Annotated in this window: 40 protein-coding genes, 1 tRNA gene, 2 pseudogenes and 1 riboswitch; of the genes and pseudogenes, 17 read left to right on the top strand and 26 right to left on the bottom strand. The window is 44.0% G+C overall.

Features of this window, described 5'->3' with window-relative positions; all coding sequences use genetic code 11:
* A pseudogene (locus F6J99_RS07950) lies at positions 1-320 on the top strand (photosystem II q(b) protein); the annotation flags it as partial.
* 633 nt (positions 321-953) lie between these two features.
* Here F6J99_RS07950 and F6J99_RS07945 read toward each other — a convergent pair.
* The 4 genes from F6J99_RS07945 to F6J99_RS07930 all read right to left on the bottom strand — a co-directional run bounded on the left by F6J99_RS07945 (position 954) and on the right by F6J99_RS07930 (position 8,072).
* Positions 954-2,060, bottom strand: a complete 1,107-nt coding sequence (locus F6J99_RS07945) for a TRAP transporter substrate-binding protein (RefSeq protein ID WP_293112464.1) — start codon at positions 2,058-2,060, stop codon at positions 954-956.
* A gap of 777 nt (positions 2,061-2,837) precedes the next feature.
* Positions 2,838-4,868: a magnesium chelatase ATPase subunit D gene (gene bchD / locus F6J99_RS07940; protein ID WP_293112463.1), complete on the bottom strand. Its 2,031-nt coding sequence runs from the start codon at positions 4,866-4,868 to the stop codon at positions 2,838-2,840.
* 219 nt (positions 4,869-5,087) lie between these two features.
* Positions 5,088-5,897, bottom strand: a complete 810-nt coding sequence (locus F6J99_RS07935; RefSeq protein WP_070394569.1) for a class I SAM-dependent methyltransferase — start codon at positions 5,895-5,897, stop codon at positions 5,088-5,090.
* A 1,014-nt stretch (positions 5,898-6,911) separates the two neighbouring features.
* On the bottom strand, positions 6,912-8,072 hold the full coding sequence (locus tag F6J99_RS07930) for a class I SAM-dependent methyltransferase (protein WP_293112462.1): 1,161 nt from the start codon (positions 8,070-8,072) through the stop codon (positions 6,912-6,914).
* 131 nt (positions 8,073-8,203) lie between these two features.
* Here F6J99_RS07930 and F6J99_RS07925 point away from each other — a divergent pair, with 131 nt between their 5' ends.
* A complete protein-coding gene (locus F6J99_RS07925; protein WP_293112461.1) occupies positions 8,204-9,217 on the top strand; it encodes a YihY/virulence factor BrkB family protein in 1,014 nt (337 codons plus the stop codon).
* Positions 9,218-9,312: 95 nt separating this feature from the next.
* A riboswitch (cobalamin riboswitch) is annotated at positions 9,313-9,457 on the top strand.
* A gap of 401 nt (positions 9,458-9,858) precedes the next feature.
* Positions 9,859-10,335, top strand: coding sequence for an MFS transporter (locus F6J99_RS07920; protein WP_293112465.1), 477 nt, complete (start codon positions 9,859-9,861; stop codon positions 10,333-10,335).
* 570 nt (positions 10,336-10,905) lie between these two features.
* Here F6J99_RS07920 and F6J99_RS07915 read toward each other — a convergent pair.
* Together F6J99_RS07915 and ruvB are read right to left on the bottom strand one after the other, a co-directional pair.
* A complete protein-coding gene (locus tag F6J99_RS07915; RefSeq protein ID WP_293112460.1) occupies positions 10,906-11,727 on the bottom strand; it encodes a tetratricopeptide repeat protein in 822 nt (273 codons plus the stop codon).
* A gap of 77 nt (positions 11,728-11,804) precedes the next feature.
* The gene (gene ruvB, locus F6J99_RS07910) at positions 11,805-12,896 is read right to left on the bottom strand and encodes a Holliday junction branch migration DNA helicase RuvB (RefSeq protein WP_293112459.1); all 1,092 of its coding nucleotides are present in this window, start codon (positions 12,894-12,896) and stop codon (positions 11,805-11,807) included.
* A gap of 41 nt (positions 12,897-12,937) precedes the next feature.
* Here ruvB and hisF point away from each other — a divergent pair, with 41 nt between their 5' ends.
* From hisF to F6J99_RS07895, 3 genes are all read left to right on the top strand, one after another.
* Positions 12,938-13,708 (top strand): imidazole glycerol phosphate synthase subunit HisF, encoded by a 771-nt coding sequence (hisF, locus tag F6J99_RS07905; protein WP_293112458.1) that lies wholly within the window; start codon positions 12,938-12,940, stop codon positions 13,706-13,708.
* Positions 13,709-13,834: 126 nt separating this feature from the next.
* Positions 13,835-14,047 (top strand): hypothetical protein, encoded by a 213-nt coding sequence (locus F6J99_RS07900; RefSeq protein ID WP_008183028.1) that lies wholly within the window; start codon positions 13,835-13,837, stop codon positions 14,045-14,047.
* A 77-nt stretch (positions 14,048-14,124) separates the two neighbouring features.
* Positions 14,125-14,197, top strand: a tRNA-Ala gene (locus F6J99_RS07895).
* Positions 14,198-14,428: 231 nt separating this feature from the next.
* Here F6J99_RS07895 and F6J99_RS07890 read toward each other — a convergent pair.
* The 4 genes from F6J99_RS07890 to F6J99_RS07875 form a co-directional block, all read right to left on the bottom strand.
* Positions 14,429-14,596 (bottom strand): hypothetical protein, encoded by a 168-nt coding sequence (locus tag F6J99_RS07890; protein WP_293112457.1) that lies wholly within the window; start codon positions 14,594-14,596, stop codon positions 14,429-14,431.
* 221 nt (positions 14,597-14,817) lie between these two features.
* Positions 14,818-14,982 carry a hypothetical protein gene (locus F6J99_RS07885; RefSeq protein ID WP_293112456.1) on the bottom strand — a complete coding sequence of 55 codons (165 nt, stop codon included), beginning with the start codon at positions 14,980-14,982 and terminating at the stop codon, positions 14,818-14,820.
* A gap of 2 nt (positions 14,983-14,984) precedes the next feature.
* Positions 14,985-15,785, bottom strand: coding sequence for an MOSC N-terminal beta barrel domain-containing protein (locus tag F6J99_RS07880; protein ID WP_293112455.1), 801 nt, complete (start codon positions 15,783-15,785; stop codon positions 14,985-14,987).
* Between the two features lie 19 nt (positions 15,786-15,804).
* Entirely contained in the window at positions 15,805-16,002 is a 198-nt protein-coding gene (locus tag F6J99_RS07875; protein WP_293112454.1) for a hypothetical protein, read from the bottom strand.
* A gap of 1,100 nt (positions 16,003-17,102) precedes the next feature.
* Between F6J99_RS07875 and F6J99_RS07870 the strand changes: the two genes are divergently transcribed.
* The 3 genes and pseudogenes from F6J99_RS07870 to F6J99_RS45475 form a co-directional block, all read left to right on the top strand.
* A complete protein-coding gene (locus F6J99_RS07870) occupies positions 17,103-17,726 on the top strand; it encodes a hypothetical protein (protein WP_293112453.1) in 624 nt (207 codons plus the stop codon).
* A 40-nt stretch (positions 17,727-17,766) separates the two neighbouring features.
* Positions 17,767-18,150 (top strand): pentapeptide repeat-containing protein, encoded by a 384-nt coding sequence (locus F6J99_RS07865; RefSeq protein ID WP_293112452.1) that lies wholly within the window; start codon positions 17,767-17,769, stop codon positions 18,148-18,150.
* Between the two features lie 3 nt (positions 18,151-18,153).
* A pseudogene (locus tag F6J99_RS45475) lies at positions 18,154-18,252 on the top strand (pentapeptide repeat-containing protein); the annotation flags it as partial.
* A gap of 127 nt (positions 18,253-18,379) precedes the next feature.
* Here F6J99_RS45475 and F6J99_RS07860 read toward each other — a convergent pair.
* The gene (locus tag F6J99_RS07860; protein ID WP_293112451.1) at positions 18,380-19,210 is read right to left on the bottom strand and encodes a DUF4058 family protein; all 831 of its coding nucleotides are present in this window, start codon (positions 19,208-19,210) and stop codon (positions 18,380-18,382) included.
* A 399-nt stretch (positions 19,211-19,609) separates the two neighbouring features.
* Between F6J99_RS07860 and F6J99_RS07855 the strand changes: the two genes are divergently transcribed.
* On the top strand, positions 19,610-21,022 hold the full coding sequence (locus tag F6J99_RS07855; protein WP_293112450.1) for an amidase family protein: 1,413 nt from the start codon (positions 19,610-19,612) through the stop codon (positions 21,020-21,022).
* 218 nt (positions 21,023-21,240) lie between these two features.
* Here F6J99_RS07855 and ilvC read toward each other — a convergent pair whose 3' ends face one another.
* Entirely contained in the window at positions 21,241-22,236 is a 996-nt protein-coding gene (gene ilvC, locus F6J99_RS07850; RefSeq protein ID WP_293097348.1) for a ketol-acid reductoisomerase, read from the bottom strand.
* A 76-nt stretch (positions 22,237-22,312) separates the two neighbouring features.
* On the opposite strand from ilvC, the gene F6J99_RS07845 reads away from it, so the two are divergent.
* From F6J99_RS07845 to F6J99_RS07835, 3 genes are all read left to right on the top strand, one after another.
* Positions 22,313-22,585, top strand: coding sequence for a hypothetical protein (locus F6J99_RS07845; protein WP_293112449.1), 273 nt, complete (start codon positions 22,313-22,315; stop codon positions 22,583-22,585).
* A 369-nt stretch (positions 22,586-22,954) separates the two neighbouring features.
* Positions 22,955-23,248: a ferredoxin gene (locus tag F6J99_RS07840; protein ID WP_293112448.1), complete on the top strand. Its 294-nt coding sequence runs from the start codon at positions 22,955-22,957 to the stop codon at positions 23,246-23,248.
* Between the two features lie 206 nt (positions 23,249-23,454).
* A complete protein-coding gene (locus F6J99_RS07835; RefSeq protein WP_293112447.1) occupies positions 23,455-23,754 on the top strand; it encodes a ferredoxin in 300 nt (99 codons plus the stop codon).
* A 232-nt stretch (positions 23,755-23,986) separates the two neighbouring features.
* Here F6J99_RS07835 and F6J99_RS07830 read toward each other — a convergent pair whose 3' ends face one another.
* The 6 genes from F6J99_RS07830 to F6J99_RS07805 all read right to left on the bottom strand — a co-directional run bounded on the left by F6J99_RS07830 (position 23,987) and on the right by F6J99_RS07805 (position 33,399).
* Positions 23,987-25,720 carry a SpoIID/LytB domain-containing protein gene (locus tag F6J99_RS07830; RefSeq protein WP_293112446.1) on the bottom strand — a complete coding sequence of 578 codons (1,734 nt, stop codon included), beginning with the start codon at positions 25,718-25,720 and terminating at the stop codon, positions 23,987-23,989.
* 177 nt (positions 25,721-25,897) lie between these two features.
* Complete coding sequence (locus F6J99_RS07825; protein ID WP_293112445.1) at positions 25,898-29,197, bottom strand: hybrid sensor histidine kinase/response regulator; 3,300 nt, start codon at positions 29,195-29,197, stop codon at positions 25,898-25,900.
* A gap of 21 nt (positions 29,198-29,218) precedes the next feature.
* A complete protein-coding gene (locus F6J99_RS07820) occupies positions 29,219-30,472 on the bottom strand; it encodes an RNA-guided endonuclease TnpB family protein (RefSeq protein WP_293112444.1) in 1,254 nt (417 codons plus the stop codon).
* A 375-nt stretch (positions 30,473-30,847) separates the two neighbouring features.
* Positions 30,848-31,603, bottom strand: coding sequence for a DUF1995 family protein (locus F6J99_RS07815; RefSeq protein WP_293112443.1), 756 nt, complete (start codon positions 31,601-31,603; stop codon positions 30,848-30,850).
* A gap of 133 nt (positions 31,604-31,736) precedes the next feature.
* Positions 31,737-32,900: a cysteine desulfurase family protein gene (locus F6J99_RS07810; protein ID WP_293112442.1), complete on the bottom strand. Its 1,164-nt coding sequence runs from the start codon at positions 32,898-32,900 to the stop codon at positions 31,737-31,739.
* A 118-nt stretch (positions 32,901-33,018) separates the two neighbouring features.
* Positions 33,019-33,399, bottom strand: coding sequence for a hypothetical protein (locus F6J99_RS07805; protein WP_293112441.1), 381 nt, complete (start codon positions 33,397-33,399; stop codon positions 33,019-33,021).
* Between the two features lie 208 nt (positions 33,400-33,607).
* Between F6J99_RS07805 and F6J99_RS07800 the strand changes: the two genes are divergently transcribed.
* Positions 33,608-35,083, top strand: coding sequence for a phospholipase D-like domain-containing protein (locus F6J99_RS07800; RefSeq protein WP_293112440.1), 1,476 nt, complete (start codon positions 33,608-33,610; stop codon positions 35,081-35,083).
* A 141-nt stretch (positions 35,084-35,224) separates the two neighbouring features.
* Positions 35,225-35,500: a hypothetical protein gene (locus F6J99_RS07795; protein WP_293112439.1), complete on the top strand. Its 276-nt coding sequence runs from the start codon at positions 35,225-35,227 to the stop codon at positions 35,498-35,500.
* Positions 35,501-35,580: 80 nt separating this feature from the next.
* Here F6J99_RS07795 and F6J99_RS07790 read toward each other — a convergent pair whose 3' ends face one another.
* The 5 genes from F6J99_RS07790 to F6J99_RS07770 all read right to left on the bottom strand — a co-directional run bounded on the left by F6J99_RS07790 (position 35,581) and on the right by F6J99_RS07770 (position 37,218).
* Entirely contained in the window at positions 35,581-35,928 is a 348-nt protein-coding gene (locus F6J99_RS07790) for a XisI protein (protein ID WP_293112438.1), read from the bottom strand.
* Positions 35,904-36,332: an element excision factor XisH family protein gene (locus F6J99_RS07785; protein ID WP_293112437.1), complete on the bottom strand. Its 429-nt coding sequence runs from the start codon at positions 36,330-36,332 to the stop codon at positions 35,904-35,906. Before F6J99_RS07785 ends, F6J99_RS07790 begins: the two co-directional genes overlap by 25 nt.
* A gap of 46 nt (positions 36,333-36,378) precedes the next feature.
* The gene (locus F6J99_RS07780; RefSeq protein ID WP_293112436.1) at positions 36,379-36,720 is read right to left on the bottom strand and encodes a XisI protein; all 342 of its coding nucleotides are present in this window, start codon (positions 36,718-36,720) and stop codon (positions 36,379-36,381) included.
* Positions 36,721-36,811: 91 nt separating this feature from the next.
* Complete coding sequence (locus tag F6J99_RS07775; protein ID WP_293112435.1) at positions 36,812-37,021, bottom strand: type II toxin-antitoxin system HicB family antitoxin; 210 nt, start codon at positions 37,019-37,021, stop codon at positions 36,812-36,814.
* Positions 37,021-37,218 carry a type II toxin-antitoxin system HicA family toxin gene (locus tag F6J99_RS07770; RefSeq protein ID WP_293112434.1) on the bottom strand — a complete coding sequence of 66 codons (198 nt, stop codon included), beginning with the start codon at positions 37,216-37,218 and terminating at the stop codon, positions 37,021-37,023. Before F6J99_RS07770 ends, F6J99_RS07775 begins: the two co-directional genes overlap by 1 nt.
* Positions 37,219-37,920: 702 nt before the next feature.
* On the opposite strand from F6J99_RS07770, the gene F6J99_RS07765 reads away from it, so the two are divergent.
* Together F6J99_RS07765 and F6J99_RS07760 are read left to right on the top strand one after the other, a co-directional pair.
* Positions 37,921-38,127, top strand: coding sequence for a hypothetical protein (locus F6J99_RS07765; RefSeq protein ID WP_293112433.1), 207 nt, complete (start codon positions 37,921-37,923; stop codon positions 38,125-38,127).
* Between the two features lie 87 nt (positions 38,128-38,214).
* Positions 38,215-38,391 (top strand): hypothetical protein, encoded by a 177-nt coding sequence (locus F6J99_RS07760; RefSeq protein WP_293112432.1) that lies wholly within the window; start codon positions 38,215-38,217, stop codon positions 38,389-38,391.
* 91 nt (positions 38,392-38,482) lie between these two features.
* Here F6J99_RS07760 and F6J99_RS07755 read toward each other — a convergent pair whose 3' ends face one another.
* The 3 genes from F6J99_RS07755 to F6J99_RS07745 form a co-directional block, all read right to left on the bottom strand.
* Complete coding sequence (locus F6J99_RS07755) at positions 38,483-38,971, bottom strand: LuxR C-terminal-related transcriptional regulator (RefSeq protein ID WP_293112431.1); 489 nt, start codon at positions 38,969-38,971, stop codon at positions 38,483-38,485.
* 140 nt (positions 38,972-39,111) lie between these two features.
* On the bottom strand, positions 39,112-39,246 hold the full coding sequence (locus F6J99_RS07750; RefSeq protein ID WP_293109808.1) for a hypothetical protein: 135 nt from the start codon (positions 39,244-39,246) through the stop codon (positions 39,112-39,114).
* A gap of 233 nt (positions 39,247-39,479) precedes the next feature.
* Positions 39,480-40,475, bottom strand: coding sequence for a hypothetical protein (locus F6J99_RS07745; RefSeq protein ID WP_202972078.1), 996 nt, complete (start codon positions 40,473-40,475; stop codon positions 39,480-39,482).
* Positions 40,476-40,613: the final 138 nt, after the last annotated feature.

The raw sequence follows: 40,613 nt of genomic DNA, 5'->3' as shown, positions 1-40,613 counted from the left end.
TCGGTCGTTTAATCTTCCAATACGCTTCCTTCAACAACAGCCGTTCCTTGCACTTCTTCTTAGGTGCATGGCCTGTAATCGGCATCTGGTTTACTGCACTGGGCATCAGCACCATGGCATTTAACCTCAACGGTTTCAACTTCAACCAGAGCATCATCGACTCACAAGGTCACGTGATCAACACCTGGGCTGACGTACTCAACCGTGCCAACCTAGGTTTCGAAGTAATGCACGAGCGTAACGCTCACAACTTCCCTCTAGACCTAGCTGCGGCTGAAGCTACTCCTGTAGCTTTGACTGCTCCAGTTATCAACGGCTAATAAGAGTTTAATCTCATCACCCCTAGGGGAGTACAAAGGTACCCCCTAACAGCGCTCTCCAAAAAGGGAGCGCTTTTTTATTTGGTGGGAAAGCACCAATCGCTTTTCCAAAAAAAAATAAGAGAGCCGTCTTCAAGACTCTCTAGGTCATCAGGGTGCATCTATCTACTGATCTCAATATAACAGATTTATTGAGGGGTGTCACCCCTCATGGTAAAAATAACCATGGAGCTGACCCTAGGTATGTTCAGGTTTGAATTTTTCCCAAAAAAATAAGAGAGCCGTCTTCAAGACTCTCTAGGTCATCAGGGTGCATCTATCTACTGATCTCAATATAACAAATTTAGCGATGGGTGTCACCCCTCATAGAGAAAAATACTAACCAGCTGACCCTAGGTATGTTCAGGTTTGAATTTTTCCCAAAAAAATAAGAGAGCCGTCTTCAAGACTCTCTAGGTCATCAGGGTGCATCTATCTACTGATCTCAATATAACAAACGTAGCGAGGGGTGTCACCCCTCATAGATAAAATTTGGTAAAAATTCCCTAATCGACATTGTTTAGGTTAACTGGCTGGTTCCCAATCAAAGGCAAAATTAGCAGTTAAAAGATAATTTAAGATGGCGATAGCACTCTAGCTCCTAGAAAAAGCAAAATTAGCAAAACTCAATTCATTTGTGCCATTCCACTTGTAAACTTGGTTGCGAAACCCTTTCCACTGTTCATAAACTTTCTTAAACTTGGGATCTTTGCTAGCATCTTCCTCAAATAAATCGAATGATGCTTTCTCAGCCGCCTGCAAAATGTCTTGAGAGTAAGGAGTCAGCTTAGTACCCGCTTTAATCAAGCGTTCCAATGCCACTCCATTCAAAGCATCATACTTAGCCCCCATGTTGATATTGGCGTACCTGGCGGCATCTTTAAAGATTTCCTGATAGTCCTTGGGCAACTTATCCCAAGCTTTTTTATTAACCTGTACCTCTAGGGTTGGTCCGGGTTCCCACCAACCTGGATAATAATAGAACTTAGCTGCTTTGTACAAGCCCAGCTTCTCATCATCATAGGGACCAACCCATTCAGCAGCATCAATAGCTCCCCGGTCTAGGGCAAGGAAAATTTCACCCCCAGGTAATACTTGGACATTCACCCCCAAGCGCTCCATCACTTTACCTCCCAATCCAGGGATACGCATTTTTAATCCCTTCAGGTCAGCTACAGAATTAATTTGTTTCTTGAACCAACCTCCCATCTGAGCACTGGTGTTACCCGCTGGAAAATTAATCACGCCAAAGTCAGCATAGAGTTCCTGGAGCAATTCCAAGCCACCACCGTGGTACAACCAGGCATTTTGTTGTGGAGCGGTTAGACCAAAGGGTACACTAGTGCCGAATGCTAGGGCAGGATTTTTGCCAACGTAGTAGTAACTAGCGGTATGACCACACTCAACGGTTCCCTGTTGGACGGCATCGAGAACCTCTAATCCTGGTACAATTTCACCAGCAGCAAAAGGTGTAATCTGGAAACGCCCATTGGTCATGGCACTGACCCGCTTACAGACAGTATCAGCTCCTCCGTAGATAGTATCCAGGGATTTTGGCCAGCTGGTCACCATTTTCCATCGAACCATAGGCTGACTGCCGGATTGAGCAACTGGTCCTGTACTAGCTTGATTACAGGCTGCTAAGGCAGCTGTACTGGCTGCACCAATCGCAGCGTTACTAAAAAATTTTCGGCGTTTCATGGTTCTTGATTCAAGAATTGGTCATCTTTTGGGCAAATTTTATCAAGTTTATTAGGAATCTTAACACTGAAAACTCCGCCTCTTTAGAGCCCAGATGAAAGTGACTAGCGCGCTTTTAGCCTAGAAAAAAAACTTGTGATGAGAGGTTGACCATTTTATAGCGCTAGACTATACTAAAAGTATAGGGTACAGGTTGAAAAACCGAGGCGCAACCGGGTCAGAAGCCCGCCACTGCTTGACCTTAAAACAGTAATGCCCAGAGGGCAGGGAAAATCCTCTTTAAAAACCCAATCATCAACCAGAAATTGGTGTGTGAACCCAGAAAAACACGCTTTAAGATAAAACGGTACGGTGGGGCACACCGGAACCAGGCGAAATGGAAGAGAAACGGACTATGCACATGCACTTCCGCTCCAAGTAGTCAAACGCCTAAGAAGAATCGCCCTCTGGGTCTACTATGAACTGAACTAGATTCTTGGTCTTGACGGGTTTTTGGTTTAGATATTGCCTATTTTTTTTGGCGGCGTCAAAGATTAGGACATAGTGGTTTAAGGCGGCTCGTTGATCTAGGAATCCCCGCGCCTTACTGGCAGTGCCAGAGGCTACGCGAACAGGCCGGGGAGTGTCAATAACTAGACACCCTTTCGCCAAAGGAATATCCCAGGTAAGCCGTCAGCTATCAGCCGTTGGCCTTGGCCAAAAGGCCACGCGGGGCGCGTTTGGCCACGCGTGCGCGTTCAGCCGTGAGCACTCCCTATTCCCTTTTCCCTTTGCTATTTACCTAGATGTGATATCTGCGATCGCATTCTTAGTCATAGCTGCGATCGCTTTATCAGTAGCTTTCGGTAAATGATAATACTTACCACCTGCTTGTTTGGCCAATTCCTTGGCAAAACCAGTAGAAACAAACTTACTCTCGGTATCAATTACTAATAATTGAACCCCATTAGCTCGAATCCGAGCAGCAATTTCCAACAATTCCCCTTTAATATCTGGCTTTTCGCCTTCTGGTAGAGTTTCTCCCAAGGAACGAGCTAAGGGAATATTGCCCCGACCATCAGTAATTGCCACAATTACCACTTGACCAATATCCCCAGACAATTGAGCATTCATGCCCACATGCACCGCCTGAGTTAATCCATGAGCTAAAGGGGAACCGCCACCACAAGGTAATCGCTCCAAACGCCGCTTTGCTAAAGCAATGGAACGGGTAGGGGGTAACAGCACATCGGCTTGTTCTCCCCGGAAGGGAATCAGGGAGACTTGGTCACGGTTTTCATAAGCTTCCGTCAGAAGCTGCATTACTGCTCCTTTAGCAGATTGCATCCGGTTTAGAGCCATAGACCCTGACGCATCTACTACAAAAACGACCAAGGAGCCAGCTCTTCGGGCTAACCGCTTGGATCGTAAATCCCCTTGTTCGATAATCACCCGACGGTTAGGATGACGTTGCCTACGAGCTTTTTGATAGGGTGCAGCAGCTCTGAGGGTGGCATCTACAGCAATCCGCCTTACTTTCCCTTTCGGTAGTATCGGTTTCACATACCGACCCCGGTCTTCTGAAAAGATAATGCTACGGTTTCCGGACTTACCTTGCCGTTGTGCCATCTGAGCAAAGTAGAGCACACTAGGGTCAAGGATCACCCCTTCTGGGTCAAACAGAAACTCTTCCGGGATATTCGGAGCTTCCTGTTCTTGCTCCTCTGAGTCATTGTCGTCCTCCTTGTCTTCCTCTTGGTCTTGCTCTTCTTGAGATTGATCTTGTGGGGGTGGGGGAGGAGGAGGTGGTGGTGCTTCTTCTGGTGGTGTTTCTACCATAGTCGCACGGGGGACAATTACCAATTCCACCGCCCGACGCAAATCCTCGGAATTAACTGTCTGACGACCATCTAAGGCTGCTGCAGCTTTTGCCACTCGAACGGCAAACAGTTCTGCCCGATGACCTTGGACACCACCTCGGATAGCTTCATTGACGAGATAGGTAATTTGGTCATGGGTAATCTCAACATCCTTGAGCCACTCTCGCGCTAGAATAATATCTGTCTTGAGGGTATCGAGATCCTCCTGGTATTCCTCCAGAAACTGCTGGGGAGAGTTAGCGTATGCGATCGCTTGTTCTACTGCCTCCACCCGTTGCTCTAATGCCAACACACCGTCAGCAGAGAGGGTTATGGCAATTCTGTCCAATAAATGTTCCCGCAATGGTCCCTCGTCGGGATTGTAGGTGGCAATTAAAATTGGTTTGCAGGGATGTTGGAAACTAATCCCCTCTCGCTCAATTAGGTTCCGCCCTTCCGTTAAAACACTCAGTAGCTGGTTAGCAATTTGGTCATCAAGGAGGTTAATGTCATCCACATACAACACACCCCGATGAGCTTGGGCAAGTAATCCCGGTTGAAAGACCGGTTCCCCTTGTTTGACAGATTGTTCCACATCCACTGAACCCAGGAGCCGGTCTTCGGTAACTCCTAGAGGAATTTGGATGAAGGGAGCTGGAATGATTTCGGTATCTGGAGAGCCGTCAACCTTCAACTGGTCAACCTGTAACTGTTCCTGTAACTGTTCCTGTAACGCTTCCTCTGGAGTACAGTTACTCAAGGAACCCTTAACCACTTCAATTGGGGGGAGCAGGGTGTGTATTGCCCGTGCCATCACTGATTTAGCTGTGCCACGGCGTCCTGCGATCGCAACCCCTCCTAATCCAGGGTCAATAGCAGCGAGGAGGAGGGCGAGTTTAATGGCTTCTTGACCCACCACGGCGGTGAGGGGAAAGCTAGGGTTGGCAGGTTTTGTGGTCAGTGCGGGCATAGAGCAACTATAGTCAAACTTCCCTGAATAAAATCATAGTAGTCTAATAGTAGTCTTTAACGACTCCCTATGGTTGATCTAGCCCGATCGGAAATTATTCAGGGCGACTTTTTCAAAACACTATCCGCGCTATCTAGGGATCCGTATAGGAATTGTGATAATTTTTGTTTCCTACTCCCTACTCCCTTTCCTATAGCTGATAGCTTACTTGAGCTAAAGCTAAGTAGCTGCATTTTTTTGCAACATTGCACTGATATATACTACTCGTCCATCAACGAATCGGTTGTATAATTCTGTGCCTTTTACACTCGCAAAGGTTTTTACCATATCAAGTAGAAACCAAGGCACATAGCGTTGCATAATACTAAGCTTCAGGTGGTCAGTTAAATTAAGAGCATTGACGACGTTACCTGTAATATTAGTCGAACGTATTAACTCTAAATCACACTCTGAAAGCTGTTGCTTGAATTCGTCAAGCTCCGCTTGCTCTCGATAGTCTGCTAAACAGAGATACCCACCAGGTCTGAGCACCCTTTTAACTTCCTGTAGAAATGTCGAAAGGTTAGGATAGTGATGGCAAGACTCAACATTTAATACGATATCAAAGGATTTGTCGGGGAAAGGCAATTGTTCAGCATCTCCCTGTTTAAAGGCTAAATTGGGAACTTTATGATTTTTGTTACAGAGATTGACTGCACTATCGGATAAATCAAGACCAGTCATTGAGCTGACATTCTGAGTGCGTGCGATCCACTCGCTACCTCCTCCTCTGCCAGATCCAATTTCTAGGATATCCCTACCGGTAAGTTCTACCGAACCTAATGTGTGGGCATAAAGATGAATAAAGTAACGGTTTTTTTCATCTTCTGGTAAAAGCTTCAGCTCGTCTTTAGGATTATCATAGCCATAGTTCATAAAGAACCATTCACTAGTGGGGAATCGCCAAGCCAAGAAATTATATATAGCTTTCCAGATTATTTTCTTTATGGCCGGAAATAGGCTTTCAAAGAAATTAAATAAATTGAGCATGGTTATTTTACATCCTGTTCATGAGCCACTAATCCTTATTGGATTCATTTTAGACTATTTTTTTGAAGTTCTTTATGGGTTGATAAGTTCCAAATAACCGATCCATAAGATGACCTGAAATTAGCCCAACGAAAGCATAATTCTTGCTGTGCATGAATTTATCATTGTAATAACTATGATGAATTTTATGTAGTAGTCTATCTTTCTTAAACCAAGCATATCGATTTAACCAAGAATCTTTATTTCCATACTGATTATGAATATAATATATGATGGCTATGTCAACTAGGGCATCAATACAAAAAGTCCATGCTATCCAACTACTGAATAGTAGATGATATCCGACCAAGAAGCTTAGGTAACAAAAGGCCGCTATAATATGTTCACTAACCGCCCAATAGTAATCTGATTTGGAACTAGACATATATTCTATCCGATGATGAGAATTGAGATGAATTTTATAGAAAGGGATGCCTAAAAATTTTTGATGGAAAAAAAAGTGAATAAACCACAATACAAATACGTTGCATAGATGAGCAACAACAAGCACCCCTAAACAATTAATAGGATTAAAGTTAATAGACAGCACGCTAGCTTTCTCTCTTTACAAAGTTGGACGCCATCTCAGATTATAGATTATCGGTTGGCAGAATAACAGAATTTTTAACAAATAAATTATTATCAATTTATCAGTGCCAATCACCGTTTCGCAACCTAGATCTAAACTCTGCTCTGAACAAGACTAACATATCTCAAACAAAGTCTACTAGATCCTCTCGTCATCCTCAGGTAAAAAAGCCTTTTCGTAAGCATATGCGCTAGGCGCAGGCTACGCCAACAGCTATCAGGGGTCAAGCAGTCAGCAGTCAGTGGTCAGCTATCATGCAGACGTAACTCAGCATTATTCAAATGGTTACCTGCCTGTTGTAAGCATATGCCCTTAGCCCATTAGCTGACGGCTGAATGCTGACCCATCAATTCAAAATTAAGCTAGGAATCTAGGTCTGACCACAGTTATTGTAAAGACTTGTGATCCTCGGGTAATTCTAAAACCACCCGATAGGCCGTCGAATCGTATGATGATTTGTTCATGGTACCCGCTGTTGCCGCAAAAAGTATCCGGAATGTGCGCCAGATTTGTTCATTTGACTTGTCGATAATATCTGCTTTTTTTTCCATCCAACGCTCATACATCCCCTTAGCCCAAAGATAATAGTTGCGACGGTCGTTATAGATGGCTTGGATCTCAAATGGTGATTCTTTAACAGCATCGATAAATTCCGGCATATACACCATCCGAAAGGTTCCCGGCCAGATATACTTGGTAATAAAACTGTGCGTGCCAAATGACTCTTTGTGTGAGGCAAAGTCGAGATATACTCGTCCGCCAGGTTTAAGGTAGTTCAAGAGACGCCCCATTACTCGAGGATAATCTGACAAATCTTCGATTACCCCCATCATGACTATACCATCATATTTATGGCTGGGTTGGAAAGAGAAAAAGTCTTGATACTTGACCTGTGCATCAAAGTTGTTTTTTTCAATTAAATCTTCTACATACTGTTTTTGGTGCTTGGATAAGGTAATTCCAGTCACAGGGATATTTCTGCGTGCGGCAAAACGCAGGAAACCGCCCCAGCCAGAGCCAATATCCAGTACCGAATCATTCGGTTTGAGATTAAGAGATTGAAAGGCAAAGTCTAACTTGCGTTCAGCTCCAACCTCTAGGCTATCCTCATCTTTATCATATATCCCAGGAGTATAAGTATTGTAATCGGTATCCATAGCGAACAATTGGATATTATGGGAGTCATAATGCTTTGAGATCCAATCTGGATTGCATTTTTCCCGCCCAAGTAAGATGGGCTTGAGTCGCCGACCTATCTTTAGCAAAATATGCTGATCGGATAACAGCTCCTGGAACGACATGGCCTTGATTAAGTCCCCTTCGAAATCAATATCACCCTTGATGTAAGCTTCCACTATCAGTAATTGGTCTAAAGACATGAAAGCTTTTCGACCAGCTGGATTTTTGATGTATATATCCAAGATCGGTTTCTCTTCTCCAATAGTGGTGAGTGACCCATCTTCCAAATGAATTACAAAGCTAATTGGTAGTTTCCCACGTTTGGATAAGGAAGAGACGAAGTTGCTTACAAATTGATTTCCAATCATGGGTAACTTAAGATTTTATTGGTTTTTATCCAATTACCTTACCCCACTACGTGTCAGCTATCATGCTTAACTACGATCAATTGTCAATTTAGAATATTCTCAGGCATTGTCCGGCATTTCCAACTGGAAGGATGCCGATTAACCCGCGTCCAGGAGTGATGGTGATGAATCCCAAGGCTATTTTAGGACTGCTTAAGGAAACATTTAAAGAATGGAAGGAGGATAACGCATCTCGACTAGCAGCAGCATTATCCTATTACATGATTTTTTCCCTAGCGCCAGTGTTAATAATTGCGATCGCAATTGTGGGGTCTATTTTTGGGGAAGAGGCGGCTAAAGGCGAGATTGTAGGGCAAATCCAAGGATTGGTTGGCGAACAGGGGGCACAGTTTATTCAGACAGCGATTACTAATGCCAATCGGCCTGATGCTAGTGGGGGGTTGGCTTCCTTGATTAGTATTGTGGTGCTGTTGTTCGGTGCATCTGGGGTATTTGGCGAACTCCAAGATGCCTTGAATACGATTTGGGATGTGAAGCTCAAACCCGGACGGGGCATATGGGGGATTTTGAAAAAACGGATTCTTTCGTTTCTGACCGTGCTGGGTGTAGGACTTTTTCTGCTATTGTCTGCTGTGCTCAGTACTGTCTTATCAGCTTTGAGGTCTTATGAGAGCGAATTTCTCAAGGAACTGGGTTTACTCTGGCTCTACCAACTTGACTTTGTCTGGACAATTCTGGACTTGCTGGTGTCCTTTGGTATCCTTAGCCTGATGTTTGCTCTGGTTTACAAGTACTTGCCAGATGTGAAAATTGCCTGGAAGGATGTCTGGGTGGGAGCAATTATCACTACCTTACTGTTTAACTTGGGTAAATGGCTATTGTCATGGTATCTCGGCAGAAGCAGTTTTTCCTCAAGTTACGGTGCTGCTGGCTCACTGGTAGTTTTATTGGCTTGGGTATACTATTCCTGTCAAATTATCTTTTTGGGAGCTGAATTTACCCAAGTTTACGCTAAAAGATTTGGTTCAAAAATCGTTCCCGATGACCATGCTACCCCTCTCCCGGCAATAGGCCAGTTGCCTAATGTTGAGAAAAGGGATAACCCAAAATCACAGGATCAGTCTCCCCCTAGACGCAATCAATAAACGTTAATTGTGTGCAACTACTTAATTAAACTTAATTAATCGTAATTAAGATCTTAATTAATATTTAACGAATAATTTAGGTCAAATTGTGCTAAAGTACCTGAAGTTCCATCGGTTCTGGTGAAGAACACTCACCAGAGGTAACGGGGAAAGTCCGGTGCAAGTCCGGCGCTGTCCCGCAGCTGTGATGAGGTCTGTGACCTCTAAGTCAGAATGCCCGCCAATGGTGTCAGTTGTTGTTAAATCTATCTGCGAGGTACAGATGATGTCTGATGTAGCATTTCCAAAATTAGTTAGTAGCCAACCACTACCAGTAACGTTTGTGATGCCCGTTTTGAAAACTAGTGGTTGACTAGAAAGTATTTAATAGGTTTGATCTGTAAGTTTTGTCGTAAGCGATCAGCTTATGGGCTAGGGCGTGTTTTCAAAGTTTTCTGCAAGATTATGATCCCCCCCAGCCCCCCTTTTTTAAGGGGGGAGCAATACTCAAAGTCCCCCTTTTTTAAGGGGGGAGCAATACTCAAAGTCCCCCTTTTTTAAGGGGGGAGCAATACTCAAAGTCCCCCTTTTTTAAGGGGGGAGCAATACTCAAAGTCCCCCTTTTTTAAGGGGGGAGCAATTGGGTAACTCTCTATACCAGTCTGACGGCTGGCGCAAGTTTATTGACGCTGATCTACTGGGGTAAGTTGTCTGACCTGATCGGAAATCGTCCAGTACTAGTGATGGTTGGGATTCTCCTATCCGTGATGCCCTTACTTTGGCTTGGGATCAGCACCCCAACAACTCTCGCTCTTTGGGTTTGGCTACCCCTTTTATTCTTAGGAACAGGTTCAGCTGCGGCAGCCATTGACCTGTGTGCCAATAACATCCAAATCGAGATATCACCAGCCCACAAACCCTCCACGTATTTTGCAGCAGCTGCATCATCAGCAGGATTAGGGGGTGCTATAGGTAGTATGTTTGGTGGCTTTTTAGCGGAGTTGCCTCACTTCGGTGGTTTGCCAACATTATTTGCCCTATCAGCAGTGGTGCGATTGGCTACCCTTTTACCTTTGGCATTTGTCCGGGAGCCACGGGGTCGGAACCTCAAACAACTGCTGCTTCGTAACCGTGCTTGAACAGCAATAGTTTAGTCAAGTGTTATGAGTGTAGGGTGCGTTATTAACGCACCCTACACTTATGCTTAAGACCTAAAATTATTGCGTAAGTCCTGAAGTCATGACTCTTTAGCTTCTAGCAAAAGAAGCCCCACAACGAACATGCGCAGCATGAGTGTGGGATGAATTTTCCACAACATATGCATGGAATAACGAAACAATTAAAATTGAAGATAGTCTATACTAGATGTAGTAGGGAAAATAAATTAAGAGCTAACCGCCACCTACTAATTAAAAATAGAACTTATTGTATTGTTCAGGCGCGGAGGGGCATCCCGGAGAGGAAACCTTAGAAGAGTGGAGCCTTAATCATAAAGTTTTAACCCTGTTATGCATAGCCTGCTAACCATAAAGGCTCCACTCTTCTTGCGGTAACTTCTGACCGTGTCGTTAATAAAGCTTGCCGAGTATCCGTTCGCGCAGCGTCGGCGAAAGCCGATACCGATAGGTGGAGTTGGCAAGAAGCCCACACTAAACTCAACGAGTCAGTGTGGGAGTATGTCACAAAATCTAAGGTTGATCAGGTTAATTTCACTTAAGGTTGAAGAAATTTGCTAACGCCTCAACCATCATTGGTGGCCAACGGCGGACATGCTCTACCCAGTCCAACTCCTGGTATCGCTTATCGAGACCAACGGCTGCCACCCAATTACTCTCAGCTTCCCCCCGTTTTCCGTCAGCCCACAACACAGCTGTTAAAGCAGCTCGAAGATCGGCAAATTGGGGGTATTTTCGTATAGTATTGCGCATGATGCCCATGGCTTGTTTGGTTTCACCAATTTGATAGAGGGCGAGAGCATAGTTAGCATAGGCAAAGGCAAACTTGGGCGCTAACTCGATGGATTTTTGGTAATTTGCGATCGCTTCTGTCCATTGGCCTAGTCCTGCCTTAGCATTCCCCAAGTTGTTGTAAGCCATGGCATCATTGGGATCAAGTTTTAGCAATCGCTCATAGTCAGCAATGGCATCTTGCCATCGCCCTTGTCCTTCATAGGCAGCACCGCGATTTAGATAAGGGTCAGTGGCTTCTGGTGCTAACTCAATGGCATGAGTAAAGTCTGCGATCGCATCCTCTAATTTATTCTGGCTGACTCTAAGGTTACCCCGATTACTCCAACCTACGGGATTATCTGGCAACAGCTCAATTAGCTGAGTCCAGTAATTTTCAGCAGTTGGGAATTTCCCCTGATTCGTAGCAGCAAATGCCTTTTTCCTTAATTGGTTAATTTGTTTGATCTGAGCCTTAGTCAATTCTGGGAATTGGGTTTGCGCCATTGCTGGGGGTGTGATTATCGTAGCAGCCGATACAACGACAAGCAGTAAAATCAGTAAAATTCGAATCAAGCGTTTCATATATTATTTCAAGTGAGACCGCAATCTTGATATTCCTTGCTACTGACTATTAACTACTAATTACTAACTACTAACAACTACTCATAGCCCAAATGTTTCCGAGCCGCTGAGGTGGCGACGCGACCCCGAGGCGTGCGGTGCAGGAAACCAATTTGTAACAAATAGGGTTCATAAACCTCTTCAATGGTTTGAGCATCTTCTCCAGTAGAGGCTGCCACTGCTTCTAAACCAACTGGTCCGCCATTGAACTGTTCAATCATTACCTTTAGCACCAGTCGGTCTGTCCAATCTAACCCCATCGGGTCTACATTAAAGATTTCCATGGCTTGAGCTGCTACATCCTGGTTAATTTGCTCAATGCCTTTGACTTGAGCATAGTCTCGCACTCGTCTCAGGAGTCGGTTAGCAATTCTAGGTGTGCCACGAGAGCGACGGGCAATTTCTTCAGCGCCATCTTCCGTTACTATGGCCTTGAGCAATTGAGCTGTCCTCGTTACAATTAAACTCAATTCATCGATCTCATAGAAGTGTAAGCGTTGGATCATACCAAAGCGATCGCGTAGGGGTGAGGTTAAAGAACCTACTCGTGTGGTTGCCCCCACTAAGGTAAACTGTGGCAGAGGAATACTGCGGGTTTTGGCACTCTGACCCTTACCAATAGTGATATCCAATCGATAGTCTTCCATGGCTGGATATAGCAATTCCTCAGTCATGCGCGATAAACGATGGATTTCGTCTATAAATAAAATATCCCCAGGTTTGAGATTAACCAGAAGCCCCACAATATCTCGTGGACGCTCTAAGGCAGGTGCAGCAGTAATTTTACAATTCACCTCCATCTCAGTTGCCAAAATTAGGGACATGGTTGTTTTCCCTAATCCTGGTGGTCCGTACAACAGCAGGTGATCCATGGCCTCATTTCTGGCTTTGGCAGCTTGAATGCCAATTTCCAAAACTCCTTTGAGTTCTTTTTGTCCGATGTAGTCGGCTAAGCGCTGTGGTCTAATACTCTCTTCTTGATGACCAACTTCCTCAGCGGTCGCCGTTGCTAGTAGTAGCTCCCCATCGCTTTGCCTCTGACGAGGATTACCCCGACCCTTTCGTTTCTTATTGGATTTGGGTTCTCTATCTGGGTTTTGGTACTGTTGTCTAAAAGACGTTATGGCCATGGGTCATACTTTATCCTTCATACTTCATACTTAGTTTACTTATGCTGGCTAAGAGAATCTTACCGTGTCTGGATGTAAAAGCTGGGCGAGTTGTTAAAGGGGTCAACTTTGTTAATCTTAAGGACGCTGGTGATCCAGTGGAATTAGCACAAGTTTACAATGATGCTGGTGCAGATGAGCTGGTGTTTTTGGATATAACTGCTACCCATGAAGACCGAGACATTATTATTGATGTAGTCTACCGTACAGCCGAACAAGTGTTTATTCCCTTGACCGTGGGGGGTGGCATCCAGTCTTTGGAAAATATTAAATTATTATTAAGAGCAGGAGCCGATAAAGTTAGTATAAATTCGGCTGCTGTACGCAATCCCGACTTTATTAATCAAGCGAGCGACCGCTTTGGTAATCAGTGCATTGTAGTTGCTATTGATGCTCGTCGTCGGGAAGATCCCGATAACCCCGGTTGGAATGTTTACGTGCGAGGAGGACGTGAGAACACTGGTATTGATGCGATCGCATGGGCAAAAGAGGTAGCACAACGGGGAGCTGGGGAACTTCTGGTTACTAGTATGGATGCGGATGGAACCCAGGCTGGGTATGACTTAGAGCTAACTCGCACTATGGCTGAACAGGTCGAAATTCCAGTGATTGCCTCGGGTGGTGCTGGCAACTGCGATCATATTTATCAGGCTCTGACTGAGGGCAAAGCCGAAGCAGCGTTGCTAGCTTCCCTGTTGCATTACGGGCAACTGAGTGTATCTCAAATTAAAACTTATTTGAACCAGCACCAAATTCCGGTGCGATTGCCATAGTAGACTAATGGATTATTTTTCCGAAAGATTTAAGTTTTGTTGTGTAGTATTAAGTAGTTTAATGGTTTGCAGCGATTTTTATAGCTGCTAAACTAAATATGGATCCAATATTAATTTTTGTAAAAAATGCTGGTGATAATTCTAATATTTGATGTGGCCTTGGTGGCTTGGTCACTGCACCTGATGCAGGAAGCCTTTGATACCCAAGAGTTCTCTCTGATGCTGGCTGGTACCTTAGTAGCTATGTCAGCAGCAGCTATGTTAGTGGTTTATTTTCTGATGAACAGCTGCATGGGGTATATTACCCAAATGGCTCAGTCTCCCAGCGTATTCTACTGATCGAGATAATTTCATTCTCAAAACACTTGACTTAGCTGAGCTATCAAGGTAGACTAGATAATGGACTACAGAATTACGGGGTTATAGCTCAGTTGGTAGAGCACCTCAATGGCATTGAGGGGGTCAGCGGTTCGAATCCGCTTAGCTCCATATTGATTAAATATTGATTAAAGGCTGAAGTCTTTTAGCCTGAGGGGTTGCCGTAGGGTTGCTTGGCTATCAGTCTTCAGTAATATAGCGCTACGCGCAAGGGCAAGAGGCAAGAGGCAAGAGGCAAAAGTTTACGTGCATTAGCGTTTCAGCTTGTATCAATGTCCTAACTTTAATGGGTAGTGCTATAAGGTTAGAATTTGTTGACGGTTGACGGTTGAGGGGAAACTGTTAAAACAAGCCTTCGGAGTGGCGAGGGGGGAAAACCCGTGAGACTTGATGGTGAGATGTTGAGATGAAAACCTCTTTATCGAAGACGAATTCACCATAATCGGCGAGGTTATCTAGACCAATCAAATTTAGGATGATCTCAGCCACTAGCCAGGTGGTGACTTTCATAAATACATTGTTCCACTGATGATTCATTGCTCTGAGGTTTAAACATTTGGTAGGTAGAGGTTTTGTCTGGCTTCTGTTTGTTCAGATGTACCTAAATCTCTACTTCAATTCCAGAGCGACGAATCCGCAAAAAAGTCAAAAAGTTTTATTTAATAAAATTTCCCATATTGATTGGTGTTGAAAGTTCACGGTTTAGGGTTGACAATTGATATCACGTTCGGTTAATAACTTTGTTGATTAGCGATCGCTGTCTTGATGCAAAGCGCGAGTGGGGGAAACGCCCAAGACCGTAATGGTGCGTTTGACCCGTAATTAAATTCGCCACGGGTCGCACCTCTGCATCGCTTTTTGGGATTTGAACCCGATTTGGGATTATAGCGCTGCATCCTTAACTAACCTTCAGGATTTGGATGGGATCCCCTTGCTGTAACACTTTACCGGCTTCTGAAACAGGCACATTTGTATTCACGCTTAATTTGTAGAAATGATTGAAACGAGCGCTGGTTGTCCAGGATGGTAGGGTTTCCTTGCGTCTCGCCATAAAAGTCTTTTGAAAATTACCAGTAGCCTCTCCTGTCTGAGGATCTCGTGCTAAAACAATACAACGTTGACAGGGATTAATTCCTTCTATCAAAGCCTCCCCTACTTTAAACTGAATAGATTGCCCTGATTCGGAAAACAATTGGTCTTCCCAGAAAGCTGGAACGCCTCCAATTTCTAGATTGGCTCGAACACGACGTCGTATGTCTTCAGCACTTATTTCAGGGAACCAAGAAGCAACGGTTTCAATGGTAGCGCTACTAATAATAGTAGGACCAAGAGCATTGGTATCGTCTGGAAAACCAGTGCTGGTGTTCTGCACTACTTTAACTGGAAAATCGAAGTAATCCTTTAACCAAGCTTCCAGAGCAGTTCGCCCGTGATCAATATGAAAGGTAATGTTTTGGTTTGTGCCCTGAATCTGTAGCGATAGCAATTGGGATTGGATATCGAAGACCGACCGCAGCAAGTGGACTTTGGCATGGCGCTTACCATTGACAAATTTACCTTGCTGATCGAATAGGGCAAATTCCCGGTCATGGTTTAGGGCACCACTTTTGAGGAGAGTGGCGGTTTGGAGTTCAATCCGATCAAGGGATTTAATCGGGTAGATATAGATAGCTTTAAGGTAAGGTATGGCAATTTTCATAACGAGTGAGGGACATTGCTTATCCTTTTAAGGCAAAAGGCAAAAGGCAAAAGGCAAAAGGCAAAAGGCAAAAGGCAAAAGGCAAAAGGCAAAAGGCAAAAGGCAAAAGGCAAAAGGCAAAAGGCAAAAGGCAAAAGGCAAAAGGCAAAAGGCAAAAGGCAATATTCAAGATTGTTTTAAGCGATGCAGTGCGGTCTTGGGGAGGCAGCGCCGCCAAAGGGGGTCCCCACGGGGCTTACAAGGTGCGGACGCAGGTTCCGCACACAGAACCCAAACCATGAGCGACTGCCGTGGTTTCCCCCATGAGCGACTGCATCAAGACAGGGAATCTGCCTCAAAGAAGACTTTAGGAATTGCGCAGTAATAATTCTCCAATTTCTGCATACTAATTGAGAGGTGTAACTCTTGCTTATCAAGGAATTACGTTCCTCAATCCTTGTCAAAATTAGCCTGTAATAGGTAAGTTATTTTTGCGCAACTCCTTACCTCATCAGTGCACTAAACGCTATATAATCGATCAGAAATGACAGATAAAGAATGATATAGCAACAACAATAATAATAAAGACTCCATCAGCTTTATCCTAGTTGTCACTATTTCTATCAATTGACACTCCCCGCCCTGGAAGGACGGGGATTCTTGCTTCCACGGGGTGACTTGTTTAACCAGGCCGGAGCCAGGAAAAATAGAGGTCTCCTCTCCACAAGCGTATTTGGTCTATGACCTAGGTTTCGGTGTGCCCCACCGTACCTAAAATAGATAACAAATTTAGATAAACATTTTTTTGATCTTAGACTTTCATAGACGTCCAAATCGTTAGACTTGCACAGTGCAACATGATTATCTCAAAAAATGTTTTTTACACTGTCTACTTATTCAAGATCATGTTTATCTAGAAAATTAATTATTTTTTTGTTATTATTTAATAATAACACGGTGCGATAAAACTGTCAATACATAGATGCTCCTTTGGAGCCTTCAGTTGCGAACAAAAAAAAGCCGTCCTTCTAGGACGGGGCTTTAAACCCAAAATTTTTGGTAAAGTATTTTTTGATAAACTTAGTAGGGAGCACAGGGCAAATTAATCTAAAGTTAGTTAATAAATAAATTAATGCTTGATAGTATCAGGGATATCAAGGTAAGCGATCGCTTGCTGGGATTAGCAATCGCTAATGTTAGTTTTGTTACTTAGCTTAAACAAACGTAATAAACTTTAAGTTTTACCAGAAGAAATTAGTTAAGCGATCGCTAAGTTATAATAGCAGCTAATTTATGCTAGTAAGCCAAATATATAGGGTTTGCCCCTAGTTGGCAATCATGAAGCTGAATCAAATTCTTAATCAAATTAAAGTCTCTCTAACCCCTTCGTCAAATAAAACTCATTACCAAAAGGTTGAAAAAATAGCTTATAAGCTTTACCAAAATCGCCTATTAGTAAAAGGTGAAGGAGATGCTGAGCAAGACTGGCATAAAGCTGAGCAAATTGTTAAAAATCCTTTGAAGTTAGCCTTGTTCAAGTGCCATCAACCTTTCATCAGCATAGAAAAAAAGTTTTTAGAGCCTGTTTTGGATTATCTGAATAGATTAGCATTGCTAGAAATTTTAGGACTAGTGGGTAATCTATCTCTACTTATTGGTGTGATTGTCTTTATTGGTGGTGAGCAGGATAGACGAAATGCTGAAGTTTATCAGGCATGGCAAGTAGTTACAGCAGCCTACGCTCAACGAGGAAGTGGCGGTAGAATAGAAGCTCTGGAATTCCTAAACTCAAAACCAAGGCGTATTCCCTGGTTTTGGTTGACCTGGCGGAGGCAGAGCTTAGAAGGTTTAGAGGCTCCAAAGGCTTATTTGAGAGGAGTTCAGCTCTCTGGTGCGGAACTAGTTAAGCAGGTACACAAAATTAATTACACATTTTCCAAAACTCAAAGCCTTGCAGGGTAAGGGTTACAGAGATTGGCAATAGGTAATTAATTCTGTGTAGGTGCTTAACGCTAATTTACAAGAAGCTAATTTATATGCAGCTAAATTACAGAAAGCTAATTTATATGCAGCTAAATTACAGAAAGCTGATTTATCTAAAGCTAAATTACAAGACGCTCGTCTATATAGAGCTAATTTACATGGAGCTAGTTTATGTGAAACTCAGTTACAGAAAGCTCGTTTATATAGAGCTAATTTCCAACAAGCTATTTTAGATGCAGCTAATTTACATAACGCTAGTTTATTAGTAACTAATTTACAGCAATCTTATTTAGAGGAAGCTAACTTAAAGAAAGCTATTTTATTTAAAGCTGATTTATCAGAAGCTGATTTATCAGAAGCTGATTTACAGCAAGCTCGTTTATCTAGAACTAATTTACAGTAAGCTGATTTATCGGGAGCTAATTTAAAGGAAACTGATTTATCTAGAGCTAATTTACAATACGCACTTTATTCAGATGAAACAACATCGGAAGCTGCGTGTTAAATCCTGTATATTAACTATCCTTGTACAACCATATTTCCTGAAGGCTTTGACCCTAAAGCTGCTGGGATGAAATTAATCAAGGAAGAGGAAGATATACCTAAACGATATTAAAATTAAACACTACATGCTACTGCTGAATCAATACTTGCTTTACCCAAGCTGCATCTTCTGGAGATAAAGGTGGTGGTAGTTCTTGACTATAATCAATCGCTAAATCATAACTCCCTTGGTCGTAAAGCTGATGTAATAATTGTTGTAAATTAACCGTAGGTTCTCGATCGTCTGGTTGTAGAGGTAAAGGAAAAGAAGGTATTGCTTGGGGGAGATTAAAGGCATATAAATCCGCTTGGGGACGTTCTTGAGAACGGCTGACCACGATGCGATAGTGGCTCTGGAAGGCTTGAGTATTCATAGCCATCGGTTTTCCTTGACGCAGTAAATCAATTTCCACTAAATGGGTTAAGCTATCTAATATTTTTTGCCGTTTGGTTTCATAAGTGCTGCGCCCTTCTGCAGACCATTTGTTTTTGGGAGAAAGAATTTCGATAACAGTAATTACTTTGCCAGTTTCCACCTTTCGCACTTCTAAATACCACTTCTTGATGCAGTCGCTCATGGGGGGAACCCCCAAGACCGCGCTGCATCGCTCCCTAACCGTTTCAGTCATCGGTAGAGCAATCTTCATTGGTTTAACGCTAGGAGCAGCAACGGTAACCAGAGGTGACGGATCTTGGTGGTTGCTTTGAGAACTTTGAACAACTACATCATCAGGAATTCCTACTAGCATCGAATCATCACCAGTAGCGTTGTAGACTCTTTCCTCAATTGCTACCCGATACTTCGGACGTAGCTGGGGGTTAAGGCTTTGGGCAATCAGGACAATTAGCCACTTGTGAACTTGTGACCAATATTCTGGTTTCTCCAGGTAGGGATTCATCCCAGGAAAAGGTGAAGGCATATTGTGTGTTGAGGCGCTGAAGTGCTATATTACCTAAGTTACTGAAAAATTTTGGCTCTTCGGTACCTGCAACCTAGCTAGTAATTTTGGGAAACTTCTGGAAAATCACCAGGATTTGACGATGTGTTATACCAATTTATAAAATTAAGTGGTATAATTGCTACTAAAATAAAATCATTATCAAGACACCTATGGTATGGGCTCACCGCCTAACCTGCTATAGTCTTGGATTTAAGCAACATTTAACAAAAAGTCTCTCAAACTCTTACTCTGTATAGCTTTGAGATTTTAAGAATATAGTTTTTTCTAACTAGCATCTGAATGCCTAAAAGTTTTGCCTAGCAATACTCTTAGGCATTTTTTTTATAAAAAAGCATCCCTTGATGGCAAAGAACCATTATGAATCAAGTTGACCTAGCGTTTACTCCAGCTCTAGACCAAGCCCAACTGATCCGCAAGGGTGAGATATCACCCCTAGATTTAGTCCAACTCTACCTTGAACGCATCGAAGCATTAAATCCCCAACTAGGCAGTTACTTCACTGTGGCGTCTGAGATGGCACTTGCGGATGCTAAAACCAAAACCGAACAACTTGCCGAAACTACTGATACCTCTAAACTTCCTCCATTTTTCGGTGTTCCAATTGCGATTAAAGACCTCAGGGCTGTAGAAGGACTCCCTTGTAGCTTTGGTGTGGCTGCCCTCAAAGACAATATTGCTGAGTATGATGATGGGGTAATCACCCGCATCAAGCAAGCTGGATTCATTATTTTAGGTAAAAGCGCTACTTCTGAACTGGGTTCGTTACCCTATACCGAACCCCCAGGATTTCCACCAGCTCGCAATCCCTGGAATCTGGACTACACACCAGGGGGGTCTAGTGGGGGTTCAGCGGCAGCAGTAGCAGCTGGCTTATCTCCCATTGCCCAAGGTTCCGATGGTGGCGGTTCCCTGCGCGGTCCAGCCTTTTGCTGTGGTTTGGTGGCGATTAAACCGACACGAGGTCGTATTTCTTACGCTCCAGTAGGAGACTTTCAAAGTGGTATTGCTAGTATTGGTCCGATGGCACGGACGGTAGCTGATGCAGCTGCTTTACTGGATGTGATGTCTGGCTATATTACTGGAGACCCTTACTGGTTACCTGACCCAGAGATATCATTTCTAGAGGCTACCGATCAAGAACTGGATAATTTACGGATTAGTTTTGCCACATCGATTAAACCGATGGGAGAAGCGTCAGCTGTATGTGAAAAGATTGTGGTGGAAACGGTGCAGCGACTGGAAGGGATGGGACATCTGGTTGAACCGGGTTGTCCAGATTTCAGTGACATAGTAGAACCGTTTAAGACAGTATGGCAAGCTGGGGTAACGTCAGCAGGAATTCCCTTAGAAGCCTTAAGTCCGATGAATCGCTGGATTGCTGAACAATCCGGTTCTGCTGGGGAATACTTACAAGCGGTGACTAAGCTACAAATTATAGCGCGTCAAATTGTGGGATTCTTTAACAACTATGATGTGCTAGTGTTACCGACTTATTTACATCCACCGATTCGGGTAGGAGAGTGGGACGATTTGAGTTATGAAGAAACCTTGGAGAATATTATTAATTGGATTGGACCGTGTCCACCATTTAATGCTACTGGACTTCCTGCGATCGCAATTCCTGCTGGTTTTGATGACAAGGGTTTACCTGTCGGAATTCAGTTAGTGGGACCTCCAGCATCAGAAGCAAGACTATTAGCATTAGCGGCTCAGTTGGAAGCAGCAAACCCTTGGATTAATAATCGTCCCACTATAGCAACGGAAGTATAGTTTAGGACATAATATTTGGCTTTAAAGGGAACAGAAATATGTCTTAACCTTGACTTCGACTGCTATAAAATCTCAAATTTACAGGACTTACGCCAAATATGAGTTATTTACCCATCCGACAAGTATAGTCATAGCGTAAGTCCTGATTATAAATAAGTCCTGAGTTAAAAGGTCCTGATTTAAGATATTAATCGTAAACCGTCAACGGTCAACAATGCTTAGACTTTTTTCAACCAGCTAAACATAGCGCGTAAGTCTTTACCAACTTCCTCGACGGGATGTTCTTTATTCTGACGGCGCATAGCAGTGAAAACGGGTTTACCTCCCTGATTTTCCAAGACAAATTCACGGGCGAATTGACCTGATTGAATTTCTTTGAGGATTTTACGCATCTCGGCGCGAGTTTCATCAGTAACAATCCTTGGCCCACGGGTATAGTCACCATATTCAGCAGTGTTGGAGATGCTATCCCGCATGTTAGCTAAACCACCTTCGACGACTAGGTCAACAATCAGTTTGACTTCATGAAGGCATTCAAAATAGGCCAATTCTGGTTGATAACCAGCAGCGACTAGGGTCTCAAATCCAGATTTAATCAATTCACTCAAGCCGCCACACAATACAACTTGCTCACCAAATAGGTCAGTTTCTGTTTCTTCCCGGAAGGTAGTTTCAAGAATCCCGGCACGGGTACCACCAATTCCTTTGGCGTAAGCCATGGCGCGATCGCGTGCTTGGCCTGTGGCATCCTGGTAAACAGCAAATAGACAAGGTACCCCTTCTCCCTGTTCATAGGTGCGCCGCACCAAATGTCCTGGACCTTTGGGAGCAACCATGATCACATCTACGAACTCTGGGGGAACAATTTGACCAAAATGAATATTGAAGCCGTGGGCAAAGGCAATAACATTACCCTCGGTCAGATTTGGCTCAATTTCTGCCTGATAAATGGTTTTTTGCACTTCATCCGGCAGCAGGATCATCACCAAGTCAGCTGCTTTAGCAGCATCAGCCACTGTGTGGACGGTTAAGCCTGCTTCTTCAGCTTTGGCCTTAGACTTACTACCTGGATAAAGTCCCACGATCACATTCATGCCACTTTCTTTAAGATTAAGGGCGTGAGCGTGACCTTGAGAACCATAGCCGATGATAGCAATAGTTTTATCCGCCAGTAGGTCTAGGTTAGCGTCGGTATCGTAATACATCTGAGCCATTGTAATTTCTGTTCCTTTTTTGCTGGTCACTGTCAGCCATGCAAAGCGCGAGTGGGGGAAACCACGGCAGTCGCTCATGGGGGAGACCACGGCAGTCGCTCATGGGGGAGACCACGGCAGTCGCTCATGGGGGAGACCACGGCAGTCGCTCATGGGGGGAACCCCCAAGACCGCGCTGCCTCCCCAAGACCGCGCTGCCTCCCCAAGACCGCGCTGCCTCCCCAAGACCGCGCTGCCTCCCCAAGACCGCGCTGCATCGCTGCAAACTTACCATGATACCGCAAAACTGATCTCAAGCCTGGCAAGTGATATACCTTTTTATCCATCAGCCCATCACCGGATCAACTGATGTTTGGATACAGGTCTTGGATGGTAATGATAAGTATTCCTAATTATAAATTCCTAAGGATTTTGCTGAAGTTATCTGAGGGAGATAGGATCTTTAAAAAACCTGTTAAACCTAGACCTTAGAGCATTTTCATGGAGTGGTTTTACAGCTAACTCTGTGGTGTAGATACTTGCGGGAAAATATAAGTAAAACTTATCAAATTGGCGATTCAGCCTTTCATTCTTAATCGGTCTTAATCTGCTGAGTGTTTTCCCGTAGTATCAGAGATGGAGTAAAAATAAGCATGCCAAGCTCCTTAAACCAAAGGATAGGCTTTTGCCGTATACTCACAAGGTCTCTACTATTGTTTTACGAGAGGATTACTAAAACATGGCAACTTACAAAGTCACCTTAAAAATGCCAGAAGAGGAGAAAGTCATTGATGTTCCCGAGGACGAATACATTCTCGACGTTGCCGAGGAGCAAGGTCTAGATCTGCCTTATTCCTGCCGTGCGGGTGCCTGCTCTACCTGTGCTGGCAAACTAGAGAGTGGTACTATTGATCAGTCAGACCAATCTTTCCTGGATGATGAGCAAATAGCGAATGGCTTCGTTCTAACCTGTGTCGCCTACCCCACCTCTGATTGCACGATCACTACTAATCAAGAGGAAGCTCTGTACTAAGTACTAATATATGTACTAATAACAGAGGGGAAGTAGGAGAGTTTAGAAATTGGGTGTTTTACTCTTCAAGCTCTTTACTTCCCCTTAGCCGAAAATCGGGTGATGAGATGATTAGGTAATAGGGTGATGGAGAAATCACGCTAAATCGAGGAAGCTCTTTACTAAGTAATAATCTAAGTAATAATAACAAAGGGGATTAGTAAAACATGGCTACTTTCAAAGTCACCTTGAAAAATGACGCCGAAGGTATAAATACAACCATTGACGTTCCTGAAGACGAATACATTCTCGACGCTGCTGAAGAGCAAGGTTTAGATCTGCCTTATTCCTGCCGTGCGGGTGCCTGCTCTACCTGTGCTGGCAAAGTAACCAGTGGTACTGTTGACCAGTCAGACCAATCCTTCCTGGATGATGACCAAATGGAGGCTGGCTACGTTCTGACCTGTGTGGCCTACCCCACCTCTGATTGCACGATCGAAACTCATCAAGAAGAAGCACTGTACTAATTACTAATATAAGTACTAATAACAGAGGGGAAGTAACAGAGCTTACAAGTTGGGTGTTTTACTCTTTGAGCTCTTTACTTCCCCATCGCCGAAAATGGGGTGATGAGATGATTAGGTAATGGGATGATGGCGAAATCACGCTAAATCCAAGCTACATCGAGGAAGATATGGAATAACTTTCCTGAAATTATTCCATATCTTCACTTTCTCCCCTCTTTGACCCTTGATTAGACTAGGGCGTGACTAGTGCGCTGGCATTTTGCCAGAAGATAATAGAATTGTTCAAAGGCTGAATTTGAGTACCAGGATAATAGAAGCTGAGAATTTTTTCTGCGGACCAACCGAGTTTAGCTAAATTTTGGGAACCGTGTTGGCTAAAGCCAACCCCATGTCCAAAGCCACCACCCACAAACACGAAGCCTTTGAGGGTTTGGTTGGCTTGGTCATAAATCGGGTCTACGTAGAAGAGGGTGCTGCGGGGAGGACCAAAGGCGCTGCGGGCTTCATTTTTACTCAGCTCCAGCATACCCCGATCCGTTGTTACCGCCATTTTCAGCACTCGTCCTGCTGGTGAACGCTCTACCACTTCCATATGCTCAATGGTAGTGAAGTTGGCAAGGGGGTGTTTGGTTTTTTTGAGATAGCGTTGTAAATGGCTGGTGACTTGTTTTAAGCTATTGTTGTACTTCCAGCGGAATAAGTAACTATTGTCAGTCTCATTAAATCCTTGCTTCAAGTTCATGAACTCACGGAAATTTTGTTCGTCTGCTAAGGATTTTTGTGACAAATTCCAGAGGGAGTATGGGGAGTCTACCACTGCTCTTAAGTAAGGACGTTCTGACCCATTCCAAACATCACTGAAAGGCGCACTGACTCCACCAGTTGCCGCTGAATACAGGGCATCTACTAACTCATTATTGTAGGTCAGCACTAAACCTTTAGTAGCTGCGATCGCACGGTCAGCGACCGGATTGGTTTGATTTATTCCGAAATAAACCTGGCAGTGAGTATCCGCACAGAGTTCGTAACCGTCAACATTAAATCGGCGTCGGTTCCGCAAGGCGTAGGTGCGAGCAATAATGCTCTGGGCAGCTACGGTTGAATAGCGTGCTCCAGGTCCAATTTCATGAGGTACTACACCGCGCAAATAGCTTTCTAGAGGTACCTGATTTACTAAGGTATAGTCACCATAGGCATTGGGCTGGATCCGTAGACTACCAGGATAAAGTCTTGTCCTACGGTTATTGTCTCCTTTGCTTACCCAGATCCGATTTTTGCCAGCAGTAATATCGATTTCCCGTCGATGGTAGCGATAGTCACCAATTACAAAGGAAGCATGGGGCACCTCGGTGACAACGTTAGTATCAATATAAGCAATAGTATCACCTTTGGCTTTGATACTTGCTAGCAGTAGACGTCGCAATAAAGGGGTTTGATAAACACTCCGTTTTGCCCACACCTGCCAGCGGTCAGGCTTGGCAATTTCCACCTCAATCCCCTTTTCCCGCCATTTATTGGCACTATCTTCTGCAGTTTCAAAGGTCCCATGGTTACTCAAGACCACGTACTCTTCGATCTGCGGCTGCTGTAACGGTTTATTGACTATTTCCAGCTTGAGGCTGCTAAGCTGCTTGGTTTTCGGTTGCATATCACCGCCTAAAAATTTGACGGTTAGCTGATCGTCCGGGGCAGCTTTCAGGGTGAGCTTGTCAGTTGGTTCATCTCCAAAGCGCTGCACGACTCCTACTTTTAGTGGGATATCTGAGGCTTTGGCGGCTAACCCTGATAGGATTGGTAGTCCCCACAACGATAGTGTCATCAACGGTATTAGGAAATGGGGATTGGAAGTTGGGGAATTGAGAGAGATCGGTTTTTTCGTGAACCCCACTATCCAATTGCGAAACCGACCTGTCTTACCCGATGCCGTATTTTGATGCGAATTCAAGTCAAACGCTTTTATTGTCATTAGCTTAGTTTTTAAAGTACCCAATCCATAATTCCCATTCCCCGATTCTAGATCCCGAAAAGTACGATCCTCCAGAGGTATTGTTACCCTAACCAGGTCTGGTCATGGTCTTTGGTTTGGGATTGGGATGATTTGGTTGAGGATGCTGCCCGCAGCTACCCATTGGGATTACCTGTGTTAATTACTTCGAGCTAACAACACTTCCCCTTGCCTGATTCGTTGGGCAGCATCTAGTAGCACGTCTTCTAGATAGGGTTTGGTAAAATAGCCTCTAGCACCGAGATCAGCAGCTACTTTCCGGTGTCGATCAGCACCACGAGAGGTGAGCATGGCCAGGGGGATTTCGCACAAATCTGGGTCTTTTTGAAGGCGAGATAGCAGTTCTAGACCATCCATTCTGGGCATTTCAATGTCACAGAATACGATCTCGCAAGGCAAACCAGACCGAAGTTTATCCCAGGCTTCTTGACCATCACGGGCTTGTTCTACCCGATAACCAGCTTTACTGAAGGTCATAGAAAGAAGTTCTCGGACTGTGATTGAATCATCCACAATCAACACCATGGGATCAGATTTGATTAGATTGGCCTCCGCTCCGGTGGCGGTTGGAGTTTCCATCCTTTGCCAGATCGCAACACCACCATCTTTACGAATCCGACCCATAGCAAGGTCAATCAGTTCTAGAACGTCAGCAATGGGCATCACGCGACCATCCCCTAAGACGGTCGCCCCGGTAATGCCTACTGGCTTAGGTGCAGGGCCTTCGATTTGCTTAATAACAATTTCTTGCTCCCCTAATACCTGATCAACCTCTACGGCGAGCATGTTACCTGTACTTCGCAGTACCACCACAGAAATCAAGTTGTCTTCCCGTTGGCTGCCATAGACACTAGCCCGGCTGAGTTGGCTATGGTAGGTCAGCAATTCTGAGAGGGGCTTGAATGGGATCTGGCTGTCCCGCCATTGAAGAAAGGCTTGACCTTGGGAATTGGTCTGAATGCAGTCAGGGGAGACATCCTGCATATCTTCCACCCCATCCATGGGAAAAGCAATTCTGGCGCGATCGCTTACACAGCAGAGGGCTTTACAAATACTCAGGGTCAGGGGTAAGCGAATGGTAAAGGTGGTTCCTTGCCCGAGACTAGAGTCGATAGTAATAGTTCCCCGAATTTCACTTAAGCAGGTGCGCACCACATCCATACCTACTCCTCGACCTTTGGTGTCAGTCACTTTCTCAGCAGTGGTGAACCCAGGGTGGAAGATAAAATTGAACAACTCCAAGTCGCTCAAGGTTTTTGCCTCAGTTGGGGAAATCAGATTCTTTTCAAGGGCTTTAGCTCTAATTCGATCTGGATCAATGCCCGCCCCATTATCCGAGATGGAAATCACCGTCTGATTTCCCTGGTAGAATGCCCCGAGGGTGATTTTACCCGCCCTAGGCTTCCCCGCAGCCAGCCGTTCTTCTGGTAGCTCAATCCCGTGGGTAATGGCATTGTTGACCAGGTGGGTCATAGGATCATAGAGGTGTTCTAAGATCATTTTATCAATCAAGGTTTCCCGCCCCTCAACCTGTAGCTCGGCTTCCTTGCCTTCCTGCAAGGAAATTTCCCTGACTGCACGGGGCATTCGGTCTGCTGCTTGGGCAAAGGGCACCATACGCGATCGCGTCAGTCCTTCTTGGAGTTGATTGGTTACCTGTCTGAGGGTACGAGTTACTTGGTCGGTTTCATCCACCAAAAACTCAATGTCAGATGCCGACTCCTTGACCCGAACAATCAGCTCAATGATCTCTTGGGATAGCAAATGGAACCCTGTAAAGCGGTCCATTTCTAGAGGGTGATAGTCTTCTACGCTGGAGTAATTCTGTTTTCCTTGTTCCCGTTCTTGGATGCTTGTAGTTCGGTAAATCTTACTACTAGACAATAGGGAATTTTCCAGCAGGGTTCGCTCATACAAGTCCCGCATTTTCAAACCCACATCGTTGAGGCTCGATACCTGATGGGATAAATTATCTAAGAATTGCCGCAGCCGTTCTTGATCTTGCTCTAAGGTATTGCGACCAACCACCAGTTCTCCGACTAAATTGCTCAGGGTGTCCAGTTGTTTAACCGGTACCCGCATGGTTTGTTCAAATAGCTTAGATCTCGGACGCCTTGTTTGGCGGGACAGCTCCTGGTTTATCCCTCCTGGGATAGCAGAGATGCTTTGATTTGCCTGCTCTAGCAAGTGCTCGAGGTCTTTAAAGTCATCCTCTACTGAGTCCGCCTGATTGGTTTTCCGGGTTTCTTGGTCTAGGGAGTGGTTAGGTTCAGGGCTACTAGTTTCATTTAATAGGAGTTCTAGTTCATCAAAAATTCTTGTCTGCTCTGATCCCACTTCAACAGTGGCTAAGCTCACATCCAGGGGTTTTATACTTTCAAAATCAACGTTTTGGTAATGGGCCGTAGCTTCTGCCAACAGCTGCTCTAATTGCTGCCATTGATCTTGGGTTGTTGGTAAGGGTTTTGGTGATGAATCTGGTAATTTGTTTGATTTTATGGGATCGGATTTTCTATTTTTTCCTTTTACACTTGAATTAAGACCAGGTGTAGACGCCTCACTGGGTCGATCTGAAGTCGAGGTGGGGTTTGAAGACCCTGTCATTGATGGGGATTTAATTGCTGGTTGGTGATGGTTTGCAGGGGGGTGAGTTGGAATAAGCTCCAACTCATTGACCAGATTGAAATCTAATTCATTCAGGTCGGTGTTGGTCAGACCCGGGCGAGGGCTGTGGGTGGGCTCGACGTGCGGTGTGCTTGGTCGAATAGGCTGCTGTTTTCCCATCCCATAACTATCTAATTTTGTGGGAGGATTACTTTCCGAGCTTGAGCTATTTTCTTCAAAAAAGGTATCATCAAATAAACTACTTAATTCATCCGCTGGGTTAGTTTTTTGAGTTAGGTTTCCTTCAGTACTGCCAACAGCAAATAATTCTTCAAGGTCTTTATCTGTCAGGCTTGGAGTAGGGTTAGGTTGAATCTCCTGTGGAGTTGACTCCCTTGACTGTAGTAACTCAAAAGCTGCTTCTTCTGGAAATTCCTCATCGAACAAACTGAGTAAATCTTCCTCGGTAGACTCTGCTGCCTCTGGAATGTCCAACCCATCAAGTTCTTTAATCAGGTCAGATAAATCCTTTGGTTCGTCTGTAGTTATAGTATTTTCTGATTGGCTAGACAACTGCTGGTTATCTGGAGCGATAATTTCTTCTTCTTGCCAGGTTTGATCCAAATCAGGGGTCTGACCTTCAAAGATATCAGCTAAGCTATTGAGTTCTGCCATGCCAACTTTTGGTTCTGCAGCATCATCGGACTCGATTTGGAGGATATCGGTCGTTGGTTGTTCCACTTCCTCTATATCTGGTATATCCTCGAGGAAGTTATCTAGGTTAAATTCGTCTTTGATTACTGCTGGTGGCTGAGCATCTAGGTTGTTAGACATTCGGAAAGCTAAAATTCCACATTAAGCGAACATTTTTAACCTTTTGCCTTGGCAAGTTCGCCGGTTCCCTGCGACGAGAAACTGATATAATGCGGTAAAAACCGTATTAAAGTTCCCTTCCTGCTTCTTTCCAGTTACCTGGTTTTTCATAGGGTGTCGGCACTTCCTATTCCACAGGCTTAGACCGAATAGCCTTCGGCAAAACGTTCGTGCATTCAGGCTGGCGTTATAGTCACGGTCAAAGACTTCACCGCAAACCTCACAATCAAAAACTCGTTCTTTAAGTGGCATTTCCTGAACATGACCACAACTAGAACAAGTTTTAGTGGATGGGTAGAATCTATCTACAAATACCAATGAGCAACCGTACCACTCAGACTTGTATTCGACTTGACGACGAATTTCATAAAGAGCGGAATCGGCTATCGCACCTGCTAACTTATGGGCTAACTTATGGTTTTTTAGCAGACCGGAAACATTTAGATCTTCTAACCCAATGACTGCGTGGTTTTTGCCAAGCCAAGAGGTTAATTTTTGAATTGCATCTTTCCGGATGTTAGCAACACGTTGATGGGCTTTAGCTAATTTCAGCTTGGTCTTATTTCTATTGGCAGAACCCATAGTTCTTCTAGATAGTTCTCGTTGAAGTCTAGCCAGCTTTTTCTGAGCTTGTTTGTCAGCTCTAGGATTAGGAAATACCGTCCCATCTGAACAGGTGGCTAGAACTTTAACCCCGACATCAACACCTAGATATTCTCTACATTTAACAGTGGGTTCAGGTTCCAACTCGTAGGCCAAATAAATATACCAATAATCGGCTACTCGACTGATTGTAACCCGCTTAATCTGGATTCCAGGTAAAGGTTCATAAGTGCTAACCCACCCAATAAAAGGGAGTTTCAACCGAGTTCCTGAAAACTCCATGACCTTCCCACAATTATCTAGGGTGAAGCTATCATTTCTACCTTTATTCTTGAACTTAGGGTGTTGAGCTCTCCCTTGAAAGAATCGGTTAAACGCTTCAACTAAGTGCATGAATACGAATTGATAAACCCTAGAACTTAAGGTATACTGCCAAGGATATTGAGGTTTAACATGATTGGTATAGAACTTTTTCAGCTTGTTAGCATAAGGCTTTAGCCCGGCTTTATAGGATTCGTTCCACATATTTTTTAAAGCCCAATTCCAAAGCCACCTAGAATACCCAGCGTGTTGAGCCATCAAGGTTTTTTGTCTATTATTAAGTTTTAACTTGGTCTTGAAGGCTCGTTGCATAAGTCTGGGTCATTCTTTATTTTGCTTTGATACTAAGCGAGCAGCTCGGCGCTGTCAGTCATGGAGTTTTAATGGCTTTGATTATCCCTGCCGTTTCCCATCAAGCTCACGTTCTGACATTGACCCCGACTCACTCAGCAGCAACTCTGAGTTTGATGTACTTAGTCACCGAGCTACCTTTGATGACATAATGATCGTATCGTTTTGTACCGCAAATCGTCAACTAAGTTACTCCTCTTATGATAGTTCTAAAATTTCATCTCACTAACTAGCCAAGACTTAGCTTAACACTCCCGAATCTATACAGACGAGGTTTTCTTGCCTCGCTAGCTAGATTTCTAATAACGTTTTTCATATCTCAGTTCAACTGTGAGTTCAACGACTCAGAGCATTTAAGAATTTCTGGATACCTGAGAAGAACGACTGTTTTTTTTGGGCAGATGGTATATTTTGAGCATCTTCTGGGCTAGTTGTGTTAACTAGATTTGCCTTAAGTATAATTTGCTCAATAGCCTCTGTTGTCGGTTTGCTGGTTTCTTCAGTCACTAACTGATACTCATCATCAATTTCTAGCCATACTTGCCACACAGAAGGGTAACAACGCCATAGAGCCCCTCCTGGAAAGGGTCGCAGATAATAACAAGACTGCAGAGTTTTCAGGAAGCGATCGCGCAACTGACGTGCGGCATAGCCAATCCCTACAATCGAGACATCTTCCAGCTGAGGATTTAGGATTACACAGGGGCGATCCCCAGCCAAATTACAAATCTTTTCCACTTGGCCTACTTCCACTGCAGACGGGCCCACTAGCAAGAAAACCTGGTCATCATCATCAATTCTAGTTTCTGCTGGGGAGCGACTGGTGCCAACATCAGTAATTTTAAACGGTACCTCTCCCCAGTCACGAAGGGCAAGGGCTGAAGCACCAGTATCAGGAAAGAATATTTTCAGTCCGGAGCCATACTGCTCAAAAATAGGAATAAATGCTTGGGCGATTGACTGGGCTTGCAGGGCAATTTCTGGAAAGACCAACTCCACTTGTACCCTGGTTTGACCGTCATCTAGGGCGGCTTTGGTCGCTTCTTTAGCTTGAGCGATCGCATCTTCTAAGCTCAAAGGAAGTTCATTCATGAGTCTGTCTGTGTGTTAATCAAAAACTCTAATATTAATTGCTTAAAAGAAAAAGGAAAACTAATGTCTTGCCACATTAATCCCGCCCAATCAACCCTACCCATAGGAGCAATTGAGGCTTTTTTGAGCAAAGTTAGACCTTAGATAATGCTGGTTCTGGCATCAGTCGTTCCAAAATTTGCTTAAGTACCATCACCGTCCAATCTACATCAGCTTCTGTGGTATCTCTCCCCAGTGTCAACCGAATTCCAGCCAAAGCAGCTGGCTCGTTGTAACCCATTGCTAACAATATCGGACTCGGACTCAGTTTACCACTGTGGCAAGCGGAACCTGCACTAATCCCAATACCAGCCTGATTCAACTGACGCACTAGAGTTTTGCCAGTCACCCCCTCAGTAGGGGAAGTCACACAAAAACTAACATGATGGGGTAAGCGATAGTCTCTAGAACCAGTGGGAATGAGATTGGGGGTATCAGCCAGTTGGTCAAACATGCGATCGCGTAATCGAATTAACCGAGGTGTCTCTTTTAGCATTTGCACTGCTGCTAGTTCTGCCGCCATGCCAAACCCAGCAATCAGTGGCAACGCCTGGGTTCCAGACCGCAATCGGGATTCTTGTCCACCACCGGATATCAGGGGCACTAACTCCACACCAGGGCGGATATACAGTGCCCCTGATCCCATCGGACCATAAATTTTGTGACTGGAAATCGACAGCAAATCCACCGGTAGTTGTTGAACATCGATGCTGAGGCGTCCTGCTACTTGAACTGCATCGGTATGAAACAATACACCTTGTTCACGAGCAATTTGTCCGAGTTCATCAATAGGTTGGAGCGTACCTACTTCACTTTGACCGTAGATGACGGAGACTAAAACTGTATTTGCCTGTAGGGCAGCTTTTAAATCACTGGGATTGACCATTCCCAGAGAATCCACTGGTAGCCTAGTCACTTGCCAACCCCACTGCTCCAACCAGGCCACTGGTTGAGCGATTGCAGAATGCTCTACACTAGAAATAATGATATGCTGGGGTTTCTTGTAGGCTTGGGCAACCCCCATCACCGCCAAATTATCCGCCTCAGTACCGCCAGAGGTAAATATAATCGATTCTGCTGGTGCATTGATTAACCTAGCCACCTGCATTCTTGCTCGTTCCAGTACAATAGCCGCTCGCTGACCCCACTGGTGTAAGCTAGATGGGTTACCCCACTGCTGGGCAAGGACATCTTGAATAGTTTTAATGACTTCTGAGCGTGGTGGTGTGTTGGCGCTATAGTCCAGATAAATTTGCATGGGTTTTCAGGCAACCAGCTATCTCTACCTTCAGCATATAACCTTTCCAGGTCTCTCTCAAACTGATAACTAATAACTGATGACTAATAATTAGTGAATAATAACTGATGACTAATAACTAACCACCTGGTTTTCCTACATTATAGTCCTCGTGGGACAAAACTGCGTGAGGAACCAATAAGCTACCCTGGTCGTGACAAATCATTCGGTAGTTGCGAGTTACAGGAATACTAATGATCCAGCGGTTGTGGCGCAGCCGCTTGCCACCAAATTCTCTGTAATCTTGGTGATTCTGCAAACCAGCAATTATCCCACGGGCTTTGACAACCACATGGGTAGGAAGGTTTTTTAAGTCAATGGGATCATCTTGAAAACTAGACTCCCACTGCTGTTTTTGCTGTTTTTTCTCTTCCCGTGCTCGGTTTTTTTGATCACATCGGTGGCATGTTTTACCATACCCCTTGTGGCCACACGGGAATGTTTTCTTTCGTCTTGGCATAAGACAGTAGTTCGGGTTAAACTCCCTAACCCGCTAATTAGGCTTCGGTATAAGCCATTCCATCAGAAAAAGGCAATTAGGGGGGGTAGTTGAACAAGATGGCAACTGATATCCCCTGGTATTTTATGTTAATTCAACAACTGCATCTATTTGAAGATTGTGCTGTTAGCATGAGGAAATCAGCTATTCAATCGGGTTTTTTGATGCCTTGAGTTCCCAACCAGCGTGCATTTACTGGAATTTGTATTATCTTTTGCTGATACTATTGATTTTGTGTGGCTGTCAACAAGCTCAGCCACAGGTTTCTCTTGAGCCCCCTCTGCCCCAAGACCCTTGGGTTCAGGCTTACTTTAATCATAGTAGGTCAGCCCAATACATAGATCCTTACCGGGGAGTAACTCGGGAGGGAGATAACTTGGAGCAAGTGATTGTGGATGCGATCGCATCAGCAAAGTCAACAGTAGATGTGGCGGTTCAGGAGTTGCGTATGCCCAGAATTGCCCAAGCTTTAGTAGAACGTAAGCAAGCTGGTGTCAAGGTCAGAGTCATTTTAGACAATAACTACAGTCTTCCGGTCAGTAAACTTACCGCTGAGTCAGTGGCAAAACTGCGCCAAAGAGAACGCTCACGCTACAATGAGTCCCTAATATTGATCGACCGTGACGGAGATGGTCAGCTCAGTGCAAGGGAAATTTCAGAAGGAGACGCTTTAATCATCTTAGGAAATGGTGGTGTACCTATGATTGATGACACAGCGGATGGTTCTCGGGGCAGTGGCTTAATGCATCATAAGTTTATAGTTATTGATAACAAAGTTTCTATTATTACCTCAGCCAACTTCACTCTTAGTGATCTACATGGTGACTTTCAGTTTCGAGAGAGTCGTGGCAATGCCAACAATCTGCTCAAGATTGACAGTGTAGAGTTAGCTAACCAATTCACCCAGGAATTTAACCTGATGTGGGGGGATGGTGCTGGGGGTAAACCAGACAGTAAGTTTGGTCTCAAGAAGCCATGGCGACCAGTAGAGCAGGTGACACTGGGGGATACCAGTGTGGGGGATACCAGTGTGGGGGATACGACTGTGGGGGATACAACTATCGCGATACAATTCTCCCCAACCTCCACTACCAAACCTTGGCATCAGAGTAGCAATGGTCTGATCGCTGAAATCCTTCCTCAGGCTAAGGAAACCATTCACATAGCTTTGTTTGTATTTTCCGAGCAACGGCTAACTAATGTTTTAGAGGAATCCCATGAACAAGGTGTTAAGGTCAAAGCGCTAATTGAGCCAAGTTTTGCCTTTCGCTATTACAGTGAGGGTTTGGACATGATGGGAGTAGCTGTTGCTCACAAGTGTAAATATGAGACTGGTAACCGTCCTTGGCGTCAACCGATTGCTACCGTCGGTGTGCCTCAGTTGCCAGAAGGAGATGTCTTACATCACAAATTTGCCATTCTGGATGGAAAGATAGTGATTACAGGCTCTCACAACTGGTCAAAAGCAGCAAATACCAGGAACGATGAGACGGTGTTAGTTATAAATAGCCCTATGGTTGCTGCCCATTTTGAACAGGAGTTTCAACGCCTCTATGGTAAAGCAGTGAAGGGAGTACCAGTTAGAGTTCAGCAAAAGATTAAAGCACAGCAACAAAAATGTGTGCCTCTTGATCCACATTCTTAAGTAGAGCATACTATTGAATAGTTGGCATGACGGGTTATACCCCTCAATTAAATAATAGATGTGTTAGATCAAGTCCGGTTAATCACTTTTAAAATGGTCTGTTGCGTTTTGTCGTTAGTGATCAGTCATTANTGTTTTCCTATGGATATAACTATTTCCTATACAAAGGAAGTTTCTCTAGGGAAAGACTATTTGTGGTTAGCGAAGCTTCTGGCTAGGTCTTATCAAACTCTGGTGGCAACAGATTTACCAGAAGGACATCCGGACAAAATGAATCCCTATTGTTGGTGTGTAGCAGAAGCAAATGGTTATTTAGTAGAAATGCTGGAAGACCTTTCAGATGTCGAAGACAGAGAAGGATTGCTACTAAATAGCGATTCCAAGAAATTACTGACTACAGTCGGTAAATTGGCTTAACAACCACTGGCTTTACTTGATCGGATTCAGCATCTTAACCAAACAAGCACCATTATCACCTTACTGGACTGTTCCCTTTGCTATGCAATCCCATACCCAGTATGTTGACGAATATCAGGGGGATGAAAAGCAAGAACAATCCTATCCTTCGGTACTCCTGTGGCAACCAATTCATCCGTGATACCATCCTCAATCCCATCGTAATGAATCCAGATTTTACCATCGCGGATTTCAGCATGAACTATAGTACCATATACACGGCAATGGTTTTCCCAGCCTTCATGGAGCAGCATAAAATGATTGCAATCGCTACTGATAATTACAGAGGTGGTTACATCACCATAACGGTAAGGAAGATTGGCGTAATACTTTAAAATATTTTCTAGGGTTTCACGCCATTGATCTAAGGGTTGATTTGTGGTTTCCATTGGATAATCTCCTTAATTTTGGCATCAAAAACAAGTAATCGAAAACCAGGTTCTTCTAACAAAAGTTGTCCAGCTTCTTCCTGGAAAAGTGTTTTAAAACTATTGCGCTCTACTGCCAGATAGATCTGCCGATCAGGCTCTCGTTTTTTCATAATCCTACTATATAAAAAGAATTGTCCCCATGCTTTTTCAAGATCATTAATAGGAGAAGGACTCATAAAAGTTTTTACTTCAACAGCTATCTTTGTAGCACCTCTTTCCGCAGCGATTAGTTTTTCAGCACCTAAGTCAACTAGGACATTACGAGTACCAATTTTGAGAATCAGTGGATCATCAGTAATGCTCCAACCGTCTTTGATTAGGGCGGTTTTTACAGCATCATGATGAATATCTTTAGCAGGCATTGAATAATACTATTTTCGGGATTAATCTGTAAATCTATTCTAACCCTTAACCTATACCAAAACCGGTAAACTCGCGTACTTCAGGTTCATGAAAAGCTAAAACAATATCGTGTTTAGGCACTCCCATTTCCACTAATCGGTTGGCAAGTCCCTCTTCCGTGCCGTCATGCTGAATCCAAATTTTTCCACCCTTGATATCAACATGTAAAATACAGCCAAAATCACGTTTATTCCCACGCCAACCAACATAGAGCAGTTGGTAGTGATCCTGCTCTGTATCAAAGACAGTCTGAACCTCGTATTCTGGTGCAATTGTTTGCCTTGAAGCCCGTTGAGCACGTTCGGAAAGAAGATGTCGAATATACTGGCGATATTGCTCTACAGCCATTGAACAATTACCTCCTGTTTCACAGGATAAATGACTAATCTAATCTGAATACCGCACGGTATCGTTTCTGGTTGAGTGTGATGGGTGCGCCCTAAGCCACCTCAATATACTCACAGAATGACACTGATTCAGGAGCAGTTAATCCATCTTCTTTTAATCCTTCCAAATGAAACATCACTGCCTCAGTTATTAATTGTTTAACCTCTTCTACTGTTTCTGCCACCGCAACACACCCAGGAAGATCGGGAACATAAGCACCGTAGCTATTTTTTCCTTTTTCAATAACAACTGCATAGCGCATTAAATTTTGTCCTCCTCTATTTGAGCTTGTCGCCATATATTTTTAAGAGTCCCAATTGGAACCTCAAGACTTGATTTACCCGATACTGTTACCGTACCAGACTTTGAGGGATGCTTATATTGTCTATGACTTCCTCTTGTCCTAGCAAGATACCAGCCATCTGCCTCTAACACTTTAATCACTTCTTTGACTTTCATAATCTTGTCTTTTAAAGCGTTCGCGTAGCGTAGCCCTTTGGGCTAATCCCATTGATTGCCAGTGCGTAGGCCAAGTCCTAACCCTTTGGGCTAATCCCAGGATATTGTAGGGTGCCCCCTCGACAGGGTAACGCCGCAAGCGTAAAAGAGTAAAAAATTCCAACTCTTAACCAAACCAGCATCATTAGCACCGGTAGGTTGCTGAAAACCTGGGATTGATGATCGTGATTGTCTTGATGCAGTCGCTCATGGGGAGAACCCCCAAGACCGCGCTGCATCGCTTTTCTGCCATTATGGAAGTAACTCCTACTTGGTTGGGAGGAAAACCGCGCTGGTAGTGATTAACGGCTACGACCAGCGCGGTTATTAGTTTCAGTCTTTAGTTATAGTATACATAAATACTCTAAAAAATGCAATGGTTAATTTTTAAAAAAAATCTTTATTTACAACTATTATTATTAGCTATTTATAGACTCAGTTAGGTGTTATTTAATTTGACAGTATTTTTAAATTTACTGATCTAAAAAGGGAGCTTATGATCTAAAATTAGGGAGCATAGAGTAGGTAAGAGTTAAAGTACTAAAAAGCCTGTCTACATCATTAGAATAAAATGCGTTCGCGTAGCGTGACCTACGGTCAATCCCATAAGCGCGGAAGCTTCCCTTCATCGCGTAGCGGCTCAATGCTCGCCCATCGCATCCAGTGCTCGACAAGATCATGCGATCGCATCCAATACCCGTACCAGATCATGTGATCGCATCCAATACCCGTACCAGATCATGTGATCGCATCCAATACCCGTACCAGATCATGCGATCGCATCCAATACCCGTACCAGATCATGCGATCGCATCCAATACCCGTACCAGATCATGCGATCGCATCCAATACCCTGACCAGATCATGTGATCGCATCCAATACCCGTACCAGATCATGCGATCGCATCCAATACCCGTACCAGATCATGCGATCGCATCCAATACCCGTACCAGATCATGCGATCACATCCAGTGCTCGGCCAGATCATGCGATCGCATCCAGTGCCCGACCAGATTAAGCGATCGCATCCAGTGCCCGACCAGATTAAGCGATCGCATCCAGTGCCCGACCAGATTAAGCGATCGCATCCAGTGCTGTACAAGATGATGGGTAAGGATTTACCCGTCAGCTGACCGCTGACCGCTGACCGCTGACCGCTGACCGCTGACCGCTGACTGCTGACCGCTGACCGCTGACCGCTGATAGCAGTTACTCAGGCTATAGCTAATTCATTTCTAATTGCTGAATCAAAGGAGCACATTGATAAACCATAGCGGCTCGACTATCGACATCCAGCTTCAGGAAGATCCGACGTAGATGAGCAGAAACTGTCCATTCACTAATTTCAAGGTGTTTAGCAATTAGCTTATTAGACTGACCTGAGGCAACAAGAGTAACAATTTGTAACTCTCGTTCTGTTAAGAGACTAGCAAGATGAGATGTGGCGGAAGTAGTATTGTCTTGGAATTCTGTAATTGCATAAACTTTTCCATTTACCTCCAGATAACCAACTGCATTCAAAGGACAACTGCTTTCAGGGGGTGAATTAGAGCTAGACCCTAAACTAGGTTTAAATTCGTTGTTTGTTTCAAAAACTAAAAAACAAGAATTATTGATAAAGAGCTTACCAATCACTTGATTTCCTAACTCTGATTCTAGATCTTTACTAGCTATATCTTGACGATAAAGAGGAAAATTAAGTTTCTCTTTCATAATAAAAATGTCAAGTACCTATAAACATCCTGTTTGATTGATGAGCGGAACCTGGGGAAAGATAAAAATCAGCTATCAGCTATCAGCTAATGCGCTACGGCTGACAGCTGACGGCTGACAGCTAAATCCTTACGCAAAAACTATAGCGCTGTGCGTAGGGAATAGGGAATAGGGAACGTCGGACCAGGGAATGATTGAGCTTCCCAAGACTGCGCTGCATAGCTTCGTTCCTTAAATTTGTCAACACCATTACACCGATTGCTATAACTATTCACAAATGATTTAGGAAGATCCGATCCATAGATGGTCTTACCCCCCTTCCATTTTGTTGAATAGGAATCAAAAAGGAATTAAATTGTTAAAAAACTTATAGTTTCTCTAGGCTTTACAAATGAGTTGTAAAACTAGATGGTTATTTTTTCTAATCAAAAAAACGCTGTATTCCTTACTCCTGTTAGCCGATCCGGAGTTTTCTCTTCTCTAAAGGGTTTAGTTCTATGTTTACATCTCACATCGAAAGACTATACCAGAACGCTTTAGTATTTATCCATAGATCCTTCTTCAACTCTGGGAAATTCCCCAAGTCTTCAGGATCACAGGCAACGTTATCGCTCCAAGACAGCTTAGACATTCTTTCAGATGCTGTAACTGCAGGTGTCACAAGATGTATAACACACAAATGAAGCCCTTCCCATAACAGTTTTGCCAGTCCGGTGTAAATCATCAACTGGCGTAAGTAGTCCGATTCCAAAGCCACAATTCGATCCTGCGGACTGACCAGTTGACAAGAGATTCCCAAGTTGTCCAAAGCTTTGCAGATATCTGGAGGGCGATTATCACTAAAATCTGTAGGATTCTGATAGCTCAGTATAAAAGCAGAACCTAAACTCGCACTTAGAGCTACAGTATCCCGGAATGACGCCATTAAAGTATCATTGGTCCCCTGTGACTGGTTAATGCGTCGATCTAATAAGCGTGCTAAATATTCCCATCGTGGCAAGAGCTTGGTAGTTGTACCTTTTGGCAGTAAAGACTCCCTGAGACTATCCCCCAGCCAGAATAGATTTAGTCCTAGCAAATCATTCTCGGTTTGTAATCCTTTCCACTCTTTAAGTGACCAAATCACACTCTCTAAGGTTGCTTTCTCCTGTTCAGATGCCTTTTCATTGAGAGTGCTTTTGGGAATAAGCAGTTCTGGTTGTTGTAAATAAAACTTAGTATTGTTAAGAATATGCCAAAGCTCTCTTGCTATCCAGAGTTCCATTATTTCTCCTAGCTGCTGAGCTATGTGGACTCCATAATAGGAGAGCGCTAAGGCTGGATCCAGTACACAGATCCATTGCTTGGAATCAAGTTGGCTGAAAAGGGGAGTTATCAGCATTTTAAAGACGTCACTCCCATTAAAATAGCAGTTTTTAGAGCAATTCTGTAAATTACGGCTAGCCATCAATTTTATCTCCCCATTTCCCGATCTCCCCATCTCTCTATTTCCCCATCTACCCATCTACCCATCTCCCTATCTACAGAGGAATAGCGTTAATTTATCAATTTTGGATTTCACAAACAAGTCACAAAATTTTGCTAGTCCAAATCGATTAGTTCAAATGAGTTAGTCAAACTTGACTAGCTAGAAAACGTGACA

Origin of the sequence: Moorena sp. SIO4G3 (genome assembly GCF_010692305.1) — a bacterium.
Taxonomy (GTDB): domain Bacteria; phylum Cyanobacteriota; class Cyanobacteriia; order Cyanobacteriales; family Coleofasciculaceae; genus Moorena; species Moorena producens_A.
This window is presented reverse-complemented; position numbering and strand designations above follow the sequence as displayed.

What these genes read in the sequence shown, in the direction of transcription:
- ilvC (WP_293097348.1), bottom strand. Translation starts at nt 22,236, where the DNA reads ATGGCTCAGATGTATTACGATACCGACGCTAACCTAGACCTACTGGCG.
- F6J99_RS07860 (WP_293112451.1), bottom strand. Translation starts at nt 19,210, where the DNA reads ATGCCTTCACCTTTTCCTGGGATGAATCCCTACCTGGAGAAACCAGAA.
- F6J99_RS07820 (WP_293112444.1), bottom strand. Translation starts at nt 30,472, where the DNA reads ATGCAACGAGCCTTCAAGACCAAGTTAAAACTTAATAATAGACAAAAA.
- F6J99_RS07745 (WP_202972078.1), bottom strand. Translation starts at nt 40,475, where the DNA reads ATGGGTAGATGGGGAAATAGAGAGATGGGGAGATCGGGAAATGGGGAG.
- F6J99_RS07925 (WP_293112461.1), top strand. Translation starts at nt 8,204, where the DNA reads ATGCCGATTAACCCGCGTCCAGGAGTGATGGTGATGAATCCCAAGGCT.
- F6J99_RS07945 (WP_293112464.1), bottom strand. Translation starts at nt 2,060, where the DNA reads ATGAAACGCCGAAAATTTTTTAGTAACGCTGCGATTGGTGCAGCCAGT.
- F6J99_RS07770 (WP_293112434.1), bottom strand. Translation starts at nt 37,218, where the DNA reads ATGAAAGTCAAAGAAGTGATTAAAGTGTTAGAGGCAGATGGCTGGTAT.
- F6J99_RS07815 (WP_293112443.1), bottom strand. Translation starts at nt 31,603, where the DNA reads ATGAATGAACTTCCTTTGAGCTTAGAAGATGCGATCGCTCAAGCTAAA.
- F6J99_RS07930 (WP_293112462.1), bottom strand. Translation starts at nt 8,072, where the DNA reads ATGATTGGAAATCAATTTGTAAGCAACTTCGTCTCTTCCTTATCCAAA.
- F6J99_RS07855 (WP_293112450.1), top strand. Translation starts at nt 19,610, where the DNA reads ATGAATCAAGTTGACCTAGCGTTTACTCCAGCTCTAGACCAAGCCCAA.
- F6J99_RS07845 (WP_293112449.1), top strand. Translation starts at nt 22,313, where the DNA reads ATGGGGGAGACCACGGCAGTCGCTCATGGGGGAGACCACGGCAGTCGC.
- ruvB (WP_293112459.1), bottom strand. Translation starts at nt 12,896, where the DNA reads ATGGCCATAACGTCTTTTAGACAACAGTACCAAAACCCAGATAGAGAA.
- F6J99_RS07760 (WP_293112432.1), top strand. Translation starts at nt 38,215, where the DNA reads ATGCGATCACATCCAGTGCTCGGCCAGATCATGCGATCGCATCCAGTG.
- F6J99_RS07780 (WP_293112436.1), bottom strand. Translation starts at nt 36,720, where the DNA reads ATGGCTGTAGAGCAATATCGCCAGTATATTCGACATCTTCTTTCCGAA.
- F6J99_RS07840 (WP_293112448.1), top strand. Translation starts at nt 22,955, where the DNA reads ATGGCAACTTACAAAGTCACCTTAAAAATGCCAGAAGAGGAGAAAGTC.
- hisF (WP_293112458.1), top strand. Translation starts at nt 12,938, where the DNA reads ATGCTGGCTAAGAGAATCTTACCGTGTCTGGATGTAAAAGCTGGGCGA.
- F6J99_RS07805 (WP_293112441.1), bottom strand. Translation starts at nt 33,399, where the DNA reads ATGCCAAGACGAAAGAAAACATTCCCGTGTGGCCACAAGGGGTATGGT.
- F6J99_RS07935 (WP_070394569.1), bottom strand. Translation starts at nt 5,897, where the DNA reads ATGCTCAATTTATTTAATTTCTTTGAAAGCCTATTTCCGGCCATAAAG.
- F6J99_RS07755 (WP_293112431.1), bottom strand. Translation starts at nt 38,971, where the DNA reads ATGAAAGAGAAACTTAATTTTCCTCTTTATCGTCAAGATATAGCTAGT.
- F6J99_RS07830 (WP_293112446.1), bottom strand. Translation starts at nt 25,720, where the DNA reads ATGACAATAAAAGCGTTTGACTTGAATTCGCATCAAAATACGGCATCG.
- F6J99_RS07885 (WP_293112456.1), bottom strand. Translation starts at nt 14,982, where the DNA reads ATGCAGCGCTATAATCCCAAATCGGGTTCAAATCCCAAAAAGCGATGC.
- F6J99_RS07890 (WP_293112457.1), bottom strand. Translation starts at nt 14,596, where the DNA reads ATGAAAGTCACCACCTGGCTAGTGGCTGAGATCATCCTAAATTTGATT.
- F6J99_RS07835 (WP_293112447.1), top strand. Translation starts at nt 23,455, where the DNA reads ATGGCTACTTTCAAAGTCACCTTGAAAAATGACGCCGAAGGTATAAAT.
- F6J99_RS07915 (WP_293112460.1), bottom strand. Translation starts at nt 11,727, where the DNA reads ATGAAACGCTTGATTCGAATTTTACTGATTTTACTGCTTGTCGTTGTA.
- bchD (WP_293112463.1), bottom strand. Translation starts at nt 4,868, where the DNA reads ATGCCCGCACTGACCACAAAACCTGCCAACCCTAGCTTTCCCCTCACC.
- F6J99_RS07790 (WP_293112438.1), bottom strand. Translation starts at nt 35,928, where the DNA reads ATGGAAACCACAAATCAACCCTTAGATCAATGGCGTGAAACCCTAGAA.
- F6J99_RS07785 (WP_293112437.1), bottom strand. Translation starts at nt 36,332, where the DNA reads ATGCCTGCTAAAGATATTCATCATGATGCTGTAAAAACCGCCCTAATC.
- F6J99_RS07795 (WP_293112439.1), top strand. Translation starts at nt 35,225, where the DNA reads ATGGATATAACTATTTCCTATACAAAGGAAGTTTCTCTAGGGAAAGAC.
- F6J99_RS07775 (WP_293112435.1), bottom strand. Translation starts at nt 37,021, where the DNA reads ATGCGCTATGCAGTTGTTATTGAAAAAGGAAAAAATAGCTACGGTGCT.
- F6J99_RS07825 (WP_293112445.1), bottom strand. Translation starts at nt 29,197, where the DNA reads ATGTCTAACAACCTAGATGCTCAGCCACCAGCAGTAATCAAAGACGAA.
- F6J99_RS07870 (WP_293112453.1), top strand. Translation starts at nt 17,103, where the DNA reads ATGAAGCTGAATCAAATTCTTAATCAAATTAAAGTCTCTCTAACCCCT.
- F6J99_RS07880 (WP_293112455.1), bottom strand. Translation starts at nt 15,785, where the DNA reads ATGAAAATTGCCATACCTTACCTTAAAGCTATCTATATCTACCCGATT.
- F6J99_RS07900 (WP_008183028.1), top strand. Translation starts at nt 13,835, where the DNA reads ATGCTGGTGATAATTCTAATATTTGATGTGGCCTTGGTGGCTTGGTCA.
- F6J99_RS07810 (WP_293112442.1), bottom strand. Translation starts at nt 32,900, where the DNA reads ATGCAAATTTATCTGGACTATAGCGCCAACACACCACCACGCTCAGAA.